Origin of the sequence: Methanovulcanius yangii (assembly GCF_018687785.1) — an archaeon.
GTDB classification, from domain to species: Archaea; Halobacteriota; Methanomicrobia; order Methanomicrobiales; family Methanomicrobiaceae; genus Methanovulcanius; species Methanovulcanius yangii.
This window is the reverse complement of sequence record NZ_LTBL01000001.1, coordinates 1,549,744-1,604,876: the sequence shown is the minus strand read 5'-3', so window position 1 is coordinate 1,604,876 and position 55,133 is coordinate 1,549,744. Positions and strand designations below refer to the sequence as shown.

Here is a 55,133-nt window from a genome sequence, read left to right as displayed (position 1 = left end):
GGGGAAAAACCCGTCCCCGGGGGCGATGCGGATGCCCTGCCCGCCCACCATCCGGAAGAGGTCCCTCTCCTCCCCCGGCGTCATGATGGTATACCCGGCCGCACGGATTCCTGCCATGACGTCGAGAAAGAGCGAGGGGCTCAGGTGCGGCAGGAGGAACTCTGCCTCCCGGCATCCGCCTTCCCTCCCGAAGAGGGTGGCGAGGTAGGGGCCGGTCATTACATACCCGCAGGAATCCCTGATTGTAGCGGCGAGGCCGGTGACGAATCCGTCGGAGGCGGCCGGAACGCCGTCGTGGAGGGTGATAACCCTCCCGGCGACGGTCACCCTGATTGGCCACTCCCCCGGAGACAGAGATGTGGGCGTCCGCGATTCACACGGGGCGCACCGGCGGTGGTCGGGGCCCTGCCGGGGATGCCGGGATGTATTATGACTCTTCTCCTCCGGATGCCGCATAGCGGCGGTTTTTTAGGTTTGTCCAGTGGCGGTGGATCCCCTTCAGGTGCTTCATTGCAGGGCGGAGCACCGTGAAGGCAGGGCCCTCGAACGTGCGGGAGACATCCTGCAGGAGGTCCGGGATGGGGAGGTGCTGCGGGCATGCCCGGACGCACTTTCCGCACCCGCGGCAGAGGCCTGCATACCCCTCCTTATCCATGATCCCGGTCATCTGTGCAAAATAATACCGGACGGCCGGTTCCTTTCCGAAGAGGCCGTAATTGTTGTAGTGGGCAAAACAGCCGGGGATGTCGACCCCATAGGGGCAGGGCATGCAGTAGCCGCATCCCGTGCAGTCCACCATCATCCGGTCCCGGTAGATGTCGCGGACGCGTGCCATCATTGCAAGGTCGCCCTGCGAAAGCGAACCGGGAAGGGCGTCTTCAGCCGTCCGGATGTTCTCCCGCAGCTGCGCCTCATCGCTCATGCCGGAGAGGACGACGGTGACTTCGGGACGGTTCCATATCCACCTGAGAGCCCACTCGGCGGGCGTCCGGGACACCCCGGTCTCCGCCTCGATGGCCCGCACCTCGTCCGGGACGGCCCTCGCGAGATGGCCGCCGCGGAGGGGCTCCATGATGATCACGCCGAGGCCGCGGGCGGCGGCGTATTCAAGGCCTGCGGTCCCGGCCTGGTGGCATTCGTCGAGTATATTGTACTGGATCTGGCAGAAGTCCCATGCATAGGCGTCGACCACCTCGCGGAATGCCTCGGGATTGTCATGGAAGGAGAACCCGATGTGGCGGATCCTGCCCTTCTCCTTTGCCGTCTCCAGGAATTCAATCACCCCGAGGTCCCGCATCCGCTCCCAGCTCCGGCGGGTGAGGCTGTGGAGGAGGTAGTAATCGATGTGGTCCGTGCGCAGCTTGGCAAGCTGGGTTACGAGGAGACGGTCCATGTCCTCCCGTGCCTCCACCGACCAGGGTGGAAGCTTCGTTGCGAGATAGACCTTCTCCCGGTAGCCGTCCGCGAGCGCCCGGCCGAGAAAGCTCTCGCTCTCGCCGTTGTGGTAGGGCATCGCCGTGTCGATGTAATTGACCCCCGCCTCGATAGCCTCCCGGACGAGGCGGGTCGCCCGTTCCTCGTCTATCCTCTTTGCCGCGAGGGGAAGCCGCATCGCCCCAAATCCGAGGGCGGAGAGGCGGTCGTCCCCCGAGGGCATGGTCCTATACTGCATGGTTTCACCGCTCGTCCTGATGATGATGAGTCGTTATACCGGTGGCGCCATAACCGTGACGGTACGGGAAAAATGGAGATTTCAGCGCCCGGCCTTTCTTCGCAGGGCAGGGAGCGAGCGTTCGAGGAGGTCGCGGCCGAAGGGAGAACCATGGCCCGGATGGAAGGTGGTGACGTCCTCCGCGAGGAGTGCCTCCCAGGTGAGAGCGAGTGCTGCCGGGTCGTCTGCGAAGGGCGGAATGACGGTCCATGGGAAGACATGAAAGCAGGTGTCGCCGACAAATGCGTCCCCGGCGGAAGTGAGCACCGAGAGGGAATCCGCCGTGTGGCCGGGGGTGGGAAGGACGGTCACGGGAAGGCCGTACTCCTCGAGGACGGTGCGGCGGCTGATGGTGATGTCCGGAGAAAAGGCAGTGAAATCGCCTTTAGCGGAGAAAAATCCGGTTCCTGCCGAAGATATCGCCCGGGAAACGATCCCCGTCCCGTGGGGAAAGGGGGTATGGCCCTGCTTCAGAAAGGGTGCGGCTGCATCATGGGCGAGGATCCGGCAGTTCGCATGCTCGCGTATCTCTGCTGCAAGGGCGACGTGATCATAGTGGGCGTGCGTGAGAATCAGGAGGCTGATGTCCTGAAGGCGTATGCCCGCCGCTGCAAGCTGATCGCCGAAGCGGTCGATATCGGTGCCGCTGCCCGTGTCGATGAGGATGGCGCCTCTGCCGCCGGTCAGGAGGTAGGCATGGGAGGTCCCGCTCCTGATGGCATGCACCCGGCAGGTATCGGAGGTGTCGTTCATAGGCCTGACTGAGTATCGGGCTTGTGCAGGTATAGCATATAAGGTTGGCTTAACCTGCTGAACGGCCGGAGCGATGAATGCCGGCGATTCGGAGGTTGTCCGTGGAGCGTTTCCGTGGAGGCGGACCATGTCGCCATCCCATGTGTCCCTCCACGGTTCTCTGCCACGGCAACCTCTATTGCCCCGCAGGATGATGAATTACGCATGACAGAGACCATCCGCATCGGAGAGGATTTCCGACCGGAACCGGCCTACCGGACCTATCTCTCCGCAAGTTCACTCCTCCTCGTCGTCTTCATTCTCTTCTTCCTCATCTTCCCGCTGGGGATGGCGGGGTTCCCCTGGCTGGTGGCGGGTATCGTGCTCCTCCTCGTGGTGGTGGGGTTCACTCTCATCTGGGCGCGCCTCTACTTCGACACCGTCGTCTACAACCTGAACGAGACCGAGATCGCCTGGCGGCGAGGCGTCTGGTTCCGGCAGACGGGCATCGTCCCCTACAACCGGATCACGAATGTCGATATCCTGCAGGGGCCGGTGATGCGGGTCTTCGGCATCTCCGATCTCCGCATCCAGACCGCCGGCTACTCGGCAAAGGCGACCGCGGAGATCCGGCTCAACGGCATCGCCGACCCGGCTCCCCTGCGGGACATGATCATGGGGTATGTCCGGGAACGACCCCCTGTTGCCGCAGTGACCGGCGGCGCGGAATCCGTGCAGGGACGCCCGTTCCCCACTTCCGCCGCGCCGGAGGCGGGAGACGTCCTCGCAGAACTCCGTGAGATAAAGGCGATTCTCCGGACGATAGCCGAAAAATAGGGAAAATATCTTTTTTTATTGGTACCCCCTTCACAGAGCGACGCCTGCCATGAGGGCTGCGAGGAGGACGAGGTCGTAGACGGTGTGGGTGATGGCGCTCACCGTGGTGGAGGTCCTCCGGCGTATGAGGGCGAAGGCGATGCCAAGGAGGAAGACGGAGATCAGCCCGTCCCAGCCGTACTGGAAGCTGTGCAGGGAGGCGAAGAGGAGCGACGGGATGATAATCCCGAACCGCGGCTGGAGGACGCCGCGAAAGGCGATCTCCTCCCCGACTCCCGCCGAGACGGCGAGGAGGAGGATGCCTGTCGGGGTGAGCGTGTGGGCGATGAGAACCGTGAATGCCGCCGTGTCGGTGACGGGCCAGCCGAACGCCCCCCACAGGGCGCCGATGCCCATGTTGAAGAGCGTGAAGAAGCCGGCAAGTCCCGCCCCTCCCCCGACTGCAAGGGCGCATTCCCGGACGGTGGGACGGACGAGCCCGAGGCGTGCGAGGACCGCCGTCCCGTTGCGGGTGATCCAGAACCCGACGGCCACGACCGAGAGGACCGTCATCCAGAAGAGGCTGTAGAGACCGACGCCCGCCGCCGGGGTGATCCCGCCGGTCTGCGCTCCTGCGAGGAAGAACGGCGAGAGATAGGGGGGGCTGCCCGTCACGAGGAGGGGGACGAGGGGGATCAGGGTCGCCGCCAGGACGACGCAGAGCGCGAGCATATGAACGGGCGAGTCAGCGTCGAGGGGGAGGCGGCGGGCAAACCGGGTGAAGAACGCCCGTTCGAAGGGCATGAGGCTGAAGAGCCCCGCGACAAAGCATCCCGCCGCAATCAGCCATGTACTCCGGGAGGTGGCCCCGTTCTCCAGCAGGGCGCCGGTGCCGCCGGGAAGCCCCCCGGGCGGGATGAGACTGAGGATGCCGAAGACGAGCGTCGCCGCGTAGATGATGAAGACCGTAAAGAGCAGCCAGAGATATGCCGCCCATCTCAGTTCCGGGCGCCGGGTGCTCCCCCAGGCGAGGATGGCAAGAAAGGCGAGGGGGAAGACCTCGAGGCCGGACCATGCGAATTCCTGCAGTTCGACCCCGCCACACCCGCAGGCGACGAGGGCAAGGCAGGCAAAGAGGCCGGCAAGGATGAGGGCGATGCCCGGAAGATACGTCCCGTCCTCCTTCTCATTCCCATATTTGTTCATACCTGCTCCTGCCGCCCTGCCAGTGTCTGGTAAAAGTTATCGCGGTGGGAAAAAATATGAAGCTTTGGTTTTCCCGAATTACGCTGTATATGGTATATTTTTGAAATTTAATCCTTCAGCGGGGATTCCGGCGGCAGAAACCCGGTGACCAGGGACCGGACCTCCTCCCGTGCCCCCGCAAGGGTGTCCCGGTCATCCGGCCGGGCGAGGACGGTGGCGATGTGCCCGGCGAGTGCCTGCATCTCGCCTTCGCCCATGCCCCGGGTCGTCACCGCGGGCGTTCCGAGGCGGATGCCGCCTGCGGTGGCATATTCCTGCCCTGTTCCCGGCACCGGGCAGTGGTCTGCACAGATGCCCGCGGCAAAGAGGGCGGCCTCCGCCGCATGACCGGAGAGGCCGGTCCCCTCGCAGTCCACGATAAGGAGGTGGTTGTCGGTGCCGCCGGAGAAGACCGCAAGCCCCTCCGTTTCCAGGGCGGCAGCGAGGGTTTGGGCATTGGTCACGACCTGCCGGGCATAGTGGCGGAATTCCTCTGTCCGGGCCTCGGCGAAACAGATCGCCTTGCCTGCGATGGTATGCATGAGAGGGCCGCCCTGGATGCCCGGCGCGACGGCCGCATCGATGGCGCCCGCGTCCTCCTTCAGGCACATGATCGCCCCGCCGCGAGGCCCGCGGAGGGTCTTGTGCGTCGTGGTGGTGATCCACTCCTGGTGGCCCGCCGGGGAAGGATGGACGCCTGCTGCGATGAGCCCTGCGATGTGGGCGATATCGGCGAGTCCCGTGGCGCCGACCTCCTCTGCGATCTCACCGAAGATGGCAAAGTCGATGGTCCGCGGGTAGGCGCTTGCCCCGCAGATGAGGAGATGGGGCCGGACCCTGCGGGCGATGGCGGCGATCTCCGCGTAGTCGAGGAGGCCGGTTTCCGGGTCGACCCCGTAGCGTGCCGCGTCATAGAGGCGTCCCGATATGTGGTCGGGAGAGCCGTGGGTGTGATGCCCGCCGTCCCCGGTGGCGTGGGAGAGGATGCGGTCCCCCGGCCGGAGCGCCGACAGGTAGACGGCGAGGTTGGCGACCGAGCCCGAGTAGGGCTGGACGTTTGCGTACTCCGTCCCGAAGAGGGCGCAGAGGCGATCGCGGGCGAGGCGCTCGATCGTATCGCAGTGCTCGCAGCCCATGTACTCCCGTGCGCCGGGGACGCCGTCGACGTATTTGTTGGTAAGGATGCTTCCCGCCGACTCGAGCACCGCGGGGCTTGCATAGTTCTCCGATGCGATGAGGGTGACGGTCTCGTGCTGGCGTCTCATCTCCGCCAGGACGGCCTCTGAGGTGGCGGGGTCGCCTGATACCCGGTCCATGTACTATGGTTGGAGGGTGGTGGTGAAAAAGAGGAATGTATGAGGCGGGGGGGGCCGTTCAATGGAGCGGCGCCTCACCGGAACGGGCGAGGAGGTTCAGGTAGATCTCCCGCCTGCGGGCATAGATGCCGCCGTCGTTGCCGAAGGGGATGTACTGGGCAATCCGCCACCCGTCGGCCGCCATATGCGCCGCCGTCCGCTCGCCGATGCCCTTCAGAAACCCGAACTCGATGCGGTCGCGGGCGTCGGGGAAGTTCTCCTGCGCCCAGTGGATGACCGAGCGGTCGAGGGTCCCGATACAAAACGCGTGCTGCTGGCGGGCGAGGAGGAGGAGGTGATTCCGGTAGGCACGGCGGATCTCCTCCCGGTCGCGGAGATCGCCGAGGTAGGCCCCCTTGACGAGGCGGACCGTAAGGCCCGCGCCGGTGGCACGGGCGATGTCCTCGGCCGTGCGGGTGAGGTAGGACTGGAGGGCGATGGTGAACGTGTGGCCTTCGTTCGCGGCCGCAAGGGCCATGCGGATGGTCGGGGAGACGGTAGGGCTTCCTTCCATGTCGCACTCCACCGCAACACCGTCTCCGGCACAGGCATCGAGGACGGTGCGAAAGATCTCCGCCGCACGGTCAGGGTCGAAGGATATGCCGAGTGCCGTCGGCTTCACCGCGACGGAGGCGCCTGTGCCTGCATCGGCAATGGCGGCGGCGCAGGCGATATATGCCTCCGCGGCCTCCTCTGCCTCGGATTGCGACCGGGCAAATTCCCCGAGGGGGTGGAGAATCCCCCGGATGTCCTCGTCCGTGCGGTCATTGCACCAGGCAAGGGCGGAGGGGAGGTCGGGAAGGGCCCAGCGATGGGGATCGTGCTGTCCTGTCATCCGCCCCTCCTATAGCCGTGTCCTCGCCTGTTCATGCATGTAGCTCAGGAGGTAGTACGGCCCCCCCACCCCTTTTCCCGTCGCACCACTCGCCTTCCAGCCGCCGAAGGACTGGGCGCCGGGCCATCCGCCGGTGGTTGCGCCGCCCCTGCGGTTGGCGTAGCAGACCCCGAAGCGGATCTGCTCGAAGAATTCGTCCGCTTCGGCGGGGTTTTCAGTGAATATTCCCGCGGTCAGTCCGTATTCGGTATTATTTGCACGTTCGAGCGCCTCGGCAAGGGTGGCATACGGGGCGAGGATGAGGAAGGGGACGAAGAGTTCCTCCTTCATCAGGCGGTGGCTGTCGGGGATACCCGTCACCACGGTCGCCTGGGGGTAGTATCCCTCGTCGAGGATGCCGCCCCGGACAAAATCGCCGCCGCAGAGGATGGTGCCGCCCGCCCGCCGCACCTCGTCCACCGATGCCCGGAAGCGTCCGGCCGCCTGTTCGTCGATGAGAGGCCCCATGAAGGTCTCCCTCAGGCGCGGGTCCCCGACCGGCAGATCCTGCACATGCCGCGTGAGCGCTCCCGCAAAGGCATCAAAGACGGATTCGTGGACATAGACCCGGGAGGTGGCGCTGCATTTCTGGCCAGTGGCCCCGAATGCCCCCCGGGCAACCCCTTCCGCGGCCTTTTCGATGTCCGCGTGGGCCGTGACGATACAGGGGTTTTTGCTCCCCATCTCAAGGACGACCGGTTTGGGATAGGGCTGGGATGCGGTAAATTCGCGTTTGAGCCGCATGCCCACGGCCCGTGAGCCGGTGAAGGCAATGCCCGCAACCTTCGGCGAACCGACGATGACATCCCCGAACGGCTCGCCCGGGCCGGTGATGAGATTGATGACGCCGTCGGGAACCCCCGCCGCAAGGGCGTGGTAGAGGTGGATGGCAGTAAGCGGTGTGGCACTCGTCGGTTTGAGAACGACGGTGTTGCCCGTCATCAGCGCCGAGGACGCTGCCCCGGCGGCGAGCATGAGGGGGAAGTTGAAGGGAGAGATGACCGCCCAGGTGCCGTACGGACGCATCACGCTCGTATGGGGCTGTTCCGGCGTGTTTGCGGGCATGGGGGTGACAAATCCGTTTCGTTCCCACATGATCCGGGCGTTGTACCGGAAGAGTTCGATGGCTTCACCGACTTCGGCAATGGCCTCCCCCCGGGGTTTGCCGGACTCAAGGGTGATGAGGGCGGCGAGGAGGTAGAGTGAATGTTCCAGCCGGTCGGCAGCCTCTTCGATGATCACCGTGCGTTCCTCCCACGGGCGACTGCTCCATTTTCCAAACGCCGCATCGGCCGCATCGATGGCCGCGCCCGCAAGACCGGCACCCGCACGCTGGAAGGTTCCGATCGTCAGGTGGCGGTCGATGGGAGAGGTGACCGAAAACACTTCACCGGCATATGCCTCTCTCCCGCCGATATACAGCGGGTGGGTCTTTCCCAGCAGGCGGTTCGCCTGTGCAAGCCCCTCTTCGAACTGTTCGTGTATGGTTTCGTCTCCTTCGAGTGAGACATAGGTGATTTTCCCCATCGTCTTCGCCTCCCTGTTGTGGATGGGGGAAGAGAGCACCTGACCCGTGATAATGGTTTGGATCAAAAAGAATAATCCTCAATATGGGGTAATATGCTGAAAAAACGTGTGATATGCGGCCCTATGTCAGTGATCCGGGCCCTTCCCTTCTCCTCCTCCGTTCTCACAGGCCGTCGCGCCGGACCGGGCAGGCCATGCAGTGGCTCCCTCCGCGGCCGCGCCCGAGTTCGGCCCCGCAGATGGGAATCACGTCGATGCCCGCCTCTTCCAGGTTGCGGTTCGTGCAGGTGTTGCGGGCGTAGGCGACGACGACGCCGGGCCGGATGGCAAGGACGTTGTTGCCGTCGTCCCACTGTTCCCGGGCCGCCTCGTAGCGGTCGCCGCCGGTGGGGATGAGGGTGATGCCGTCCTCGCCGAGCGCGTCCGCCACGGCGGCGGGGAAGCTTGCCTCCTCCTCGACTGCGAAGGCCGCGTCCCCCTCGCCGGGAAAGAGGGACCATGCAGCGGTCTGGTCGAGGACCCGGGGGTAGGCGGTAGCGGTCGCGCCATCGAGCATGGTGAAGACCGTATCAAGGTGCATCTGGGCACGTTCGGGCGGTATGGAGCACACGATCACCCGGTCGGCGGCACCGGTGGCAAAGAGGCGGTCTGCGAGCTGTTCCACGCTCACGGCGTTCGTCCGGGCGGAGAGGCCGACGAGTACCGTCCGGTTGCCGATGGGCATCACGTCCCCCCCCTCGAGAGATGTGAGGCCGAAGTGTTCCCCACCCGGTGTGGCGCCGGCATCCGGGGGATACCAGACGGGGAAGGTCTCCCCCGCAAAGAGCGGGTGGTGACGGTAGACGGCCGCGACGTGCGCCACCTCCCGTCGCCGGATGGGATGAGCCATTGAACTGAGCCCGACTCCCTCGTAGACCCAGAACGAGGAATCCCGCATGAAGAGGGTATTCGGGAGCGGCGGAAGGAGAAAGTCGTCTGCACGGGCGACGGCGGCAGCAAGGGATCGTTCGATTCCGGAGGGGAGACCGATGCATCCCGCCTCGGCATAGGTCATCCCCCCGATCAGGTGGCGGGTGAGAAGAGCCGGGTCCATGTCAAGAAAGAGGGTCGTGAGGTGGTCCCGGAGGGAGATGCCGACGGTGCAATCGTTGACGAAGAGGGCGGCCGCTTCCCCGCGGGCCGCCTCGCCCCCCCGGAGCGTCTCCTCGAGGAGGTGATGGAGGTAGAGCACCTGCACCCCTTCGTTGTAGAGGAGGGTGGCGAACTCGTCGTGCTCCTCCATCGCCCGGTCCACCCACGGGATGTCGTCGAAGAGGAGGGCGTCGTGGTTCTCCGGAGTGAGCCGTCTGAGCGAGAGGCCGGGCCGGTGGACGAGGGCTGCCCGGAGGTGTCCGACCTCGGAATGGACCCCGAACTCAGGCATGCCCGAGTCCCCCGCCGCCGACCTGGGTGCCGGCGGTGCCCGCCACCAGCTCCTCCAGTTCGGTGAGGCTCCCGATGGCTGCCCGGCCGCCGCTCCTGCTCACGAACCGGCAGGCGGCATCGACCTTCGGGCCCATGGAACCCTCTGCAAATGTATGGGCGGCGAGCTCTTCGGGGGTGACGCCGCCGATCTTTTCCGGGTGGTCGGTCTCCCAGTCGAGGTAGACGCCGTCGACGTCGGTTGCCATGACGAGGAGGTGCGCCTCCACCTCTTCGGCGAGGAGGGCGCTTGCGAGATCCTTGTCAACCACCGCCTCGACTCCATGGAGTGTCTGCCGCCGCTCGGTGGTGAAGGCCGTGGGGATGCCCCCGCCGCCGGTGCAGATCACAATGGCCCCCTTCTCGAGGAGCCAGCTGACCGGCCGGACTTCGAAGATGCGTTTCGGGTCGGGGGAGGGGACGACCCGGCGCCACCGGCCGCCGTCGCGGGCGAAGGTCCAGTTCCGGTCTTCTTTGACGGCCTCCATCTGCTCCTTCGTGTAGACCGGCCCTACGAACTTCGTGGGATGGGCGAAGGCGGGGTCGTCCGGGTCCACCTCCACCATGGTAAGGAGGGTGGCGATCGGCGTATGGGGTGGGAGGAGGCCGGAGAGTTCCTGTTCGATCATATAGCCGATCATTCCCTCGCTCTCCGCACCGAGGACGTCGAGCGGGTAGGCCTCGGTCCCTGCGTAGGCTGCCTGGAGGGCGAGAAGGCCGACCTGCGGGCCGTTGCCGTGCGTAAGGACGATCTCGTGCTCCCGGACGAGCGGGGCGATGGCGGCGACGGCCCGGTGGATGTTCTGGCGCTGGACGAAGGCGGTCATCGGTTCGCCGCGACGCAGGAGGGCGTTGCCGCCGAGGGCGATGACGATTCTCATCGGGTGGTCACCTCCCCGCAGAGGGTCGCGACCATGACCGCCTTTATCGTATGCATGCGATTCTCCGCCTGGTCGAAGACGATGGACCGGTCGGACTCGAAGACCTCGTCGGTCACCTCGAGGGCGTCGAGGCCGTACCGTTCGTAGATCTCCTCGCCTACCGTCGTCTCCCGGTTGTGGAAGGAGGGGAGGCAGTGCATGAACTTCACGTCGGGGTTTCCGGCGGCATCGAGCATCTTTGCGGTGACCCGGTAGGGGCTGAGAAGACGTATCCGTTTGTCCCAGACCTCCTGCGGTTCGCCCATCGAGACCCAGACGTCGGTGTAGATGAAATCCACGCCCCTCACCGCCTCTTCGATCACCTCCGTGAGCATGATCTTCGCTCCTGTTGTGTGGGCGATCTCAAGGCAGGTTTCGGCGAGGGCCTCGTCCGGCATGAGGGACTGGGGGGCGCAGATGCGGATGTCCATACCGAGCTTTGCGGCTCCCACAAGGAGCGAGTGGGCGACGTTGTTTCTCCCGTCGCCCACGAAACAGAAGCTGATGTCCTGCGGGGGCCGTCCGGAATGTTCGACCATCGTGAGAATGTCGGCGAGGATCTGCGTCGGGTGAAACTCGTCCGTCAGACCGTTGTAGACCGGAACGCCCGCATAATCCGCGAGTATCTCGGCGTTCTCCTGTGAAAATCCCCGGTACTCGATGGCGTCGTAGAGGCGGCCGAGCACGCGGGCGGTGTCCTTCATCGATTCCTTATGGCCGATCTGCGTCCCCTCGGGTCCGAGATAGGTGACATGGGCGCCCTGGTCATGGGCCGCGACCTCAAATGCACACCGGGTGCGTGTGGAGCTCTTTTCGAAGATGAGGGCAATCTGCATGCCCCTGAGGTACTGCTTTTCCCGTCCCTGGATCCGCGCCGTCTTCAGGTCGGCGGCGAGCCCCATGAGGGCGGCCAGCTCTTCCGGTTCAAAATCGAGGAGTTTTATGAAACTGCGGTGGGCAACGACTTTCCTGAGGATGCCCGTGCAGGGGGGTATGCTGTCTGACATGTTCCTTCTCCCTCCCCGCCCCGGCGTCCCTGCCGGGACAGGTCTGATACACGCACAGGATACGTACAGGATGATATGGGTTTCGGCGCAGGGAGAGGAGATCGGCTCTTCTCCACGTTTCGCACGGGCGGGCGGCATTCCATTCCGGACCATGTTCCGGGCAGGCCGTTCATCCCGGTCCGGTATCGCCGGCAGGGACGACCGTCTGGCAATTCCATGCCATCTATATGCCACGGGCGCCAATGCCAGTATATGGACAGAGACGAAGCCCTCGCCCTCCTGGGCGAGCACGTCCACAAGGAGAGCCTGAAAAACCACTGCCTCGCAACGGCCGCGATCATGCGGGCGGTCGCCCCGGCGATGGGGGGCGACCCCGACCGCTGGGAGCTCATCGGCATCCTCCATGACATCGATTTCGAGGAGATCGACGAGGACATGGATCGCCATGGCGAGGCGGGATACGCCATCCTGAAGGAGGCGGGCGTTCCCGATGAGATTGCAGAACCCATCCGGCGTCACAACTACATGAAGTTCGGCGACTTCGACGAACCGGAGGACATCGCGCTCACAGCGGCAGACAACATCTCGGGACTCGTCATCGCCTGCGCCATGGTGAAGGGCGGGACGGTGACGGATGTGACGGCGAAGTCGGTGAAAAAGAAGTTCAAGGAGAAGGCCTTCGCCGCCGGATGCAACCGCGACCGGATTCGGCGCATCGAGGCATACATGGAACTGCCCGAGTTCTATGGGCTTGCCGTCGATGCCCTTCAGGGCATCAGGGACGACCTCGGCCTCGTATAGCCCGTCCCGTGCGCAGCAGACACGCCCTTCAGCCGCCCCTCTTCCGGATTTCCCGTCCGATGGATTAACCACGCTACAGGTACATCATTACCACAGAGGACATGACACTCAAAGAATGCCTTGCAGGAACGCTCCCGGATGGGGTGCTCTCCTGCATCCCCGACCACTTCGACGTGATCGGCGATGTCGCCATCGTCTCCCTCCCCCCGGAGGCGGCGGCCTATGCCGGTGACATAGCTGCAGCCGTGCAGGCGGTCAGGCACAATATCGCGACCGTCCTCAACAAGACCTCACGGCTGGAGGGGGATCACCGGGTCTGCGACTATGAGGTGATCACGGGAGACCGCACGGAGACCCTCCATCGCGAGTACGGCTGCACATACCGCCTTGATGTGCGCGAGGTCTTCTTCAACCCGCGGCTCGCCTCCGAACGGCGGCGGGTGACCGGGCAGGTGAGGGAGAGCGAGGAGGTGCTCATCCCGTTCGCCGGGATCGGCCCCTTCGTCATCCCTGCGGCCGCCGCGGGGGGCCGGGTGACCGCCATCGAGAAGAACCCCGCCGCCTGCCACTGGCTCTGCGAGAATGTGGCGGCAAACAATCTCGCAGGGCAGGTGACGATCATCGAGGACGATGCGTTTCAGGCCCTCCCGATGCTCACCGCCGCCTTCGATCGGGTCATTGTGCCGACGCCGTATGGCATGGACCTGATCCTCGACGAGGTGATCCCCCTCGTCCGCCGGGGCGGGATCATTCACTTCTATACCTTCCGGGCGACCAACGAGATCGATATCCTGGAGGCACGGTTCCGGAATATGGGCATGACCGTCCGGAAGGTGACGCGCTGCGGGAATGTTGCACCCGGTATTGCCCGATGGGCTTTTGACATGAGACGCCGATAACTCACATACGACCGCCCGGGCGGGGGCGGGGTGGGTGCATGACCGGCGGGGGAGAAGACGGGCAGACAGTGTCATTGCGGCAGGCAGCCCTGATGCAGGGAAGTGAGCTGCGGTTCTTTATCTTTCTCGCTCTCTTCCTGATCCTCACGGTGGCACTGTCCCTCTACAACTATCTTCTCTTCCACACCATCACCGAACTCTTCATCATTCTCATTGCTGGTGTCATGTTCATCATTGCCTGGAACACCCGCAGATACCTGAACAACAACTATCTGCTCTTCCTTGGCATCGGCTACTTCTTCATCGCCGTCATCGAACTCCTGCATACGCTTGCCTACACGGGAATGAACATCTTCACAGGCTACGGGACGAACCTTGCCACACAGCTCTGGGTCGCTGCCCGGCTGCTGGAGGCGGTCGTCCTCCTCATTGCCCCCTTCATGCTCTCTCGGCGGCTGCACCCGTACCGGGAATTCCTCATCTTCGGGGTGGTGACCACAGGAATCATCGTCGCGGTCTTTGTCACCGGGACGTTTCCTATATGCTATATCGAGGGGGAGGGTCTCACCCTCTTCAAGGTCGTCTGCGAGTACCTGATCATCGTTCTCCTTCTGGGAGCCCTCGTTCTCCTGTGGAAGAAGCAGGCGTCCTTCGAGCCGATCATCTTCCGTCTCCTTGCAGCCTCGATTTTCTTCACCATTGCGGCCGAGGTCTTCTTCACCCTCTATCTCAATGTCTACGGCTTTGCCAACCTGCTGGGTCATCTCCTGACGCTCGTCTCGTTCGCCCTCGTATACCGGGCGATCGTGGTCTCCGCCCTTCAGCGCCCCTTCGACCTGATATTCAGGGACCTGGCAAGAAGCGAGCAGGACGTCCGCCGGGAGCGTGACCGGGTCGCCCAGTATCTCAACATCGCCGAGGTGATCCTTCTGGCCTTCGACACAAGGGGGGTGACAACCCTGATCAACCGGAAGGGGTCCGAACTCCTCGGCCTCACCCCCGCGGAGATCATCGGGAAGGACTGGTTTGCAACGTATGTCCCGGAAGACCAGCGCGAAGAGGCACGAAAGCGGCTGTCGGCAGCAATGAGCGGGTCGGCGGAGATCCCTGCCCATTCGGAAAACGATATCATCGCGGCGGACGGAAGGAGGCGGACGATCTCGTGGCGCAATGCAGTGATCCATGACAGGAACGGCACCGTCGTCGGGATCCTCAGTTCGGGGGAGGACATCACGGACCTGCGGGAGGCGCAGCGTGGCCTTATGATCAAGGATGCGGCGATCTCCTCCTCGCCCGACGGGGTCGTCATCATCGGGCCGGACGAACGGATCATGTATGCCAACCCCGCATACCTGCAGCTCCTCGGATTCCGGACCGCAGACGAGATACTGGGGAGGCGGATTACGGATGTCGCGGCCGACCCGAATCGTATCCGCGAGATGTTGGGTGCGATTGGTGATGGCGGACACTGGACGGGGGAGTACCGCGCAAGGGTCAGGGACGGCCGGGTGGTGGATCTCCTCGTCTCCGCGACGGTGGCGACCGATGCCGACGGCACACCCATCTGCACGATGGCCTCGGTTGTCGATGTCACCGAGATGCAGCTCTACCGCAAGGCCCTCGAGGAGGCGAACAAGAAGTTGGGACTCCTCTCCTCGATCACCCGCCACGACGTCCTCAACCAGATCCACGTGATCCTCTCGTATGTGGAGCTTCTGAAAGACGAGCTTCCCCCGCTGGAACCGGCAACCACCTACCTGAAGGGAGTGGAGACCGCGGCCCACACCATCCACGGACAGATCAACTTCACCCGGGACTACCACCGGATGGGGGTGGAGGCGCCGGTGTGGCAGCGGGTGGCGGAGGTCTTCCAGGAGAACCGGTATGCATGGGGTCCCGATACGCTGACGGTCAGGACGGATGTGGACGATGTCGAGGTCTATGCCGACCCGATGCTCGAGAAGGTCTTCTACAACCTCCTCGACAACGCGGTCCGCCACGGGAACGGGGTCACCACCGTAACGGTCAGCTTTCGGGAGGAGAACGGGGCGGGTATCATCGTGGTGGAGGACGACGGAAGCGGGGTTCCCGAGGGTGAAAAGGAACGGATATTCGAGCGTGGAGTGGGGAAAAACACGGGATTCGGCCTCTTTTTAACCCGCGAGGTGCTGGGGCTGACCAGCATTACCATTCATGAGACCGGTCGGGTGGGCGAGGGTGCCCGTTTCGAACTCAGGGTTCCGCCCGGCGTCTGGCGCCGCGGTGCCGATGCGGTGTCCTGACCGGTCTGCAGGCCCGGTGGGACGGGGGGGCGTTCCTCTGTCTCTCTCCCCCCATCCCCGCAACGGCCGGTGCAGGGGATACCTTTTATGCCGTCGCACCGAGGTTAGGGTGTGAAGCTTCCCCTCCCCTCTCCCCTCCGGAGCCGTATCGTCTCCACCTCCCGCGGCGAGGTGACGGTTCGAATCCTGCACCAGGACGTCTCCTCTCTCTACCCCGGCATGGAGCGCTACTTCGTCGAGGCGGTGCTGGGTGAGGAGGTCATCGCGTCATTCCGAACGAACAGCTACGAGTATTCGCCGGGTGTCGCCCTTACTGCGGAACAGGCGGCATTTTCCCATGCCGATGACTGGGAGGCGCACCTTGCCGGAGATGTGGCGGGGTTCGTCGAGTACCACACCCCCCGGCACCATTACCCGGCACCGGATGCGCCCGTCACCGATGTCGTCGTCATACAGGGAAGTCCCCGGCCGGACGGGAACTGTGCCGCCATCGCCGGATGGGTGGCGGAGGTGGTGAAGGAGAGGGGTCTTTCCGTACAGGTGCTCTATCTCGACGACCTGATCCTTCATCCCTGCATCGGGTGCTACCGCTGTTTCAACGACGGCGTCTGCACCTTCGAGGATGACATGGACCCGGTCTACGAGGCGCTGGAGCACGCCCTGCTCCTCGCAGTCGTCTCCCCGGTGTACACGAATACGGTGCCTGCGGGCCTCAAGGCGGTGATGGACCGGTGCCAGGCCCTGCATGCCCGGCGCACGATCACCGGGACAAGGCCTCCGGATAAAGGGCGCAGCGGTCTCTTCTTCAGCGTTGCCGGCAGGGTGGGAACCGAGAACTTTGCCGCCATCCTCCCGGTCGCCACGGCCTTCTTCTCGCTGGTGGCCTACCCGCTTGCGGCCACCCCCTGCTTTGACGGCATGGACCATGTCCCCGGTATCGGTGCCGTCGACGGGGCCCGGGAACGGGTCGAAGGAGCCGTTGCCGCCTCCCTTGATGCCATACTGGCCCGTGACGAGGTGGACGGAATCCCGGAAGAAGAAGCGTAACCTGCCCTGTCACTTTTTTTATGGTGGTGAGGCCGTTTCTCACGGGAACGGCCGATGATACTGGTGCGAAAAAAAGGTGGCGGGCGCCGTCAGAAGACGTGCACCGCATCCGCCATGATGGTGAGGTGTACGGTATCGCCGACGGCGGCCCCTACCGCCGCCCATCCCTGCCGGCTGACATAGGCGATGAAGGGGAGGCCGGCATCGACGTGCACCGCGACCACCATGCCGTTGTCCACGATATCGGTCACGGTTCCCTCGAATGAATTGCGGGCAGAGGTGGTACAGGTGTCCCGCCCGATCATGATGTCCTCGGGCCGGATGGTGACGGTCGCCGTCTCCCCGGGGTGGGGGGTGAGCGAACAGAAGAGCGCGTCGGTGCTGTCGGGCCGGGGCACACTGATCCTGCTCAGGGCGTCTTCCGTGGTGCAGGTGCCGGAGAAGATGTTCTGGACCCCGACAAATTGCGCGACAAACGATGACTCGGGATGACGGAAGACGTCTTCCGGGGTGCCGGTCTGGACAACCCTGCCCTTGTTCATCACCGCAACCCGGGATGCGAGGGAAAAGACCTCGTCGAAGTTGTGGGTGATGTGGATGATCGTCGTTCTGTATCGCGCATGGAGTTTTCTCAGTTCATGGCGGAGACGCTCGCGGGTCTGCCCATCGAGGGCGCTGAGCGGTTCGTCGAGCAGGAGCACGGCCGGTTCGAGGACGATGGCCCTTGATATGGCGGCCCGCTGCTGTTCCCCGCCCGAGAGGGTCTCGGGGTACCGGTGGAGCAGGTGGCCGATGCCGAAGATCTCCGCGACCTCCTGCACCTTTGCCGTTCGCTCCTCCGGGGGCACCTTGCGGTACTCGAGACCGAACCCGATGTTCTGCTCCACCGTGAGGTGGGGGAAGAGCATGTAGTCCTGGTAGACCATCGTCACATTGCGTTCCCGTGGCGGGGCGAAGGTGACATCCCGCCCGCCGATGGCAACGCTCCCCGCGTCCGGGGGGTAGATGCCGGCAATGGTCTCGAGGAGGATCGTCTTGCCCGCTCCGGTGGGGCCGATGATCACGAAGTACTCGCCCTCGCCGATCGTGAGGGAGATGTCATCGAGGAGGAACTCTCCAAGATCCTTTGAGATGTTCTGTATGGATAGCACGTTTTTTCCTCCTTTAGAATTTCGCCGAGCCTCCGTAGAGCTCGAAGATATAGAGCGATACGACAGAGATGACGATCAGGATGATCGCCGCCGAGAGAGCGAGTTCGAGTTCACCGCATGACATATTCAGGAAGAGCGAGATCGGCAGGGTCTCGGTCTTCATGCGGGTGGCTCCCGCGATCATCAGGGCCGCCCCGAACTCGCCGATTCCCTTTGCCCAGGTGATCACCGCACCCGCGAGAAAGCCGCTTCCCGCCATGGGAAGGGTCACCCGGCGGATCGCCTGCAGGTTCGTGCACCCGAGGGTACAGGCGACATACTCGTACCGTGGGGATATGTCCGTGAAGGTGGAGCGCATGATGCGCAGCATGAAGGGCAGGTTCACGAAGAACTGGGCAATGATGATACCGAGCGGGGTGAAGACGAAGACCAGGCCGATGGAGGCGAGCGCATCGCCGAATGCGGTCGTCCCGAAGAAGAGGAGAAGCGCCACACCGGCGACGAGCGGAGGGAGGGCGAGGGGCAGGTCGAGGATCATGCTCACAAAGCTCTTGCCGAAGAAGTTGTAGCGTGCGAGTGCATACGCCGCCGGCACGGCGACGGCAATACAGAGCAGCGTAGAGATGATCGAGGTGACCAGACTCAGGTAGATGGCGAACTGGATCTCCGGCGAGAGGAGGGATTCGATGACCGCCTCCGGGTGGGGGCGGGTGATGACGAGAAGGAGGAGCGAGATGATGAACGCGGTGATGACGAGGGCGATGGCGATGGTGGCCATCTTCACGCCGTTTCGCCGCAGATCACCACTCACAGGTGTGCCCTCCGGCGGTCCCTCAGCTGCTTCGGGGTTGCGTTCCATTCCCGGATATCGTCGACGTGGGTGCCGTCCACCCACCCGCTCGTCACTTCCTGACGGTTGTCGAACTGGTAGACGTAGGGCTTGATGTCCAGGAGGGGGGTCCCGTCGAGGATGTCGCACCCGCTGATCTCGAGGGTGGTGCCTTTGACCGCCTTCAGGTCGACGATGGAGATGCCGATGGGATTCGGGCGGTTGAAGTGGCGGATCGAGAAGATGCCGCGGGCCTTCTCCCCGTCCAGGAACGGGGCCTGCACGAGGGCGTTGCCGGTCGCCCGGTGGAAGTGGTAGATGAGGATGAGATGGGAGAAGGACTCGATGTCCTGCAGCCCCTCTGCATACTCCTCGAAGACTTCGACGGTCCCCGGTGCCGGGTTGAAGATTCCCTGGATGGGGGTGTCCTCGTGCCGGGTGTGCCCGGAGTGGACGATTCCAATCGGTTTATAGGTGATTTTCATCTCCCTGATGTCAGATTCTTTCATCCTTCAAACGCCTCATTCGGGTACGTGGTAAACCCATGGCTCCTGAAGATCTCCTTGCCTCCGTCCTCTGCGGCGACGAAGGTCACGAATGCGGACGCTGCGTCCTTGTTCCCGGAGAAGGTCAGAAGGCCGATCGGTACCACTTTGATGATATTCTGGTCATTCGGGATATCAATGCGTTCCATCGTGTCCTGCTTGTAGAGATCTTCCCAGATGATCGAGGCGTCTACCTGGCCGAGGGCCGTGTGGACGACGAGTTCGTTCACCGTAGCCCCGCGGCTGACGACATTTGCGTCGACCTCGTCGAAGATCCCGTTCTTCTCGAGGATCTGGTTGGCGAGTTTGCCGATGGCGCAGGCGCTCGGGTCACCCAGTTCGACGGCGACGCCGTCGTTTGCAAGATCGTCAAGGCAGGTGATGTTTGCCGGGTTGCCCTTGGGGACCCCGATGATGGGGACGTGGTAGGCGACGAGGTAGTTCTCCTCGACAAAGCCCTTGTCCTGGGCGGCCTCGAAGTAGTAGGTGGCCCCCGGCATGTAGACGTCGCCGATTTCCGTCAGTTCCATCTGCGAGAGGAGGGTGTTGGACCCGGCAAAGGTATAGCAGACGGTCACGCCCGTCTCGTCCTCGAACGCCCTGCCGATCTCCTCCATCGGTTCGCGCATGCCTGCGCCGCAGTAGACAATGATGCTCTCATCCGTTTCCGCGCCCGCTTCGACGGAAGGGGCCGCCTCTGCACTCCCGGTATCCGTGCATCCGCAGAAGAATGCCGCACAGACGAGAAGAATGCAGGCTGTACAAAGTAGTGGTGCGTGTTTCATGTGTATCATTCCGATAATGTCAGTCGAAAAAAGAGTGGGTGACGGATATCAGGCATCCCCGTACTTTGCGCAGGGGTAGGTCTCGAATCCGTGTTTTTCGAAGATGGCAAGTCCTTCGTCAGATGCAACGAAGTCCGCGAATGCTTCTGCCTCGTCCGGGTTTTCGGAGAAGGTCAGTGTGCCGATGGGGACGACCTTGATGAACCCCTCGTCGATGGGGATATCGACCTGTTCGAGGTCGGAGTTGTCGAGAAGGTCTTCCCAGATGATGGCGGCGTCTGCCTGGTCCATCGTCGTGTAGACGAGCAGTTCATTCACCGTGCCGGACCGGACCACGATGTTGTCCTGAATATCCTCCCAGTAGCCCGCCTTGTCAAGCATCTTCTTTGCCGCACTGCCTACCGCAGGGCCGGTCGGTTCGCCGATGGCGACGCGGACGCCGTCCTCCGTCAGGTCTTCAAGGCTGGTGATGTTCAGCGGGTTGCCGGGCTGGACGGCAATTGCGAGCACGTGGTAGATGCAGGGAGTGCTGCCGGCGATGAAGCCCTTCTCAGCGGCCGAGTCGATGTACGACTTTGCACCGGGCATGTAGGCATCGCCCTCCTGCAGGAGTTCAATCTGCGAGAGCAGCTGAGCCGAACCGCCGTAGGTGTACCGTATCTCCGTTCCCGTCCGGTCCTGGTAGACCTGGGCGATCTCGTCCATCGGTTCGCGAAGTCCCGCACCACAGAAGACGACGAGGGACTCTTCGGATGCGGCCGGTGTTCCGGCCGCGGGCGTGTCCGTCGCCGCCTCTCCCGTGCATCCGCAGATCATGCAGGCAGCGAGGAGTGCGACACAGAGCGCCGCGATACCCATCAGTTTTTTACTCATATGTGTAATTTAGACAGGAAGGAAATTAAACGATTTTGATTAGACGCTGTGTTAAGTAAATGCAGTTTATTTTATGCGTGCTGAACAATGAAGCGATCATTATGGATATTTCTCTGCTAACCAGTTGTTTGCACGTTTTTGCATGGTGCCCGTGGGTGAGGGGCGAACGGGCCCTGCTCCCGGAGACGGCGTATGCACCGGGGAAGAGGGGCCGAACTATAGCGCCAAAAAAAAGATGGTTACCTGAAGAGCCAGCCCAGAAGGCCGGTATCCGCCACTTCGCCCTGTGCAAGGTCACGGAGGCGCTGCTGCTCCTGTTCGAGGAGGGCAACCTGTTCCATGAGGACCTCGCGGGTCTCGGGGTCGCAGTCACATTCGTCGATGAGCTGGTTCATCTCGGTGATGCGTTCCTGATTGGCGGTGATCTCCTGCTGGAGGATTGCGGCCGCCCCGGCGTCACCACCGAAGAGTGCCCGCATGATGGCACTCCTGGTCTGGATCCGCTCCTCGGCCTGAAGGGTCACCTGTGCCGAGGTGTTCACCTGCCCGGCAAGTCCGAGCATCCGGCCGCTTTCGTTTCCAAGGAGAGGAGCTGCGATGGTGAACGTGTGGACGGCGAGCCGGACGGTGTTCGACTCTCTGATCTGCTGGTCGGCGGCGGCATTGATCAGCTGTTCCTGTTCGGCGACCATCCGGCGCAGCTCGGATCCGTTGCAGGCGGTCCCGGGTTCGCAGGCTTTGAGCTGGTCCTGTGTCTGCGTCTGCAGAAGGGTGCCTGCCTGCGACTGGTTCGCTAAGCCGGGGGCCTGCGTCGGCTGCTGCCCCGCTCCGTCTCCCGGTGCCTGGGTGCTCTTTCCTGCCTGTATCGTCATGCCCATCACCCCGCCTGCCGCCGCGGCCGCCGGCATGGTGAGGAGCATGAGGATCATGAGAATTGCGATGATGCTCATATTTCTGGATGTCATATGGATACCTCTCTGTTCGACCGGACGGGTTTGCATGCCGGCCACTTATGATGGTAATAGCATTCAAGCCAGATAATCCCTTCATATCCCGGGCAAAAGGAAACAAATGAGATCAGACGGCGGTCGGGTATGCAGCGGTGACCGTTTGCCGGGTTTCCTCCGGGATACCTACAGATTGATATGACGGTGACGCCATCTTTTCCCCATGATGATTGTCGATGTTGCCGGGGTCCCGTCCGGCCCGAACCCGCACGGCGTGGACGCCCGGAAGATCTATGATACGGAGCATGCCGTCGGCGTGCACATCACCCTGCAGCCGGGGGAGTCCCTGAAGCTGCACAAGACACCGGTCGATGTATTCTTCTATGTGCTGGAAGGGTGCGGCATCGTCCGTATCGGCGATGAGGAGGAAGAGGTGGGGCCCGACCATCTGGTCGACAGCCCTGCTCAGATTCCGCATCTCTGGAGAAACGAAGGGGACGGCATCTTCCGGGTGCTCGTCGTGAAGGTGCCGCGGCCGGTGGCGGAGACGAAACTGCTCTGATAATAATACAGGAATTCACCGCTGTTCCCCGTTATCTGCCACCATACGTACACTTTGATATAGGGGGTGCGCCAACACACATTCATGAAGCCGGTCTTTATCAGAATTCCCCTTCCCGGGAATCACGAAGCCCTGTTCAATCTCAACCAGATCACCTCCTTTATGGTCATCATGGAGGAAGGCGCCGGTGCCACCGTCTACGGCACCCTCTATAACGGGGGGAATTACGAGAATATCATCCTGAAGGACGGATTCTCCTCAAAGGACGACGGGCGTGAGTGGCTGGACGCAAAACTGGTCGAATGGGGTGTCGCGATCTTCGATCCGACGGGTGAAGAGGCAGCCGCGGCGGAAGGGACGGGCGAGCTTATCTGAAGGCCCGGCAGGGGCTGGCAGGTCATCGGTATGAGGAACTGATACATGACGGAAGAGAAACGCAATGAGATCAAAGGGGCCGTTCTGCGCCTCAAAGATCTGGTGGCATACCAGGAGGGAACGGTGGCGAGCAGGATGATCATCAACAAACCGGTCGGGACGGTCACTCTCTTCTCGTTCGACGAGGACGAGGGCCTGAGCGAGCATACCGCGCCCTATGACGCCCTCGTCACCATCCTCGAGGGCGAGTGCGAGGTCTGGCTCTCGGGGGAGACGCACCGGATGACGGAAGGGGATACGATCATCTTCCCGGCAAATGCCCCGCATGCCCTCTCGGCGGTGACGAAGTTCAAGATGATGCTTACGATGATCCGGGCCTGAGGGGGACGCGGGGCATGGCAGACGACAAGGACGGAGACTACTGCACCATCTGCGGCGGGATGGTCCCGAAGGGAAGCGATGTCGTCATCATCACGGTGGACGGCAAGGAGGTCGGCATCAACCGGCTGGCGTTCATCATCAGGGAGGTGGCGGACCACCGGCCGGAGGGGGTGGCGGCGATCAAAGACGCCCTCCTCGCCCGCGTGAAGGCTCTCAATTATGTTCCGACGAAAAAGGAGGCGGCGTACGCGGACGCCGTCTATGCGGAGTATCTCAAATACCTGAAAAAAGTGGAATGACAGGGTTAATTCCCCTGGCCCGGTCACCGTGTCGTTTTTAGTCGACGGTGATGACCTCGACGGGACACGAGTCGGCAGCGTCCCGGGCACATTCGACGAGGTCATCGGGGATGTCGCCCTCCGCACCGTCATCATCGGTGCGGTATTTTTTCACGATACGGCTCAGGTTGTCATCGGGCCCTTCTTCAAAAACCTCCGGACAGTCTTCCCAGCACTGGGAACACCCGGTGCATTCTTCACGGTCAATGCTCACTTTTGTCATCATCGTCTCCTCGTTTGATTGACGTCTATACTCAGGCCCCCCTACATAAAGGTATCACCGGAGGAGCGTGGCGGGCGCGGGCCGGTGCCCCCGACAGGCCGTCCCGGCCCGCCGGGGCCCATAGCAGTATATATGCGTTGATGCCCATTGGAGCAGTATGAAACCGGTATTCATCGGCCTCTTTCCCGACGGCCGGGATGAGGTGTTCTTCAACCTGCACCAGTTCTCAACATTCATGACCGAGGAGGTGAATGGCATCTGGGGAGTGTACGGGTTTTATCTCCTGGCCGAAGGCGGGTATGAGAAGATACTCCTCAGGGATGGGTTTCCCGACGGCGGGGAGGCCCAGCGCTGGTTGAGGGCGCACCTGAAAAAATGGGGGGCGGACGTCTTCTCGAAGGATATCTGAGGGGCGAATGCCTGCGCTGTTGGCGACACGGGTGTTCCGTCGCATGGGAGGGTCCGTGCCCAAAGCGTGTTCTTAAGGGTGGATGACGACAGATCTCTATTTCTCCATGAATCCAGATACCAGTACCACAATCGATGCATTCCTCGAGAATAAGGAAGAGATCTGCGACGGCGTCTTCGAACAGTTTGAAGAGACACTTGGGCGAATCCCGTTCATCCTGCCCATCCTCAGGGAACGCCCCGACGCTTTTGCCTTCAACGGCCTCGGTGATCTGTATACCTTCAATCCGGAGAGCATGGGCCGTATGACAGCCGAACTGATCGCTGTTGCCGCCGCGGCGGCCACCGGGGCGGATGGCTGCCTGAAGGTGCACATCGGTGCCGCCCTGAAGGAGGGCGCAACACGGGAGCAGGTCCGGGATGCCATCGCGATCGCCGCCACCATCGGCAAGACCGGCATTCTCGGCGGAGCCTACCGCGTCATGCGGGATGCCATCCCCGACGAGGAATAGACGCCTGTCGGGTGTCCGGTGCGCCGGTCTGCGGCGGTTCTTCCCCGGGGACGTGGAACGGCGATCCCCCACGGGACGGGATCTTCCCCACAGAGTGTTTCGGATTCCCTCTAAAATCCGAAAATTCATTTCTTTTTTCAAAAAAGCCGAAATTATTTAGGAATGGGTTCATACCGACCGAACGGCAGACATGATGAGTGACAATCCCATGTTCCTGAATACCATATCACCGGGGAGCCGTGTCTGTGTCACGGCAGTGGAAGGCGGCCATGGCACCCGGCAGAATCTTGCCCTGCGGGGCATTGCCGAAGGGTCCGTTGTGACGGTGGTCTCCTCCTCGCACGGACCCGTGGTCGTCGGCGTGCAGGGGACGACGGTCGCCCTCGGACGGGGAATGGCCGCAAAGGTCCGGGTCCGGAGGATGGAGATATGAAGAAACGCCTTGCAGATCTTGCATCGGGAGAGACCGGCATCATCGATACCATCCACGGCCCTGTCCATGACCTGATGTGCCTGGGGCTCCGGACCGGAAAGGCCGTCAAAATGGTCACACGGCAGCCGGCGAAGGGTCCGGTGGTCGTCCTCTCCGGCGAGGTCGAGATCGCGATGGGCATCGGTACCGCAGAGCGGGTGGATGTGCTCGTCACCCCCCCGCCGGAGGTATAGAATGGTGGCGGAGGCAGGTGAGGTCACGACCGTCCTCATGGTCGGCAACCCGAACGTGGGGAAGAGTGCTCTCTTCAACCGGATGACGGGCGGAAATGCGGTGGTCTCGAACTATCCGGGGACGACGGTTGATTTTACGAAGGGAACCCTCATCGAGGGCAACCGGACCTACGTGATCATCGATGTGCCCGGCACGTACTCCCTCGAACCGCGGGATGCGGCGGAGGAGGTCGCGGTCCGGATGCTCCGGCACCATCCGGATGCCGTCGTGATGATCGTCCTCGATGCGACCCGGATTGAACGGGGGCTCTACCTTGCCCTCGAGGTGATGGAGCGGGGCATGCCCTGCATCCTCGCGGTCAATATGATCGATGCCGCCCATGAGAAGCAGATCACCGTCGATACCGCCGAACTTCAGCGCCTCCTTGGCATCCCCGTCATCCCGACGACCGCGATCAGCGGCGAGGGGGTCCGCTCCCTTGCGGAGATGCTGCGCAAGGCGCGGGTGGCGGATGTGATGGCCGTCTCACGGCGGCTGCGAGGCGAAGGCGGGGAGACGGAACCGGGCCGCGGGTGTTTCGGCTGCGGCGGCTGCGGGGGGTGCTGAGCGCGATGGTCCTGTCACCCGATGCACGGTGGGAGATGGTCGATATCCTCGCGACACGCACCGTCACCCCCGGCAGCTACGAACCGTCCCTTGCGGACGTGGCGGGTGAGCTGACCGTCCGGCCGCTCACGGGAATCCCGGTCGCCCTTGCCGCCCTCTATGCCTTCTGGAGCATCTTCACCTCGTTTGCCGGCACGCTTATGACCGACGGGTTCATGGTGAAGCTCTTCGACGGCTACTGGCTCCCGTACCTCCAGTCCGTCTGGCCCGACCCCGGAAGCTGGCATTACTTCATCTTCGTGGGAAACCCCCTCGCAGAGAGCAGCCTCGAGGCGTTCGGGGTGCTCACGTCGGGATTCTTCGTCTCCATCGGTGTCGTGCTGCCGGCGGTCCTCGTCTTCTACCTGACGATGACCCTCATGGAGGACTCGGGCTACCTGCCGCGGCTGGCCGTCCTGATGGACACCGTCCTTCACCGGATCGGCCTGCACGGGTACGCCATCGTGCCCACGATTCTCGGGCTCGGGTGCAATGTCCCCGCCGTGACCGCCACCCGCATCCTCGAGACGAAGAAGCAGCGGTTCATCATGATGACGCTCCTTGCCCTCTTCATCCCCTGCGGTGCCCAGCTGGGCATCATGATGGCGGTGATCCCGGAGAGCGTCGGGGTGGTCTTCCTCTGCCTTCTCATCGGCTTCGGGCTCTTCGGGTTCATCCTTAGCCGGCTGATTCCGGGGGAGAACCCGGAGATCCTCGTGGATGTGCCGGCCTACCACTGGCCGGTGCCGGAGTACGTGGCAAAGAAGCTCTGGAACCGGACGAAGGCGTTTTTGAAGGAGGCGGTCCCCTTCGTCCTCGTCGGCATCCTCCTCGTCAACCTCCTCTACCTTGGCGGGGTGATCCAGGCGCTCGCCGACCTCCTCGAACCGGTCTTCGTCGTCTGGTTCGGCGTGCCGAAGGAGACCGCGGGTCCGCTCATCGCGGCGTTTCTGCGAAAGGACCTCGCCATCGCCCAGCTCTCCACCATCGCAATGACCCCGTACCAGCTCATCGCCTCCGTGGTGCTCGTCACCATCTACTTCCCCTGTGTCGCCACCTTCGTGGTGATGCTCAGGGAGGGGTGGCGCCAGCTTCTGGCATCGGTTGCGGTGCTCCTTGCCGTGGTCTTTGTCTACGGGGGGATGATCCATGCGATCGGCATCCTTCTGGGGGTGGCATAAGTGAAGCACACCGGCACCAACCGCACTATCCGGCCTTCCTCTCCCCTCCGGGGGCCCGGGATGGTCTACAGCATCTATGTGGCCCTCCTTGGTCTGGTCACGCTCGGCTTCGGCTGTGCGGACATCCTTGTCTGGGCGGGTGCCAGCGACGGGTTTACCTGGGGCATACTCACCATCACGGGGGACGATTTCTTCCGCTGGGCGTGGGGCGGAGTGGTGATGGCCTGCGGCGGCGTCCTACTCATCAGCGGTGCCGCCCATGCGGCCACCTCCCTGCACCAGGCGGCAAAGGTGGCGGTCGGCGCCATCCTTGTCTGGCTGATTGCCGGGACGGATCTCCTTGCAATGCTCTGTGCGGCGATTCCGGCGGACGCCTCGTCCCCGGCGTTCCTCAACACCCCGGCCGGATTTTTTGCCGGGTTTGCACCCCCCTATACCCCCGCCGTCCTCCTCCTCCCCTTCACGGTGGGCCTCCTCCTGGTCTTCCGGGGGAGAGTCCGACGGCATGAAACCTGAGCATCCCCGGGCCGGTGGTATCCGCGACCGGAAGTCCCCCTCCCGCCGGCGGGGAAGCAAATCCTTTTTGGAAATTATGGTGCATATGAACCTGTGTACTCCCTCAGCAGGAAGGCGGAAGACTATCTTGAGGCCATATTAAACGTCATTCTCGAGAAGGGCTACGCCCGGACGAAGGATGTGGCGGGCGACCTCGGCGTCAGCCCCTCGAGTGTCGTGGAGATGTTTCGCAAGCTCGATGCCATGCACCTGGTCGAGTACCGGAAATATGAGGGGGTGACCCTGACCGAAAAGGGCCGGGCGGTTGCCGAGGTGATCAAGTTCCGGCACGACACGCTGAAACGGCTGTTTCTCCTCCTTGGCGTCTCCGAACGGGCGGCGGATGAGGATGCGTGCCTGATGGAGCATGAACTCTCCGAGGAGTCAATCCGGCGCATCCGCCTCTTCGTGGACTTCCTGGACTCCCCCGATGCGCCTGCCGACGTACAGGGAGCATTCGAGGCATTTTGCAGGGGGAAGGCCGGCGAATCCGGTGGAAAATGAACCGGTTCCCCCTGCCTCTCCCGTGTGGTCTGCGTCCTGCGTTCTTGTTCAATACTACACCTTAATGCAGATGCGCCCGCTATGACTATCCGACATGGGATTTTCGTATCTCTTCGGACCGGTTCCTTCCCGGCGACTCGGCGTCTCGCTGGGAATTGATCTCGTCCCCCTGAAGACCTGCAGCTACAACTGCGTCTACTGCGAATGCGGGAAGACGACGGAGCTCACGACCGGACGAAAGGAGTATTTTCCGACGGAGGACATCATCCGTGAACTGGATGAATACCTCGTGACCGGTCCGGACCTCGATTTCATCACCTTTGCCGGGTCGGGTGAGCCGACGCTCCATACGGGTATCGGGGAGATTGCCCGTCATATCCGGGAGCACTATCCTGCATACAGGATGGCGCTTCTGACGAACGGGAGCCTCTTCTTTGACCCGCAGGTGCGCCGGGAGGTCGCCGACATTCATGTGGTCATCCCCTCGCTGGACGCGGTCTCGGAACAGGTATTCAGACGTATCGACCGGCCCTGCAGGGAGCTTTCGGTGGATGCGATCATCGACGGCCTGGTGGCCCTCAAACAGGAGCATCCGGGAGAGGTGTGGCTCGAGATCTTCGTCGTCCCGGGCGTCAATGACACGGACGGGGAGCTCGCCCTCTTTGCGGACGTGATCCGCAGGATCGGTCCCGACCTGGTCCAGCTCAACGGCCTCGACCGCCCCGGCATCGCCGCGTGGGTCCATGCACCGACCGAGGCCGAGATGACGCGGTTTCGTGACCGGATCGGGTATCCGGCAACGGAGATCGTACGAAGCCCGACCACCCGGACGGATATCCCCTCCTTCTCGCAGGACACGCTGGAGTCCATCCTGTTGATCATCCGGCGACGCCCCTCGACCGTCGAGGACCTCTCAAAGACCTGCGGTCTGCACCCGAATGAAATTCGCAAGTACACGGATGCCCTTGCGGCAAAGGGGCTCATTGCGGAGCGGTTCGAGGAACGCGGCGTCTTCTTTGTCGCCGTGTAGGGGAGGGAGTCCCGGCATTTGCCCGGAGAGCCACGGGAATGGCCTGATCCCTCATAACTCCGATTTTTTTCGAAGTCAAAGGTAGATTAATCTTGGTGCGGGGGGTATGCTACTGGTGTGATCTGAGATGAGTGGACTTCGCATACCCATCCTTGCCCTCCTCCTCGCCACCTTCGCCGCGGTCTGCGTCTGCGGCTGCCTGGGGGAGCCGGAGCCACCCACCGTGAGCGGCGCCGGGACAGTACAGTTCATCGACCTCGAAGGCGGGTTCTATGGTATCGTCGCCGATGACGGGACCCAGTACCTGCCACTCAACCTCCCTGAGGAGTTCAGTGAGGACGGGCTTGCTGTTGAATTCACCGGGTATCCCCGGGAGGAGGTCATGACCATCCAGCAGTGGGGCACCCCCCTCGAACTGACGGAGATCTCGTCGAACGGACAGGCGATGAAGATGATCTCTGTGGAAAACTGAATTCCCTTTTTTTCCCGGCAATTCCACGGGTGACGGTACAGCCGTCCAAATATTAGAAATCAGGCTAACGGACGAGCTCCGGCGGGCGGCAGCAGATGCTCGGCCATGGTTGATCGCCCCCCTCCTCTCCGAGGACGAGCACCTCATCATGGCGGCTCCCGGTGCGGTAGATGGTCACGCCCTTGAGGCGCAACTCCCATGCGAGGATGACGGCGGCGGCGACGTCGTCGCGGGTTGCCGTTCGGGGCATGTTGATGGTCTTGGAGATGGAGGCGTGAACATGCTTCTGGAAGGCCGCCTGCATCCCGATATGGTCCTCCCAGCCGATGTCGAGCGCCCCCTTATAGAGGCGGCGAAAGGAGGGGGGCAGCCAGTCGATGTCCTGCACGGTGCCCGTTGCCCGGACATGGCGGATCACCTCCGCGATGCGGCGGTCCGCCTCAGGGGGGGAAGGGCAGAGGCCGCGGACGGTGGCATCGAGCGCACGGGCGAAGTGGGGATGAATCATCTCAAACTCTGCGTTGATGGTCTTTTTTCTCGTATATGCAAAGGAGTAGAGGGGTTCTATCCCGCCGGAGCATTCCGCCAGAAGGGAGATGCTCCCGGTGGGGGCGATGGAGGTGAGGGCGGCGTTTCGCATCGTCTGCGGTTCCCAGATGCTCCCCTTCCAGGCAGGGAACGGACCGTCCTCCCGTGCGAGCGCGTGGGATGCCGCCACCGCGGCTTCCTTCATCGTCTCCATGATGCCCCCGCAGAGGGTCCGCGCCTCCTCCGTATCGTAGGGGACGGCGAGCATCAGGAGGGCGTCGTGCACCCCCATCACCCCGAGGCCGATCTTCCGGGTCCGTTTCGTCGCCTCCTCGATGGCCGGGACGGGGTACCGGTTCACGTCGATCACCCGGTCGAGGAAGCGGACCGCGACGGCGACGGTCCGCCGGAGCGCCTCGTGGTCGACCCCGCCGTCCGTCACGAACCGGGCAAGGTTGACCGACCCGAGGACGCAACTCTCGAAGGGGAGGAGCGGCTGTTCCCCGCAGGGGTTGGTGGCCTCGATCGTCCCCAGGCGCGGGGTGGGGTTGTGGCGGTTGATCTCGTCATGGAAGAGGATGCCGGGTTCGCCGTTCATCCAGATACCGTCCACGACGGCGTCCCAGACGGCGCCCACCGTCACCTCCTCCCCGGTGCAGGGGTGGGTGAGCCAGACCTCGTCCGTATGCCCCCCGGTGACCCGCCGCATGAAGGCGTCGGAGGCCATCACTGAGATGTTGAAGTTCGCGAGGTCGCCCTCGGTCTGTTTCGAGCGGATGAATTCGAGGATGTCCGGGTGGCCGACATCGAGGATACCGATATTCGCCCCCCGGCGCCGCCCGCCCTGCCGGATCACCTCGGTCGCCTCGTTGAATATGCGCATGAACGAGACCGGCCCCGAGGCGACCCCCTCGGTCAGCCGGACGGGTGAGGCCTTCGGGCGGATGGAGGAGAAGTTGTACCCGGTCCCGCCGCCGCTCTGGTGGATTAAGGCCCCCCACTTCAGGGCGTCGAAGATCTCCGGGATGGAGTCGCCGACATGGAGGGCGAAGCAGGCGGCGAGCTGGCCGAGGTCGGTCCCGGCGTTCATCAGGGTCGGGGAGTTCGGCAGAAAGCGCAGGCTCTGCATCTCGTCGAAGAACGCCGCCGTCTCGGTATCGTTCTGCCCAAGAGCGTCCGCCACCCGGCGGCAGACGTCGGAAAAGGAGGTCTCCCCGCCCCGGAGGTAGCGGGCGGCGAGGACGCTTCCTGCAATGCTCCCCGTCATGGCCCCCGTGTGCTCAGGAGGTCCGTCCGGTGCGCAGGGCCGCGACCCCCTCGGCAAGGGCGGCGGCACAGTCGGCGACCGGGGCCCGGTTGGGGAAGATGTAGGACTTTCCGGTCGGGATGCCCGCCCGTCCGAGCGCCTCCTTTACGGGCGTGGTGGCCTTGCCTGCATACCGGAAGCAGGTAGCAAAGACGATGGCCCCGCACCCCTCACGTGCCCCCTCAAGGACGGTCACCGCCCGGTTGATCACGGGCGTCGGGTGCTGCGACCAGACCGGCGTTCCCACGATGATGATATCGAAGGGGGAGATGTCGATCTCGGCGGGGATGATCGCCTCCTTCAGTCCGAGGGCCGCCATCTCTCCTCCGCGGAGAAATTTACCCATCCTGCAGTAGGGGTATTTCGGCTTTACTTCGATGAGCGTCGCCCCGATCAGCGAAGCGGCGCGACGGGCGATGGCCCGGGTATGGCCCGTCTCGGAGTGGAATATGATGGCAACCCCTCCCTCCCCCGCACCGGGGGGGCCGGGAGGTGCCGTGTCGGTATCCGGTGTCATGATATATCCTCACCCCCTCTTCAGCACGCGGGGATATATAAAGGATTGCCGGAACGGCGGGTTGGCGGGTGAAGAGGAAGTGGGGCGGCGTGTCCGTTGTTCAGGGTTCACCCCGTGACCTCTTCAAAAGTGAGGGATGTCATCGTACCTTGTTGAACAGTTCTGCGGCGGCACCGGCCAGTTCAGACCCGCGGTAGGTGATCCGGTACTCGCCGCGGTCGCCCTTCTGGTGGATGATGCCGCTCTTGATGAGTTTTTCGAGATGGAAGAGGAGATTTCCGCCCCTCAGCCCCGTCAGCCTGGAGAGGTCGGTGAAGGTCTTTCCGTCGTCGTAACAGGCCTTGATCACCTGGATGCGGACAGGGCTTGCGAGGGCGTCACTGAAGAGTGCGGCCGCTTCCTCCTCGGGGAGGGAACGGACGATGGCGCCGGTGTCCGGGTTTTTTCGGCCGACTCCAATCGTTTCAAGCAGCCTGATCTGCCCGGAAAGCTGGTTCTCCGCCTCGGCAAAGCAGGATTCGCACCGCTCAATGGGTGCCCGTGCCCGCAGGCTGGCAATCCCGTCGTAGATCTCCTTCGTCGCCTCTGGGGTGAGCTCTCCCGACCGTATGGTGGACAGTACATTGTCAAAGAGCGCCGCGAATGCCGGGCGGCATTTCTCCCACCTGGCACAGTCCCCTGCCCGGTTTCCCACTGCCTCGCACCCCGTCTCCCGGTAACTGCTTGCAATTGCTTCCGCACAGGTACTCCGGAAGTCTGCAATGAGGGATGCGGCCCGCAGGCGGGATGTGTCGGTGCTAAACCGGTTCATGTCACTCCTGAGGGCGGCAATCTCCGCCTTCAGTTCTCGAAGTTCATTGATGGGTATGGTATCTGTCGGCATACACGGCTCCTTGTGGTGCAGCGCCCGTGAGTCAGAAATCTGCACCTCCTCCCTGTTTTGTATATTTTTGTAACGGATTTGTATATATTTGTATGCGCCAACAGAGTATATGGTGAACAAAATGGCCGCACTCACAGAAGAGATGAAAGCCGCGTTTGCAACGATCAAGACATTCCCGGTCGCCACCGCCGCAACGGACGGGTGGCCGAACGTGGTCCCCATCGGGTTCGTGGAACTCGTCGACGACGAGACGATCTGGATGGCGGACAACTTCATGAAGAAGACCCTTGCAAACATCAAGGAAAATCCAAAGGTTTCCCTCTATGTCTGGGGCCCTGAAACGAAGGGCTGCTTCCAGATCAAGGGAGACGTTGAGCTGAAGACCGAAGGGCCGGAGTTTGCGAAGATGCAGGAGACCGTCCGGTCGAAGATGGCGCAGGCACCGGCCAAGGGACTTCTGATCATGAAGATCCGTGACGTCTACACCTGCACTCCCGGCCCCCGGGCAGGAGACCGGCTCCTCTGATCATTTTTTTGTGAGCGAGTAGGGCCGGTTCCCTCGAACCGGGACAACCGCCCTCCCCCTCCGTACAAAATTACATCTACATTGACCTCCGAGAGTCTCTCCATGGACGGCAGCACCGTGCGGGCATACGTCGATCTTCTCCGGATGCACTTCGGCTTCGCCTGGCCGCTTCTCTTCTGTTCGGGAACAGTCCTGGCCTTTGCCGCCTATGGCGGGTTTTCATGGCCGTATCTCCTCACCGCCGCACTGATCGGGTTCTTCGGCTTCGAAGCGGGCATGGTTCTCAACGATTATGTGGACCGGGTCTACGATACGCGGGACGTCGACGGGCGGATGACCCGGTACTGGCGGCTGTTCGGGACCCGGCCCATTGCAGAAGGGCTCATCCCGGCCCGCAGCGCCCTCATTCTTTGTGTCGTTCTCGCGGCGGCTGCTCTCGTCCTGATATTCACGCTCCCCTTCCCTCACGCCATCTTCGTCGCCCTCATCATGGGATACAGCTACATGGCCGAGGTCTTCTACCAGGTGAGGAAGCGGTCGCAGTCGGTCCCCGTGGCCCAGCTGGTGGGCCGGACCGACTTCGCCCTCTTCCCCGTCGCCGGGTATCTCGCCGCCGGGATGCCGGATGTGACGGGGCTTCTCTACTTCCTCTTCTTCTACCCCTATGCCCTCGCCCATCTCGCGGCAAACGACCTCGCCGATCTGAGAAACGACCGTGCACGGGGAATGCAGACGGTCCCGGTGCTCTACGGGGTGGGGGGCACCGTCACCTGGATTGCGGTCTGCACCGTCCTGCATGGCATCATGGCGGTCTTCTTTGCGGGAGTTCTCGTACCGGTGGCACAGGCGGGGCTCCTCATCGGATTCCTGCTGCTCGTTGCTGCAACCGGGATCATTCTCCGGGGGAATGGGGCGCCGGAGGCGGGGATGCGGGCGTTGCCGCTCTTCCATGTCGCGATGGTGGTGTATGCGGGGGGCATCGTCCTCGGATTCTTTGTGTGACGGTCTCTCCCCGCGGACGATGCAATGCTGTCGGCGTTTCCGGCACCGGAGAAAGGTGCCCGTCTCCCGCCGACATGATCCGATGGCCGGTCAACGGTTCCGGCCCGCCAGAAACTCCTCCAGCGGGACCGCCCCGTCCCGGAAGAAACGGAACAGTCGCATGGCCCAGCGGTGAGCGTCCGCCGCCTCGGAGACGAGGCTCCGGGAGGTGTCGAAGATGTCCGTGCCTGTGTGGGAGAGCTTGAGGGTCATCGTCGTATCGGTGAGGGAGATACCAAGCGACGGGGGGATGTCGGCAACGAAGAACCGGATGGTATCGTAATTTTCCAAATGGCCGAGGTACTGCAGGTCCGGTTCACGTACCATGCGGGCTGCCGCCCGGGGGCTGATGACGACCTCGATGGGAATGCCCGGCCGGACATGATGAGGGATCGCCTGTGCAATCCGCGGGAGCACGTAGTCGCAGACGGCACAGATATATTCTGCATCGGCGACAGCCTGAAAGAAGTGGGTATGGATGGTATAGGGGTCGTCATGCCGGCCGGAGATGATCCTGCTCTCCCACAGGTCTCCCAAATTCTCCATTGCGAATGCGGGGATGCCGTCAAGTGTATGATGCCTCCAGAATTCGTGGTGGTCGACGGCCACCCTGGTGAACCGGATGAGTGTACGCAGCCGGGAGGCAACCTCATTTCCTGCGGTGGTCAGATGATATTCACCCTTCCACTCATTAACGAGGTGATGCTGCCGGAGCCATTGCATCCTGGGGGTCAGGGAAGCGGTTCTGCTGCCGGTCAGATCCCGGAGATCGGTGCGGGACATCCCGTGATCGCTCATCGCAAGGAGGGCCGAGATGAGGATGGGCGATCGAAGGATATGGCCGATGACCTCCCAGGTCATGATGTGCCGGTGCACCAGGCTCTTCCCGGTTTTGTCCTCCGCCCCCGGATTCGCCCGTTCGACGGTCTCCATCAGGGATATGTAGAGGGTGGTGAATTGCTCTCCCGTACGGGAAAGGCCGTATGTCCCATGGCTGCGGTCCACGAGCCCGAGGCAGGTGAGGTCGTGGCTGGTACGGGTGATCGATGAAGGGCTGCTCTCTGTCGACGCGGAAAGCGCCTGGAGGGATGACGGGTGGGGAAGGAGTGCAAGAAAGATTCTGATCGCAAGGTCTGAGCGGAAGATAGTCAGGGTGGTGGAAAGGCATGAGGTGAGGCGGGCGTCGTCGTTCATGGAAACATGTCCGTAATGCTGGGAATGAAAGCCTGTCTTAACGATTGGAGATCTATTTATTAATCATAATAAATATTTATATTCAGGTTTTGTGAATAATATCTAAATTTCCTTTTTGGATTAAATTGATCCAAAATATTGGCTTTTTCGCAGGGAGTTTCGGGTGAAAAGCGTCAGTTCTAATATTTATTTGTTTTTCTGGTTAAAATATACGTCCCGAATAAATATCATGCTTATGAATGATTTTTCATCGGGATATGGGTGGTGTGGCACTTCCAGGCGTCATTTTCGTAATGATCTGGTTGAATTGCAACACATGAGAAGATGGTGGACCGTCCTTCGAATGGCCGGGGGAATGGGTCGTTCGGTGGGATGTGCCACCATTGCGGTGAACGATGGGTCTCACCGCGGGTGCGAAAAGGAATTTTGGGGAATTCCGGCATGACTGGGCCGGTGCCAAGAGGCAGGCGGCCATTCTCTGAAAGTCCACGCCCGGGCCGTGACAGGCCCCCTTATCCACATTGTCCCCGCTATTCTCTCCATTTTACCACAGGATTGTTACTGCATCCGAGTGGAATCGGGTTTCAAGCTGTTGGAATTGAGTAAATGGGGGTGATATCTCAGATAATCTTCAAATGGTGTGCTCCGCGCCTTAAAGTATCCGAACAGCGCCATCCCCCATTCCACCGCTTCTTGGGTTTCAGAGGCTTTCAGACGTGCATTGGTGTGAGCCTGCCCGTCTTTAGAATAAAATTTTATGGCAAAATTGGAATCAGCGATGGTCATACCGCACCAGAAGCGGTCACTTATCACATGTAATCGAAAATCAGGGTAGAGAGTGTACTTCTGAAGTATTTCGAGAGATGGTTCTTCAAGCATGGAATGCAGAATCTTCTCAGTGACGATCAAATCGAGGTCTTTTCGCGCAAGAACTCTTTTTGTATATTCTTCTGCAAGTTGCGGTGCAGTCCATTCCGAGATGCCGAATAGCCGGTGTGCTGTGGCAACCATTTCGAAATATTTGATGATCTTTGTCGGAATGGATTCGGGAGTGTCAAAATCAACATTCACATCGGTCAGATGATAGAGTGTTTCAACTGCGGATGCAGGAAGTTTTTCAATATTGTGGTCATTCCAGAAATCCTTCTGCCGGGAGAGAAGGGCAACCGTCCGCAGGAACCGCAACACCTGGTCTGCCACCTCCATTCCACGAGTTGTCAGGGAGAATCCGTCGTCATCCTCCCGGAGATGGCCGCTCCCCGTGAGGAGCCGGATGCGGGTCCGCAGCGTCGTCGAGCGGGCCCCGGTCAGGTCTCTCAGTGCATCGCGGGTACAGGGCCCCTCCCTGAGGGCGCAGAGGATGGTCAGTGCATGGCCGGAGAGGAGGATGGCGTTCATCCCGGATTCGTACTCGTGATAGCGGCGGGAGAGATCCATGGATGACTCGGGTGGCTGTGCGGGATCACGGAAGGTCCGGATGAGAGGGCCCAGCCGCCGTACGAGAATCGTGCCGGCGTTGGTGAGCCGGTAGCGGCCGTCCTCCTCTTCCACCAGTTTCTCCTCCACGAGGCGTTTGAGATTCCGGTGTATCGACCCCGATGTGCTCCCCCGAATCCTGCGGGTGAGCGCCGGGAGGGCAGCGGGGCCGTCATGGAGGGCAAGCACTATGCGAATGCAGAGGCCCGACCTGAACAGCGACTGTGCTTCCGGTCCGAACCGGTGGATAAATCCGGCAATCTCTCTCAAAATCGATCAAAAAAACGTCTGGTTTGTCCTATATATTTCTTCGGCCGGTGAAAATGTACCTCTCATGATTGGGCGGGGTGGCGGGTGATATCACCTTTCTTGCTTTTTCCATACAATTCCGGCCATTATTACCGATACATACACCTGCATTCTGCATGACCACGTGCCCGCTCCTACTCCCCGGCAACCATCTTCAGGCCGAAGATGCCCGTGATGATCAGCATCAGAAAGAGGATGCGGGCGATGTCCCGTGACTCTCCGAAGAGGAGGATGCCGAGGATCACCGTGCCCACCGCCCCGATGCCGGTCCAGACGGCATAGGCGGTCCCGATGGGAAGCTCCCTGAGCGACTGCGAGAGGAAGTAGAAGCTGCCCGCCATCAGTGCAACCGTGACCGCCGAGGGGAGGAGGCGGGTGAATCCTTCCGTATATTTGAGGCCGATGGCCCAGCCGGTCTCCATGAGGCCGGCGATGACGAGTGAGGCCCATGCTGTGAGTGCCATGTCTGCTCCGTAAGTTACCGGGGAGAATCGTCGTGGAGGCTTATCAAGGTGCGGGGGAGGGGCGGCCACAGGGCCGTGCCCGTCCTGTCCGGGGGGGTCCCGGAGGTGGTTGGTTTAAGGATGGAAACCTGCGATTCGACTCTTGATCGATCTCTTTCCTTCGGCCCGTCCTCCTGCCGGAAAGCCCGTCACCAGAGCACCGCGAGGATCGCGACGAAGACTACCATGATGGCGACCCGCAGGCCGGTCGAGAGGATCTGGATCTCCGCCCCCGTCCGCGGACCGAATATGGCGGCATAGGAGGAGCCGTACCACCGGATCCCGCGGGTGACGCTCGTGAGGATGTTGCCCACGAGGAGGGTGATGACGATCTCCTGCGGGGTGAGCGTTCCTGCCGCAAGGAGGGTCGATGCGACGCTTGCGCCCGCGATGAAGGAGCCGAACTGGGCGGCGATGATGGCAAAGCCTGCGGGGGGCACCGGGAACCAGGCGCCGAAGCCCTGCATGACGTCCGCCACCACATCGAAGAACCCAAGGGTGATGAGGACCGCGACGACGATGATGGTGGGAATGCTGATGAGGAGGATGTGGGAAAGCGAGTCCCGGGACGCGGCGAGGGCTGCCCGTATCCCCTCCCGCCACGGCGGCCGCGGCTTCGGTCCATTCTCCTCTGCGGCCCGTTCGTCCCCGGGCGGGGGGAGAGTCCACCGGCCTGCGACCATGATGATGCCGGTCTTGATGAATCCTACCACGACGAGGATGGCAAAGTAGACGAGACCCGTAATCCCGAGGAGGGGGACGTAGACCGGCAGCAGGTAGCGCCAGTGCATCACGACGTTCGGAAAGGAGTTCATCAGGGCGGCGATCACCATCTCCCGGCGGGTGATCGTCCCATCACGCTCGTACTTCGCGAGCATCGCACCTGCGGCCTTCGGGGAGACGAAGGCCATCATGAAGGAGATGCCGCATGACGGGTGGAGGTTGGAGAAGGTCGTGAGCGGCCGGGAGACGCGGGAGATGCGGTCGGTCGCATTGAATGCGAGGATCAGCTCCGCTGCGATGACGCCCGCGACCATCATCGGGATGGTGCGGATGAGGAGATCGAGGGCGAGGAGAGCGGTCTGATACAGGAATTCATTCATCGGGTCTTCACCGGGTCAGGGTACTGGCGGTATCCCGCCGCATCTCGTTGCAGCCTTTAGCGCCCGGTCCGGAACGGTTCGGTCGCGTCCGGAACGGCGTCGAGGGAGGGGACGTAGGGTTTGATGTCGAGGACGGGGGTGCCGTCGAGGGCATCGAGACCGGAGACCCGGATGATGCGCCCGTCGACTCCGAGGACTTTGCCGATGTCGAGACCGATGGGGTTCGGCCGGTGCGGGGAGCGGGTGGCAAAGACGGGTCTGCTCTGCGTCGCTCCCGGGGGATGGCCGGTGAGGGTCGTCCGGGAAGCCCGGTCGAACCAGAGGAGAACGAAGATGTGGCTGATGCCGGCAAGGTCCCCCAGACCTGCCGCATACTCTTCGTGGATCTCGATTGCCATCTCGACGTCGGGGTCGAGGCGGCCCTGGCGGGGAGCGTCGCCGTGCTTCCGGTAGGGGGAGGTGACGATGCCGATTGGATATACTTCAGCGCTCTGCATGGAGGGTCTCCGGGGCGGGGACATATGAGACAGTACCCACAACCGTTTTTAATAACAACGATTCTTTTCTTACTTAATCTTACGATTCAGAATTATTGAATTACTGTTGCCGCACAGAGCATCATCGTCTGGCAGGGAGGGCAAAGCAGCCGTTGTCCTCCTCCGCCTCTCCCCGGCGGACGAGGTCGGCGCAGATGCCGGAGAGCATCCCCCCATCGAGGATGATCGAAAACCGCTTCCGGAGGGCGTCTGCGACCCCGCCCCGGGTGGCCGGTCCGTCTGCGAGCACCCGGAGGACGAAGCCCGAGGCGTCCTCCCATACCGCCCACGGGTAGATGATCCACCGCCATTCGGTCACCAGCTCGGCGTAGTAGTCGGGCACGAACGATGAGCACTCCTTGTGCTGGAGGACGGAGGTGCGCACCTCCGCCGGGTCGAATCCCTTCAGGTACCGGAAGGCCGCCGCGAGCGTGTCGCCGGTATCGGTCACATCGTCGACGATGAGGACCCGTTTCGCCGTGATGTCGACCGCGAGCGGGAAACGGACGATGGTCTCCTCCTTCTCCGCGGCCGCCACTCCCCAGTGTTCGATCTTGATGCTGGTGAGCAGATTCAGCAGAAGAACGTCGCAGACGACGCGGGCCGGGACATATCCTCCCCTGCCGATGGCGACCACGATGTCCGGTGCATAGCCGGAGGCCCGGACTGCGTTTCCGAGGGTGGTTGCAAGATCGGCCGAGCGGTTCCATGTGACAAGTTCGCAGGGGAAGGAGTCGGGCATCATTGAAGAGGATATGGCGGTGTTCTTTCAAATGTATTTGGTGGGTCCGGGGGTAATCTCGCCATCATGGCCCCTCTCTTCACCCTGGCCTGCCTGGGGGATCCATGGCCGGAGGGCATAGTGTCATCTCCCGTTCCCTCGCATCGACGCGGATGTGCCCTCTCCCATTCATCCTGTTTGGGGTGCCCGGGAGGAGAAGAGGACCATGCTTCCGATGGCAAGGAGGGTTATCGCCGCTCCTGCAAGGGTTGCATACGTCCCGGGAAACTCGCTTCCCAAAAGGAGCCCCAGTCCCACTCCTCCGGCGATGGCGGTGGCATATCCGCGGTATCTCTTCTCAGGCATGGCCGACGCACTCCATACCGGAGGATGGACGGTCGGGATGATAATATCGCCCCCGGAAGAAGGGATGCGGGCTTAGCCGGGGCATGCATGTGATCGACTTACCGCCCCCGAGGGGGTGTATCACCGCTACGACTATGCATTCTGGTACCGGAATCTGGAGCAGAATGTCGGGGACCGGATTCGTGTGTTTTTGGACCAATAACACTTTTTTTTCTTCGACGGGTCGGTGCCGGCCGTTTAAAGCCGGACGGGTCCCTTCGGTTGTCAGGCCCCCTCCCGAGGCCGCAGGAACATTTATGGGGGCCCTCTCCCCAAAGGAGATATGATGTCCGCATGACCGCGACACCATCGCGCCCGGGGAAGGGAGGGCGCAAGGGCATCCCGCGGAGGGTTGCCAGCTTTCTGGTGGATTATATCAAAACCCTGCCCACGACGATTCTCTATTTCATGCAGCCGATCGTCTTCAACCAGACGCTCTACGCAGAGCTGACGCGACCGGAGAAAGGGAAGAAGGAACGGAAATAGGGGGGGAGGGTGCGTGAGAGGGAAGGATCATCTGATGCTTTCCATGGCAACGGGCTTTCTGCTGGTCTCGCCGCTGTTGGGGAGTGATCTGACTACGGGAACAACGTATTTCATTGTCACGTTGCTTTCTGGAATTTTCATTGGATGTCTTCTCCCTGATGTGGATGCTTCTGATGCAAAAATCAACCACCTCGAGGGAATTGCCTGGTTATTTGGATTTGTGATGCGACCGTTGATCCTTCCTATTGTACGGTTCATTCACATAAAAGCGGGATTTGACTTTGATTATCGCCATCGACAATCGGTTCATACGATATTTTCCATTGGCATCTATTCGATCATACTACTGATATTGAGTTTTTTCATCCTGATGGTCACCGGGTTCTGGAGCAATTTTGTTCTTGTCTTTTATCTCGGACTATTCCTTGGAGGCGTCCTGCACTTGGTTGAGGATTGCTGTACGGTAAGTGGACTCAGACCATTTGCGCCGATTTCTTATCGGCACTTCAGTGGTGGTATCAGCACGACCAATGCAAGGGAAGACAGGCCCGAACTTTTTTCAAAGATCCAGTTATTCATGGCGGCGGGCATCATCGGTTTGGGTGTTGTTTTTGATATATCCGTATCTCTTCTGGGAATGATTGCTGTCGCTCTGGTCGGTCTGTCGTGGATGGGAATCTATGGCTTCTCCGGGACATCTCCAAAGAAGCAAAAGACATCACAGGACAGTGTCGATCATACGTGGGGAAGTCAAAATGAGTGGTATTTAGTCCGTGGCCGGAAAAAATCCTCCCATTCCACCCATTCCCGAAGGGATGTGATATATCACAGAAAGAAGAAGTGACGTGATCCTTCTCTTGAGTTTGCGGTTTTTATCTGATATTCGCACCTTGATCAAAGAGAGCATACTCTCTCGAAGAAATCTGAAGAAGAAACGCCGAGAGGGAGATTTGAACTCCCGTGGTGCCAAGCACCAGAGGCTTTCGAGGCCCCCGCCTTCCCGGACTAGACTATCTCGGCACATGCATGCTCCCTACGGGGCACTAATGTGAATATATCTATTTCTGCTGGTCAGGTATAACTGTTGTGAATAGGGTGACCTGGACGTGGTGTTCGTGGCGGTGACGGGCTTCCAATGGCGCTGTACGGGGGGCCCGGACCTTCGCCTTGCGGGATGCTGCCCGATGTACGGCGCAAACCGCCCGTCCCAAAAGGTACAAACCCTCGTCCGTCCAACCTCCTGATAACGGAAGGCGTCGTTTATGCCGAAACTCACACTGCATTTCATTCGCGAAGGCGAAATTCTCGAGACCGACTACGAGGAAGGGGACGCCTACCAGGACGTGCTGCTCCGTCTCTGCATCATCCCCGATACGGTCATCATCCTGCGGGACGGGAAGAGCATTCCCGAGGATGCCCCGGTGGAGGGGGATGCCGCCACCGTGATGACCGCCGCCTCACGGGGATGAGGAGGAAGAAGGGCGGGGGCAGGGCCCCGTCTCATCCCGGGAGGGGAGTACAGCCCCTCCGGTTCGGTTGTTATCCGGTTCCCTCGTTCTCCCCCGCCTCCGGAATTGCATTCCTGAAGGCGACATCGACGTGCGGATAGGGAATCTCGATGCCTGCGGCGATGAGGTCGGCGTGCAGCGAGCGGAGAATATCCGCCTTTGTCCCGTAGTAGTCCGGGGTATTCACCCAGCAGCGCAGCGTGAAGTTCACCGAGGAGTCCGCCATCTCCGCGAAGATGACGGCGGGCTCGGGGGTATCCAGCACCTTCGGGTGATCGCGGGCGATGCCGAGCGCGATGCGCACCACCTCGCCCATATCGGACTCATAGCTCACCCCGAAGGACTGGTCGATACGCCGCTGCGGGTTTCTCGTGTAGTTGATGATCGAGTCGTTCCATGCCTTGCCGTTGGGGATCGTGATGATGGTGCTCCCCGCGGCGGTGATCTGGGTCGCCATGATGCCGATCTCCTGCACGATACCCCAGTGCCCGGCGATGGTGACCTCCTCGCCCTTCTCGAAGAGGTTCATCGAGGCGATCCAGATGCCTGCGGCAAAGTTGTTGATCGTATCCTTGAGCCCGAAGGCGACGACGAGCCCCACGATCGCCGAGAGGCCGAGGACGACGCCGTTTACATCCACCCCAAGAAAACTCACGGCGATGAGGATCACGATGATGTAGAGGAGCACCGAGATGATCCGTCCGAGAAGTCCGGACGCCACCTCGGACAGGTGGCCCTGCTTCTGGAGCAGGCGTTCAATCCACCGCACGAGCAGCTTTGCCACGAGGTAGCCGATCACCAGCGCAAGGACGGCAAGGAGAAGCGACTCCGGGGTAATATTCAGTGAAAGGTTCAGTCCTGACGCACCGGCGGCATCGCCGGAGCTTCCTGTAAAAATCTGCATATGGTTCACCCTTGAAAATCCGCCCCCCGGCGGGGGACATTCGGACCGGACCATCCGGCCATACGCGAGATAATGAGAGCGGGATATAAAGCGTTTCTCCTGAGGGGGGTGACTGCCATAATGGCGTCTGACATCGGGGTTATTTGGGGATCATTATTGATAGGCAAATTTGCGTTTTCACTCTTCCGAAAGTATTGGACACATTTTAGGGCTATTTTCTAATATTTGGGTAATAATTCGAGATATATTGGAATTCAATGGCGGATCTGCTTGAATACTGAAAAATGCAATATAAATATTGCGGAAATAAATGGGGGAGGTTGGCGCCCGGACCGATCATCATACGATATATATTTAACTGGCCGTGCCAATATCTAACTGGATGAACGAGAAACGAAACGGGCATCTCGGCGGCATCGACGGTATTACCCTTGCCCTGGGGATCTGCTTCATCATCTCCTGTATCATCTATGTAACCGGGTGTTTTGCCTACTAAGGCGAAGGGGGAACCCAAACTCCACTTATTCGCGGCGATCCCGCGCTCTTTTCATGATATTTCTGCACGAAACGGAGCTATTGTTCATGAGCCCATGCCCTGTCGGTATGCCATCTGTCCTGTGCAGGCTCCCAATGGCTCCATTTCCGTCCGTCGGTCCCGATATGCTGCTGAGATCGCTTCGTTTTCGTCTCGCCCGGCCCATACCCGGCAGATGGCATCACCGCCCGGTTCCCTGCAGGCATGCATCTCACCGATGGCCATGTACGGGGTGGATGGCGGGAGGAATTGTCTGATTGGCAACGGCGCAGGGAGAAAAACAGTCGAGGGGGAAAAAAGGATGCGGGGGGATAGTATTCAGGGGAACATTATTCTTCCTTTGGCTTCTTCTCGGGCTTGGGGGGGGCGGGCGGCCCCTGGTAAAAGTCCACGAAGGGGGGCTGTGCGACCGATTTCTCGTATTCGGGAACGATGTCGAGGCACGACTTCGGGCAGGCGTCGACGCACTGGGCACAGATGATGCAGCGGAGACGGTCGACCTGCCAGGTCCGATCCTGCTTCGAGACCTCGATCGCATCGGCGGGGCAGTGGCGGGAACAGAGCCCGCAGTAGATGCAGTCCTCGATGGTGATGACAAGCATCCCGCGGGAGCGTTCGAACTGTTTTGCGGGCTTTACAGGGTACATCAGGGTCGCCGGCTTTGTGATGACGTTTGCAAGCGCCCTTTTGGTCATAGCGAAGAGTCCCATTTTCTCATCACCTCTCCATGCACCCGATACACGGGTCGATAGTCAGAACGACGACCGGGACGTCGGCGAGGTCGGCACCTGCGAGCATCTTCACCAGGGGCGGGATGTTCGCGAACGTCGGGGTCCGCACCCGGTGGCGGACGAGGTACTTCGACCCGTTGCCCTTGACGTAGTGGAGCACTTCGCCGCGGGGCTGTTCGGTGAAGACGAATGCGTCGCCGTCCGGGCCGCCCTTGATCTTCCCTACGTCGACCGGGCCGTCGGGCATCTTCTTCACCGCCGCATGGACGAGGTCGGCCGCGGCCATCAGTTCCCGTGCCCTAACGATACACCGGGCCAGGCAGTCGCCCTCCGTCTCCACAACGGGCTTGAACCCGAGCTCGTCGTAGGCGGAGTAGCCGGTGGTGCGGGCGTCGAGGGCGAGGCCGGAGCCGCGGGCGGTCGGGCCGACGCCGCCGAGCTCCCACATCTCATCCTTCGTAAGGACACCCAGGCCACGCATCCGGTGACGGACCGATGTGTCGTGGGAGAAGATCCTGCAGAGCTCCTCCATCTGGGGGGTTAACGCCTTCAGGTTATCGCTCATCTGCCCGAGCATCTCGTCGGGGACGTCCTTTCTCAGGCCGCCCACGATGGTGAGGCCCTGGATGACCCGTCCGCCGGTTGCCATCTCCATGTCGTCGAGGATCGCCTCACGGATGCGCCATGAGTTCATGAAGAGGTTTTCGAATCCCATCGCATCGGCGGTGAGCCCCAGCCAGAGCATATGGGAGTGCAGCCTCGAGTACTCCATCAGGATGGTGCGGATGTAGTGGGCGCGGGGCGGGACCTCGAGCCCCATCACCTTCTCCACGGCCTCTGCATAGGTGACCGAGTGGGTGAAGGAACAAATGCCGCAGATGCGCTCGGCAATCCTGATGTAATCGGTGTATTCGCGCTTCTCGACGAGCTTCTCCAGCCCGCGGTGGATGTAGCCGATGGAGGGGACCGCCTCGACGACGACCTCATCCTCGAGGACGAGGTCGAGGTGGATGGGTTCGGGGAGCACGGGGTGCTGCGGCCCGAAGGGGACGACGATCTGTCTGCCCATCAGGCATCACCTCCCTCGGGTTTGGGTGCGGGTCGTTCCTTCTCCACTTTTGTGACCTCCGGGGGGTTTTTGAAGGGGTTCTCGACGGCCGTGTGGTAGAGGTGGCCGCCGAAGTCGATGCTCATCCCCTCGATCGCAAGGCCGTAGAGTTCGTGGATCTCGTTTTCATAGATGAATGAGGCCCAGAAGTGTTCTGCAATCGACGGGATGACATCGCCGTCGTGGACGGTGATGCGCACGGTCTCGAAGACGTCGCCCTTTTCAAAGGTGTAGTTGATCTCGTATGCGTCCCCGGTGCCGGTGCAGCCGATCTGCACGAGGCGGCATCCCTTTGCCTTGAAGCCGCCGGTCTCTGTGACGAGGTCGGCGACCGCAATCTCTCTGAGCGTGGTGTTCTGCTCTTTCATTTCTTTGCGCCTCCCTGTTCTTCTGCAAGCTTTGCCCGTTTCTCCTCGAGGATGCCCAGTGCCTGCACCACGCCGTCGATGATCGCCTCGGGGCGCACGGCGCAGCCCGGCACGTAGACGTCGACCGGGATGACCTCGTCGACGCCGCCCATGATGTTGTAGCACTCGCGGAAGACGCCGCCGGAGGTCGCACAGATGCCGACCGCCACGACGACCTTGGGCTCGACCATCTGTTCGTAGGTGTTCTTCACGATATCGACATTCTGGTGGTTGATGCCGCCCGTGATGAGAAAGATGTCGGCATGCTTCGGGTTGCCCGTGTTGATGATGCCGAACCGTTCGATATCGTAGAGGGGGGTGAGGCATGCAAGCACTTCGATATCACATCCGTTGCAGGACGAGCCGTCGTAGTGGATGATCCACGGGGATTTTGTAATATTTGCCATTCTCTTTCACCTCCTCCTAGAGGACCCCCAGGGTCCCCGGCTGAATGATCCCGAGCACGAGCAGGGCGAGGTTGACGGCCCCGAGGATGAGCGCCACCAGCCACGCACTGCGCAGGGCGAACTGCCACTTGGCACGGGTGTTCGTATTGTCGATTACAATCTCGAGGAAGTAGACGACCGCCACCACGACGATGCCGAGGATGGGTGCGCCCGCAAAGAAGAGCCAGACGAACCCGAGAAGGAAGACCGTCTCGTAGAGGTGGGCGATCTCGTACATCCCGAGGGTCGGGCCTGCAAACTCGGTCGTCAGTCCCTTGACGAGCTCCTGGTGCGCATGGTGCGAGGTGGAGATGTCGAAGGGGGACTTTCTCAGCTTGATCGTCAGGATGTATACAACGCCGAGGAAGAGGAGCGGGATCGAGGAGACCAGGAGGTCGCCGCCCATGCTCTGGAACGCGATGATGTCCGCAACGAAGAACGACCCGGTCGCCATGTACATCCCGGCCGCGGCGAGGATGAGCATCGGTTCGACCGCCATCATCATCAGGAGTTCGCGCTCGGCACCCACGTGGGAATAGGGCGAGCTCGAGGCGAACGCCGCAATCACGATGAAGACGTGGGCGAGGGTGAGGGCGAAGATCACGAGCAGGATGTCCTCTCCTGCAAAGAAGATCGCCCCCGTGATCACGAGGAAGACCAGGTAGCAGAAGATATAGAAGTTGATCTCCGGCCTGACGACGACGCTCTCCTTCTCGAAGAGCTTGAAGATGTCGTAGAAGGGCTGGAGGATCGGGGGGCCGACCCTGCCCTGCATGTGAGCGGTGACCTTCCGGTCGATACCCGCGACGAGACCGCCGACGACGGGGGCGAGGATGACGAAGAGGAGAGCTCCGATGATCTGTTCTATCATGCGATCACCCCCGTGGCCAGCACGATCCCTATGCAGGCGATGAAGAGCGTGCAGAGGATGTTGCCCACCCTGCCGAGTTTCGCTTCGCCGAAGATGCCCTCAAAGTAGTAGTTGGACATCTCCACCTTGCGCTGGATGCCCATGGAGCCTGCAAAGTGCATGTCGCCGGTTTCCATTCGTCCTCCCACGTAGTGGGGAATCATCTTGGGGTTCCTGCGGAAGAAGATGAGCGAGATGGGCAGGATGAAGACGACGACCATCATCATCAGCATGATGGCGATGTTCTGGTCCCCGAGCGAGGCTCCGATGCCGTAGATGCCCTCAAGGAAGGGCTCGACGACGACCGATGAGAGGAGCGGGAAGCCGAGACAGATGATGACGACGCCTCCTGCAAGCGCGAGGAGGGAGTAGAACTCCGGCTTTGACACCTCGCCTTCCCGTTTGGGTTCCGGCTTCCATGCGACCTGAAGGAGCTTGCCCATCCACTTCGTCCAGAAGAAGAGGGTGACCGCACTGCCGAAGGCGATGAGGATGACCGCGACGATGCCGTAGGGGGTCTCCAGGAATGCCCTGAGTGCCGCCCACTTCGAGATGAGCATCCCGAACGGGGCGAGGAACATGCCGGCGATGCCGATGATCATCATGATGGTGACCTTCGGCAGGATGGAAACGAGGCCTCCCATGTCCTCGATGTCCCTGCTGCCGATGCGGTGCTCGACCGTGCCGGTACAGAGGAAGAGGAGCGACTTTGCAATCGCATGGAAGACGATGAGGAGGATTGCCGCCCAGACGGCCGCGGCGTTGCCGATGCCCGCACAGGTGACGATGAGGCCGAGGTTTGCAATGGTCGACCATGCAAGGACCTTCTTGGCGTTGCTCTGCGAGATGGCGATGCCCGATGCAAGGAGGAAGGTGAAGCCGCCGACCAGTGCGACAAGGAATCCAACGAAGCTTGCGTCATAGATGGGGGCGAACCGGACGATGACATACACGCCTGCCTTGACCATGGTGGAGGAGTGCAGGAGTGCCGAGACGGGTGTCGGGGCGATCATCGCACCGAGGAGCCACGAGGAGAAGGGCATCTGCGCCGCCTTTGCGAGGCCCGCAAAGCCTATCAGGGCCGCGGGGATCATCGCAACCGCGGGTCCTGCGGCAATGAGCGAGTCGAGCATGACGAGGTCTCCTGCAGGGTCGGTGAACGCGAGGTAGAGGAACGTCGCTCCGAATCCGAGTCCGCCGAGGAGGTTTAGGAGCAGTGCCCAGAAGGCGTTTTTCTGCGCCTGTTCGTCCCATGCGTACCCGATGAGGAGGAACGAACAGAGCGTGGTTATCTCCCAGAAGAAGAAGAGCCAGAAGATATTGTTCGAGAAGACCACCCCGAACATCGCCGAGAGGAAGACGAAGAGGAGGAAGAAGAATCCCTGCCGCTTGTCCTTGATCTCCTTGTGATGGTCGTGGTAGTCCCGCATATATCCGGTGGCAAAGATACAGATGAGACTCCCGATGACACCGATGATCACTGCCATGATCAGGGTGAACTCGTCCACGAACAGGTTATTCAGGTGTTCGGGACCGGTGAAGAGCGTCTCGGCGTAGAGGGCGACGCCGGTGCCGATGACGGCCAGGGCGGCGACGATCCACTGTTTGTATTTTGCCGCAAGATACAGGATACCGAGGGCGAGCACCACTTCGATTGCCATCATCGCAGTGGAGACGAGTCCCGGTTCTATTTCGTATAGCACGGTCCCGGCGCCGTAGTTTTGAAGGAAGAATATGACTGTAGCTGCAATGAGCACCAGCGCCGCGAGTGCGACCATTGCATCCCGTGCCTTGGTGTTGGGGAATATGAGAAAAACAAATCCCATCAAGGCAGGGAACAGTATTAGGAACAGCAATAGCTCCACGAAAACACCTCATGTGGAGTTAGGAACTATCATTATTTATCATTATCATTCGGCACAAATCGCCTAAAAACGGGAAATTAGAGTTAATTTCCCTTAATTTGAGATTTTCAGCCGTCCGGGGGCGCCCGGAGGATGGCCGGTGCGACCGCAAACGAATTAACCAATGACCATAAAACCGGGCGTTTCCGCGCGGAAACTATAGAATCTATATACGGTCGGGAGGGGGGCGTACCCTTCCCTGCCGCTTCGCCGTCGCCCCCCTGTCGGGCGGTGAGCGGCCCGTTTTGGTCCCGTCCTGTGGGTGGCCGGTGTCATCCTCCGATGCGGCCCGACCCGGCGCCGGGGGGCGTCGCTCGGGGTGGTGCGTGAAAAAATGGGTGGAGGGCCAATATTTCGCCCCAGTATGGTTGAGTGTAGGTGTACGGTCCTTACATGCCGCGAGACATCTGCTGGGCATTCTTGGAGAGCATCATGTCATCGACACGGATGATGAGGGATGCGGTCTCCGCAGAGGACATGATGGCCTGCTTCTTGACCCGCATCGGCTCGATGACACCTGCCTCGTACATGTCGATGATCTCGCCGGTGTAGACGTCGAGGCCGGCGTGGTTGTTGCCGGCGGCGTGGGCTGCCTTGAGGGCGACGACCTTGTCGATGGGGTCGTAGCCGGAGTTCTCGGCGAGGGTGTTCGGGATGGCCTCGAAGATCCGTGCGAATGCCTCGATGGCGAGCTGGGTCCTGCCTTCCTGCGTTGCGGCGAATGCCTGGAGCTGGAGCATGAGTTCGGTGTCGATGGCGGCACCGCCGACGACGAACTTGCCGTCCTCGAGGGCGTCCATCACGACACGGATGCCGTCGTAGACGCCGCGTTCGAGTTCATCGACGAAGACCTGGCTGGTTCCCTTGAGGAGGATGGAGACGGTGTTCTTGTTTTTGCACCCGGTGATCTGGGTGATGACGATGTCCTTCATCTCGGCGATCTTCTCTGCTTCGCCGATGGTCTCCTCGGTGATGTCCTCGGGCTTGTTGACGATCGTTGCGCCGACGGCACGGGCCATGCGCTTGAGGTCTTTTTCCGGGACGTCCTGGATGGCGAAGATGCCGTGTTTCAGGAGGTGGTACTGGACCGCATCGGCGATGCCCTTCTGGCAGAAGACGGCGTTGACGCCCTTTGCCTTGAGGGTGTCGGCGAACTCGCGGAGGGTCTCCTGCTCCTTCTCGTTGAAGGCCTCCATCTGCTCGGAGCTGGTGATCTTGATCTTGGCCTTCGTCTGGGTCTTGGCCGCCTCGAGTGCCTGGGAGAGGCAGGCGATGCGGGCGCCCTCGACGACCTTGGGCATGCCGTACTGGACACGGGTCTTGTCGATGAGGAACCCGTCGAGGAACTCGGCGTCGCTCATCTGGTCGCCGATCATCGTCTTGATGACGACGTCGTCCTCGTCGATCTCGTACTTGCCGTCCTCGTTCTTGCGGGCGACGGCGGTGACGGCATCGACGACGATGTCGACGATCTTGTCCTTGACATCCTCGATGGTCTTGCCGGTGACGCTCGTAAGGGCGACCTTCCTGAGCATCTCACGGTCATCGGTCGCGGTGATGGACTGCTGCTCGAGGATCTCGAGTGCCTTGTTCATGCCGAGGGTGTAGCCGTTTGCGATGATCGTCGAGTGGATCTTCTTCTCGAGCATCGCCTCGGCCTCTGCCATGAGGGCGCCCATGAAGATGGTCGCGGTGGTGGTTCCGTCGCCGACTTCCTCGTCCTGGGTCTCGGCAACCTCGATGATCAGCTTGCCGGTCGGGTGTTCGACCTTCATCTCGTGGAGGATGGTCACGCCGTCGTTCGTGATGACGACATCGCCGCCCGGAGCGACGAGCATCTTGTCCATTCCCCGTGGTCCGAGGGTGGTGCGCACGGCCTCCGCGATCGCCTTGGCCGCCATGATATTCGATTTCTGCGCCTCGCTGCCGCCAACGCGCTCAACGTTGTCGCGAAGAATTACTATTGGTTGTCCCGCTAACATTTGCAGATACTCCTACGTGTGTCATTAAATTGGATTTGAGGTTCTATATAAAGGTAATCTTTTTTAAAATTTTACGTGATTATTTTAACAGTGGGTATTTTGTAAACCGAATATTAATTAAGTTGAAATTTATATCATTAATTAATGCCCGAATCTGGAGATATTTTAATAATCAGAATTCGGCATTTCTCCAATTTTCAAAATCCTTTTATCATAGCTTGTGTGGAGGAGTATACGCTATACAATAAATCTGATGACGCAGTCGATAGTTTATCATTCAATATAGGTTCTTTCAAGTCCAATTTGCACGTGATTGATGCAAATGGGGAATATCTACCATTTCATACAGATCTAAAAAACTATTATCGAGATGACGATATTTCATCAGAGGAAAAGAATCAGATTAATAATGGAATTATTAAAATCGAATTGTCAAAGAAAAATAAAATTTGTAGTGGCGATTATCGAATTATTAGATTAGAATATACCTATGAAATTGAGAGTTATACCGAAGAAGAAGGCAGATTTGTATTGAGTTTCCCTTTAGATGATGCTCCTAGAAATTATGTTGAAATTCGCCCTTCCAGAAAATTCTCATTAAAAGCTCATTCTCTGTTTTATAAAAGTGACGGGAAATACTATAGTCTGGATTCATTAAAAGAAAACGATGCTATACAACTATTTGAGTCAGATACCCGTATAACTATAATCTCTAAGAAATCCATTCCAAATTGTGATTTTCGAATTTATATTAAGCATAGATTAAGTGGTACACAAAAAAAATGGTTCGAATTAGGTTATGCTTTTGTACTAATTGTCACACTCATGAATATTCTTCTGTGTTTTACACAATCAAATGAGTGTCTTCCAATATTAATTACCGTAAATTCAATTGTAATATCATATTTATTGCTTTCAAAGGGGTGGCTTTATGACTTTGAAATTGACAAAATTGTATCTATAGATCTCCCTTTTGGGCGTTTTGGATACGATAAAGCGATAATTTGGAGTGTTTATTTTTTATTCGTCCAAGTAATTCTAATAATTCTTTTTTTCTCAATTCTAAAATTTAGCAACTTTTAAGTTAATTTAGGTGAAGAAGACAGTGAGCATCATGCCAATCTCTAAAAAAAGGACAATCAATACCAGATCTACATCGCTTAATTTTGTTCGTCAGGAAGATTGGGAAAAAATTCAACGGAATATAGTGAATGATCGGGACAGTATTATTGCTTCTATAAACAAGTCAATTTCTAAAACAAAAAAGAGTCAGAGATTGCATTAAAAATTTGATATTTATTTTTCACTTCTTTAGTTTAATATTTGAAAAATTGAAGTTTTATCTTAATTTTATTGAATACAAAAAAGTAAAACTCGAAGAGTTACAATCCTCAATTAGATCTAACCGCTGCTCTCTAATTTACTTCTCTTTATTCATACCTTTTCAATCAATCCTCAAAATCCGCACCAGTGCATGCACCGGCACCCCATCGACTTCCCTGATACCCCGCCTGCGTCATTGGCTGTACATTCCGAATAGCAACCTGTCGCCAGGCTCATACGGCGTGCATTCTCTCTTCATCCAATCATGCCGGTCTCCGTACCGCCTCCAGGCCACGCCAATCTTTATTGCCACCATTCACCATCTGAGATTTATTTAGCGGACGGCTGCTCACCATGCCGGAACGGCCGCCGACTAACACCATGAGATGATTCTATGAAACGAATGAGAATTTTAGCGATAACGCTCTGCATCCTGCTTCTTGCGGCCGCAGGCGCAGGTGTCGTCGCCGCTGCAAAGCAGGACGAGAACCCTCGTCAGGCGGGTGCGTCGTCGGTCTACTTCTATGACGTCGCGGCGACCGACACACACGGTTCGGGCAAGCTCATGATCAATCCGGGCCAGAAGAAGTTCGTCTTCAACGGAAAGGACTTCGAGCCCGGTACTGAGTATGTCCTGCACTCCAGCACATCAGGGAGCCCGGACCTGCGCATATTCGCCATGGGGAAGGTCACTCCCTCCGGGAACCTGCATGTCGAGGGTAGGTGGGATGGGGACTTTGCCGACCCGGACGAAGCGGGCTTTGGCGTGGGGGCGTCATCGGTGATGATGGGCACGATACAACGTGCCGCAGGAGAATACTGTTATAACCTCACCTATTCGGACGCCTATGGGGACTACACCGTCTATCTCCCCTTCGACGCCATCACCTATTCCGAAGGGGGTCATGCGTTGCCGACCGTGATCGCCGAGCCGACTCCCGTCGACTATGTCAAGATATACAGCTCCACCGTGCTGTACTTTGGGTACCAGGGCGTCTATTATACGGCCGACTTTTACTCGTCGCCCCCGTACATCCCTCCTGTTCCCGACGTTTGTGGGAGCTATTCGCCGCCATATAGTGTGTGGCTTGACGACATTAAGCTGAATGACTGGTATTGGAGCCTGTATGCTGCAACATCATGGGATTACGCCCATCTCCCGCCCGGAGTGGTAGTGTACAAGAGTACTATTGACCTCTACGCTACATCATACGAGTGGAACAACGAAACTGTCTGGACGGGAGGTGCATACCAGGTAGGTTCCCCGGGATATCCTGAATGGAACATCCCCCCCAAAGCGGTCTACCCGCCGTTCCATACCGGTGATAGCCAGTGGGTAGGGTGTTACACCTGTGCAGTGTGTGATGATGAGGTCTGTCCACCCGATGAATGGTTATTTGGTCCCCCATTTTATGCCAGCGCCATCATAGAAACCAGTGACGGCAACACGTATACCACTACCATTACGTTGCCTCCCGCGGAATGAAGGAGCGTTCCCGCACTCTCCTTTCCTTCCTTTTTCCTCAACCGGAACACCATCTCCAGACAAATCTGCTGCACGCCTTCATCGGTGAATGTCCATTGCGCGAATAGCGACCTGACGCAAGGTTCATGGGGCGTGCTTTCTCCTATAAAAATCTCGATCCGATCACGGACCTGCTGAAGCGATCAAAAAAGTATGGGGTTGGAATACCGGTATTCTCAATCAATCCTCGAAATCCGCACCAGTGCATGCACCGGCACTCCCTCGGCACGCCAATCTTTATTGCCACCATTCACCATCTGAGATTTATTTAGCGGACGGCTTACACACCATGCCGGAACGGCCGCCGACTAAAACCATGAGATGATTCCTATGAAACGAACGAGAATGATAGCGATAACGCTCTGCATCCTGCTGCTTGCGGCCGCAGGCGCAGGTATCGCTGCTGCAAAGCAGGACGAGAACCCCCGTCAGGCGGGTGCGTCGTCGGTCTACTTCTATGATGTGGCGGCGACCGACACGCACGGTTCGGGCAAGCTGATGATCAATCCGGGCCAGAAGAAGTTCGTCCTCAACGGGAAGGACTTCAAGCCCGGCACCAAGTACATCCTGCACTACAGTACATCAGGGAGCCCGGATCTCCGCGTCTTCGCCACGGGGCAGGTAACCCCCTCCGGGAACCTGCATGTTGAAGGGAG

Annotated in this window: 63 protein-coding genes and 1 tRNA gene (2 of these 64 only partly in view); 27 read left to right on the top strand and 37 right to left on the bottom strand. The window is 60.5% G+C overall.

From position 1 onward, the window contains the following. The 3 genes from AZH53_RS08150 to AZH53_RS08140 all read right to left on the bottom strand — a co-directional run. A protein-coding gene (locus tag AZH53_RS08150) for a hypothetical protein (protein WP_319643017.1) crosses the window boundary here: on the bottom strand, positions 1-327 show its 5' portion. 279 nt of this gene lie to the left of the window's left edge; only the first 327 of its 606 coding nucleotides appear in the window; the start codon lies at positions 325-327; its stop codon lies off the left edge, out of view. Between the two features lie 100 nt (positions 328-427). Then, on the bottom strand, positions 428-1,672 hold the full coding sequence (locus AZH53_RS08145) for an aldo/keto reductase (protein ID WP_319643016.1): 1,245 nt from the start codon (positions 1,670-1,672) through the stop codon (positions 428-430). An 81-nt stretch (positions 1,673-1,753) separates the two neighbouring features. Then, positions 1,754-2,464: an MBL fold metallo-hydrolase gene (locus AZH53_RS08140; protein ID WP_319643015.1), complete on the bottom strand. Its 711-nt coding sequence runs from the start codon at positions 2,462-2,464 to the stop codon at positions 1,754-1,756. Positions 2,465-2,668: 204 nt separating this feature from the next. On the opposite strand from AZH53_RS08140, the gene AZH53_RS08135 reads away from it, so the two are divergent. Continuing rightward, entirely contained in the window at positions 2,669-3,280 is a 612-nt protein-coding gene (locus tag AZH53_RS08135; RefSeq protein WP_319643014.1) for a PH domain-containing protein, read from the top strand. A 30-nt stretch (positions 3,281-3,310) separates the two neighbouring features. Here the strand turns inward: AZH53_RS08135 and AZH53_RS08130 are convergent, their stop codons facing one another. The 7 genes from AZH53_RS08130 to argF all read right to left on the bottom strand — a co-directional run bounded on the left by AZH53_RS08130 (position 3,311) and on the right by argF (position 11,648). Beyond that, positions 3,311-4,465: a CPBP family intramembrane glutamic endopeptidase gene (locus tag AZH53_RS08130; protein WP_319643013.1), complete on the bottom strand. Its 1,155-nt coding sequence runs from the start codon at positions 4,463-4,465 to the stop codon at positions 3,311-3,313. Between the two features lie 107 nt (positions 4,466-4,572). Further along, a complete protein-coding gene (locus tag AZH53_RS08125; protein ID WP_319643012.1) occupies positions 4,573-5,820 on the bottom strand; it encodes a serine hydroxymethyltransferase in 1,248 nt (415 codons plus the stop codon). A gap of 58 nt (positions 5,821-5,878) precedes the next feature. Further along, a complete protein-coding gene (locus AZH53_RS08120) occupies positions 5,879-6,694 on the bottom strand; it encodes a proline dehydrogenase family protein (RefSeq protein WP_319643011.1) in 816 nt (271 codons plus the stop codon). A 9-nt stretch (positions 6,695-6,703) separates the two neighbouring features. Beyond that, positions 6,704-8,326, bottom strand: a complete 1,623-nt coding sequence (locus tag AZH53_RS08115) for an aldehyde dehydrogenase family protein (protein ID WP_319643010.1) — start codon at positions 8,324-8,326, stop codon at positions 6,704-6,706. Between the two features lie 97 nt (positions 8,327-8,423). After that, positions 8,424-9,683 (bottom strand): arginine deiminase, encoded by a 1,260-nt coding sequence (locus AZH53_RS08110; RefSeq protein ID WP_319643009.1) that lies wholly within the window; start codon positions 9,681-9,683, stop codon positions 8,424-8,426. Next, positions 9,676-10,602, bottom strand: a complete 927-nt coding sequence (gene arcC / locus AZH53_RS08105; protein WP_319643008.1) for a carbamate kinase — start codon at positions 10,600-10,602, stop codon at positions 9,676-9,678. Before arcC ends, AZH53_RS08110 begins: the two co-directional genes overlap by 8 nt. Then, positions 10,599-11,648 carry an ornithine carbamoyltransferase gene (gene argF, locus AZH53_RS08100; RefSeq protein WP_319643007.1) on the bottom strand — a complete coding sequence of 350 codons (1,050 nt, stop codon included), beginning with the start codon at positions 11,646-11,648 and terminating at the stop codon, positions 10,599-10,601. Before argF ends, arcC begins: the two co-directional genes overlap by 4 nt. A gap of 252 nt (positions 11,649-11,900) precedes the next feature. Between argF and AZH53_RS08095 the strand changes: the two genes are divergently transcribed. From AZH53_RS08095 to AZH53_RS08080, 4 genes are all read left to right on the top strand, one after another. Beyond that, entirely contained in the window at positions 11,901-12,449 is a 549-nt protein-coding gene (locus AZH53_RS08095) for an HD domain-containing protein (RefSeq protein WP_319643006.1), read from the top strand. A gap of 101 nt (positions 12,450-12,550) precedes the next feature. Then, complete coding sequence (locus AZH53_RS08090) at positions 12,551-13,348, top strand: class I SAM-dependent methyltransferase (protein ID WP_319643005.1); 798 nt, start codon at positions 12,551-12,553, stop codon at positions 13,346-13,348. A 38-nt stretch (positions 13,349-13,386) separates the two neighbouring features. Beyond that, entirely contained in the window at positions 13,387-15,630 is a 2,244-nt protein-coding gene (locus AZH53_RS08085) for an MASE3 domain-containing protein (RefSeq protein ID WP_319643004.1), read from the top strand. Positions 15,631-15,741: 111 nt separating this feature from the next. Then, entirely contained in the window at positions 15,742-16,677 is a 936-nt protein-coding gene (locus tag AZH53_RS08080) for a flavodoxin family protein (RefSeq protein ID WP_319643003.1), read from the top strand. An 89-nt stretch (positions 16,678-16,766) separates the two neighbouring features. Here AZH53_RS08080 and AZH53_RS08075 read toward each other — a convergent pair whose 3' ends face one another. The 6 genes from AZH53_RS08075 to AZH53_RS08050 form a co-directional block, all read right to left on the bottom strand. Continuing rightward, positions 16,767-17,828 (bottom strand): ABC transporter ATP-binding protein, encoded by a 1,062-nt coding sequence (locus tag AZH53_RS08075; RefSeq protein ID WP_319643002.1) that lies wholly within the window; start codon positions 17,826-17,828, stop codon positions 16,767-16,769. 13 nt (positions 17,829-17,841) lie between these two features. Next, positions 17,842-18,606, bottom strand: coding sequence for an ABC transporter permease (locus AZH53_RS08070; RefSeq protein ID WP_319643664.1), 765 nt, complete (start codon positions 18,604-18,606; stop codon positions 17,842-17,844). 29 nt (positions 18,607-18,635) lie between these two features. Beyond that, the gene (gene tsaA, locus AZH53_RS08065) at positions 18,636-19,166 is read right to left on the bottom strand and encodes a tRNA (N6-threonylcarbamoyladenosine(37)-N6)-methyltransferase TrmO (RefSeq protein WP_319643001.1); all 531 of its coding nucleotides are present in this window, start codon (positions 19,164-19,166) and stop codon (positions 18,636-18,638) included. Then, entirely contained in the window at positions 19,163-19,987 is an 825-nt protein-coding gene (gene modA, locus AZH53_RS08060) for a molybdate ABC transporter substrate-binding protein (RefSeq protein ID WP_319643000.1), read from the bottom strand. Before modA (AZH53_RS08060) ends, tsaA (AZH53_RS08065) begins: the two co-directional genes overlap by 4 nt. Positions 19,988-20,035: 48 nt before the next feature. Further along, positions 20,036-20,860 (bottom strand): molybdate ABC transporter substrate-binding protein, encoded by an 825-nt coding sequence (gene modA, locus AZH53_RS08055; RefSeq protein WP_319642999.1) that lies wholly within the window; start codon positions 20,858-20,860, stop codon positions 20,036-20,038. A 239-nt stretch (positions 20,861-21,099) separates the two neighbouring features. Further along, positions 21,100-21,825, bottom strand: a complete 726-nt coding sequence (locus AZH53_RS08050) for a hypothetical protein (protein WP_319642998.1) — start codon at positions 21,823-21,825, stop codon at positions 21,100-21,102. A 205-nt stretch (positions 21,826-22,030) separates the two neighbouring features. Here AZH53_RS08050 and AZH53_RS08045 point away from each other — a divergent pair, with 205 nt between their 5' ends. From AZH53_RS08045 to AZH53_RS08030, 4 genes are all read left to right on the top strand, one after another. Continuing rightward, positions 22,031-22,369 carry a cupin domain-containing protein gene (locus tag AZH53_RS08045; RefSeq protein WP_319642997.1) on the top strand — a complete coding sequence of 113 codons (339 nt, stop codon included), beginning with the start codon at positions 22,031-22,033 and terminating at the stop codon, positions 22,367-22,369. Positions 22,370-22,453: 84 nt separating this feature from the next. Continuing rightward, on the top strand, positions 22,454-22,744 hold the full coding sequence (locus AZH53_RS08040; RefSeq protein ID WP_319642996.1) for a hypothetical protein: 291 nt from the start codon (positions 22,454-22,456) through the stop codon (positions 22,742-22,744). Between the two features lie 45 nt (positions 22,745-22,789). Further along, positions 22,790-23,125, top strand: a complete 336-nt coding sequence (locus tag AZH53_RS08035; RefSeq protein WP_319642995.1) for a cupin domain-containing protein — start codon at positions 22,790-22,792, stop codon at positions 23,123-23,125. A 14-nt stretch (positions 23,126-23,139) separates the two neighbouring features. After that, entirely contained in the window at positions 23,140-23,424 is a 285-nt protein-coding gene (locus tag AZH53_RS08030; RefSeq protein ID WP_319642994.1) for an NAC family transcription factor, read from the top strand. Positions 23,425-23,461: 37 nt separating this feature from the next. On the opposite strand, the gene AZH53_RS08025 is transcribed toward AZH53_RS08030, so the two are convergent. Then, complete coding sequence (locus tag AZH53_RS08025) at positions 23,462-23,689, bottom strand: ferredoxin (RefSeq protein ID WP_319642993.1); 228 nt, start codon at positions 23,687-23,689, stop codon at positions 23,462-23,464. A gap of 154 nt (positions 23,690-23,843) precedes the next feature. Here AZH53_RS08025 and AZH53_RS08020 point away from each other — a divergent pair, with 154 nt between their 5' ends. The 10 genes from AZH53_RS08020 to AZH53_RS07975 all read left to right on the top strand — a co-directional run bounded on the left by AZH53_RS08020 (position 23,844) and on the right by AZH53_RS07975 (position 29,660). Then, positions 23,844-24,095, top strand: coding sequence for a hypothetical protein (locus tag AZH53_RS08020; protein WP_319642992.1), 252 nt, complete (start codon positions 23,844-23,846; stop codon positions 24,093-24,095). 82 nt (positions 24,096-24,177) lie between these two features. After that, on the top strand, positions 24,178-24,606 hold the full coding sequence (locus tag AZH53_RS08015; RefSeq protein WP_319642991.1) for a carboxymuconolactone decarboxylase family protein: 429 nt from the start codon (positions 24,178-24,180) through the stop codon (positions 24,604-24,606). A gap of 190 nt (positions 24,607-24,796) precedes the next feature. Then, on the top strand, positions 24,797-25,039 hold the full coding sequence (locus AZH53_RS08010; protein WP_319642990.1) for a FeoA domain-containing protein: 243 nt from the start codon (positions 24,797-24,799) through the stop codon (positions 25,037-25,039). After that, positions 25,036-25,272, top strand: a complete 237-nt coding sequence (locus tag AZH53_RS08005) for a FeoA family protein (protein ID WP_319642989.1) — start codon at positions 25,036-25,038, stop codon at positions 25,270-25,272. Before AZH53_RS08010 ends, AZH53_RS08005 begins: the two co-directional genes overlap by 4 nt. 1 nt (position 25,273) lies before the next feature. Further along, the gene (locus tag AZH53_RS08000; RefSeq protein ID WP_319642988.1) at positions 25,274-25,879 is read left to right on the top strand and encodes a FeoB small GTPase domain-containing protein; all 606 of its coding nucleotides are present in this window, start codon (positions 25,274-25,276) and stop codon (positions 25,877-25,879) included. A 5-nt stretch (positions 25,880-25,884) separates the two neighbouring features. After that, positions 25,885-27,099, top strand: a complete 1,215-nt coding sequence (locus AZH53_RS07995; protein ID WP_319642987.1) for a nucleoside recognition domain-containing protein — start codon at positions 25,885-25,887, stop codon at positions 27,097-27,099. Continuing rightward, positions 27,100-27,615, top strand: a complete 516-nt coding sequence (locus AZH53_RS07990) for a hypothetical protein (RefSeq protein ID WP_319642986.1) — start codon at positions 27,100-27,102, stop codon at positions 27,613-27,615. A gap of 93 nt (positions 27,616-27,708) precedes the next feature. Beyond that, the gene (locus AZH53_RS07985) at positions 27,709-28,158 is read left to right on the top strand and encodes a metal-dependent transcriptional regulator (protein ID WP_319642985.1); all 450 of its coding nucleotides are present in this window, start codon (positions 27,709-27,711) and stop codon (positions 28,156-28,158) included. A 94-nt stretch (positions 28,159-28,252) separates the two neighbouring features. Next, entirely contained in the window at positions 28,253-29,188 is a 936-nt protein-coding gene (locus AZH53_RS07980; protein ID WP_319642984.1) for a radical SAM protein, read from the top strand. 127 nt (positions 29,189-29,315) lie between these two features. Then, the gene (locus AZH53_RS07975; RefSeq protein WP_319642983.1) at positions 29,316-29,660 is read left to right on the top strand and encodes a hypothetical protein; all 345 of its coding nucleotides are present in this window, start codon (positions 29,316-29,318) and stop codon (positions 29,658-29,660) included. 64 nt (positions 29,661-29,724) lie between these two features. On the opposite strand, the gene AZH53_RS07970 is transcribed toward AZH53_RS07975, so the two are convergent. The 3 genes from AZH53_RS07970 to AZH53_RS07960 form a co-directional block, all read right to left on the bottom strand. Further along, positions 29,725-31,455, bottom strand: a complete 1,731-nt coding sequence (locus tag AZH53_RS07970; RefSeq protein ID WP_319642982.1) for an adenosylcobalamin-dependent ribonucleoside-diphosphate reductase — start codon at positions 31,453-31,455, stop codon at positions 29,725-29,727. 13 nt (positions 31,456-31,468) lie between these two features. Continuing rightward, positions 31,469-32,011 (bottom strand): flavodoxin family protein, encoded by a 543-nt coding sequence (locus AZH53_RS07965; RefSeq protein WP_319642981.1) that lies wholly within the window; start codon positions 32,009-32,011, stop codon positions 31,469-31,471. A gap of 139 nt (positions 32,012-32,150) precedes the next feature. After that, positions 32,151-32,939 carry a winged helix-turn-helix domain-containing protein gene (locus AZH53_RS07960; RefSeq protein ID WP_319642980.1) on the bottom strand — a complete coding sequence of 263 codons (789 nt, stop codon included), beginning with the start codon at positions 32,937-32,939 and terminating at the stop codon, positions 32,151-32,153. Between the two features lie 76 nt (positions 32,940-33,015). Here AZH53_RS07960 and AZH53_RS07955 point away from each other — a divergent pair, with 76 nt between their 5' ends. Together AZH53_RS07955 and AZH53_RS07950 are read left to right on the top strand one after the other, a co-directional pair. Next, positions 33,016-33,420 (top strand): pyridoxamine 5'-phosphate oxidase family protein, encoded by a 405-nt coding sequence (locus tag AZH53_RS07955; protein WP_319642979.1) that lies wholly within the window; start codon positions 33,016-33,018, stop codon positions 33,418-33,420. A 102-nt stretch (positions 33,421-33,522) separates the two neighbouring features. Then, positions 33,523-34,422 carry a UbiA family prenyltransferase gene (locus AZH53_RS07950; protein WP_319642978.1) on the top strand — a complete coding sequence of 300 codons (900 nt, stop codon included), beginning with the start codon at positions 33,523-33,525 and terminating at the stop codon, positions 34,420-34,422. Positions 34,423-34,512: 90 nt separating this feature from the next. On the opposite strand, the gene AZH53_RS07945 is transcribed toward AZH53_RS07950, so the two are convergent. From AZH53_RS07945 to AZH53_RS07915, 7 genes are all read right to left on the bottom strand, one after another. Next, complete coding sequence (locus AZH53_RS07945) at positions 34,513-35,655, bottom strand: helix-turn-helix transcriptional regulator (RefSeq protein ID WP_319642977.1); 1,143 nt, start codon at positions 35,653-35,655, stop codon at positions 34,513-34,515. A 558-nt stretch (positions 35,656-36,213) separates the two neighbouring features. Beyond that, a complete protein-coding gene (locus tag AZH53_RS07940) occupies positions 36,214-37,401 on the bottom strand; it encodes a helix-turn-helix transcriptional regulator (RefSeq protein WP_319642976.1) in 1,188 nt (395 codons plus the stop codon). Positions 37,402-37,574: 173 nt separating this feature from the next. Continuing rightward, positions 37,575-37,904: a quaternary ammonium compound efflux SMR transporter SugE gene (sugE, locus tag AZH53_RS07935; protein ID WP_319642975.1), complete on the bottom strand. Its 330-nt coding sequence runs from the start codon at positions 37,902-37,904 to the stop codon at positions 37,575-37,577. A gap of 188 nt (positions 37,905-38,092) precedes the next feature. Further along, on the bottom strand, positions 38,093-39,046 hold the full coding sequence (locus AZH53_RS07930) for a nucleoside recognition domain-containing protein (protein ID WP_319642974.1): 954 nt from the start codon (positions 39,044-39,046) through the stop codon (positions 38,093-38,095). A gap of 56 nt (positions 39,047-39,102) precedes the next feature. Next, on the bottom strand, positions 39,103-39,543 hold the full coding sequence (gene tsaA / locus AZH53_RS07925) for a tRNA (N6-threonylcarbamoyladenosine(37)-N6)-methyltransferase TrmO (RefSeq protein ID WP_319642973.1): 441 nt from the start codon (positions 39,541-39,543) through the stop codon (positions 39,103-39,105). 121 nt (positions 39,544-39,664) lie between these two features. Further along, the gene (locus tag AZH53_RS07920; protein ID WP_319642972.1) at positions 39,665-40,327 is read right to left on the bottom strand and encodes a phosphoribosyltransferase; all 663 of its coding nucleotides are present in this window, start codon (positions 40,325-40,327) and stop codon (positions 39,665-39,667) included. Positions 40,328-40,492: 165 nt separating this feature from the next. Continuing rightward, positions 40,493-40,669, bottom strand: coding sequence for a hypothetical protein (locus AZH53_RS07915; RefSeq protein WP_319642971.1), 177 nt, complete (start codon positions 40,667-40,669; stop codon positions 40,493-40,495). Positions 40,670-41,002: 333 nt separating this feature from the next. Here AZH53_RS07915 and AZH53_RS07910 point away from each other — a divergent pair, with 333 nt between their 5' ends. Then, a complete protein-coding gene (locus tag AZH53_RS07910) occupies positions 41,003-41,194 on the top strand; it encodes a hypothetical protein (RefSeq protein WP_319642970.1) in 192 nt (63 codons plus the stop codon). Between the two features lie 13 nt (positions 41,195-41,207). Beyond that, positions 41,208-42,038 (top strand): metal-dependent hydrolase, encoded by an 831-nt coding sequence (locus AZH53_RS07905; RefSeq protein WP_319642969.1) that lies wholly within the window; start codon positions 41,208-41,210, stop codon positions 42,036-42,038. A 91-nt stretch (positions 42,039-42,129) separates the two neighbouring features. Here the strand turns inward: AZH53_RS07905 and AZH53_RS07900 are convergent. Further along, positions 42,130-42,214: transfer RNA gene (locus tag AZH53_RS07900), tRNA-Ser, on the bottom strand. Between the two features lie 242 nt (positions 42,215-42,456). On the opposite strand from AZH53_RS07900, the gene AZH53_RS07895 reads away from it, so the two are divergent. After that, positions 42,457-42,663, top strand: coding sequence for a ubiquitin family protein (locus AZH53_RS07895; protein WP_319642968.1), 207 nt, complete (start codon positions 42,457-42,459; stop codon positions 42,661-42,663). A 70-nt stretch (positions 42,664-42,733) separates the two neighbouring features. Here the strand turns inward: AZH53_RS07895 and AZH53_RS07890 are convergent, their stop codons facing one another. From AZH53_RS07890 to thsA, 9 genes are all read right to left on the bottom strand, one after another. Then, entirely contained in the window at positions 42,734-43,606 is an 873-nt protein-coding gene (locus tag AZH53_RS07890) for a mechanosensitive ion channel family protein (protein WP_319642967.1), read from the bottom strand. A 580-nt stretch (positions 43,607-44,186) separates the two neighbouring features. Beyond that, positions 44,187-44,405 carry a hypothetical protein gene (locus AZH53_RS07885; protein ID WP_319642966.1) on the bottom strand — a complete coding sequence of 73 codons (219 nt, stop codon included), beginning with the start codon at positions 44,403-44,405 and terminating at the stop codon, positions 44,187-44,189. Between the two features lie 65 nt (positions 44,406-44,470). Then, on the bottom strand, positions 44,471-44,851 hold the full coding sequence (locus AZH53_RS07880; protein WP_319642965.1) for a 4Fe-4S binding protein: 381 nt from the start codon (positions 44,849-44,851) through the stop codon (positions 44,471-44,473). Between the two features lie 7 nt (positions 44,852-44,858). Then, positions 44,859-45,941 carry a hydrogenase large subunit gene (locus tag AZH53_RS07875; protein ID WP_319642964.1) on the bottom strand — a complete coding sequence of 361 codons (1,083 nt, stop codon included), beginning with the start codon at positions 45,939-45,941 and terminating at the stop codon, positions 44,859-44,861. Continuing rightward, positions 45,941-46,348 (bottom strand): NADH-quinone oxidoreductase subunit C, encoded by a 408-nt coding sequence (locus AZH53_RS07870; RefSeq protein WP_319642963.1) that lies wholly within the window; start codon positions 46,346-46,348, stop codon positions 45,941-45,943. The genes AZH53_RS07875 and AZH53_RS07870 overlap by 1 nt, the downstream gene beginning before the upstream one ends. Further along, on the bottom strand, positions 46,345-46,794 hold the full coding sequence (locus AZH53_RS07865) for an NADH-quinone oxidoreductase subunit B family protein (protein ID WP_319642962.1): 450 nt from the start codon (positions 46,792-46,794) through the stop codon (positions 46,345-46,347). The genes AZH53_RS07870 and AZH53_RS07865 overlap by 4 nt, the downstream gene beginning before the upstream one ends. 16 nt (positions 46,795-46,810) lie before the next feature. Next, entirely contained in the window at positions 46,811-47,704 is an 894-nt protein-coding gene (locus AZH53_RS07860; protein ID WP_319642961.1) for a respiratory chain complex I subunit 1 family protein, read from the bottom strand. Further along, entirely contained in the window at positions 47,701-49,608 is a 1,908-nt protein-coding gene (locus AZH53_RS07855) for an NADH-quinone oxidoreductase subunit 5 family protein (RefSeq protein WP_319642960.1), read from the bottom strand. Before AZH53_RS07855 ends, AZH53_RS07860 begins: the two co-directional genes overlap by 4 nt. A 428-nt stretch (positions 49,609-50,036) precedes the next feature. After that, positions 50,037-51,629, bottom strand: a complete 1,593-nt coding sequence (gene thsA / locus AZH53_RS07850) for a thermosome subunit alpha (RefSeq protein ID WP_319642959.1) — start codon at positions 51,627-51,629, stop codon at positions 50,037-50,039. A gap of 144 nt (positions 51,630-51,773) precedes the next feature. Here thsA and AZH53_RS07845 point away from each other — a divergent pair, with 144 nt between their 5' ends. The 3 genes from AZH53_RS07845 to AZH53_RS07835 all read left to right on the top strand — a co-directional run. Then, a complete protein-coding gene (locus AZH53_RS07845) occupies positions 51,774-52,712 on the top strand; it encodes a cupredoxin domain-containing protein (protein WP_319642958.1) in 939 nt (312 codons plus the stop codon). 634 nt (positions 52,713-53,346) lie between these two features. Further along, positions 53,347-54,438, top strand: a complete 1,092-nt coding sequence (locus AZH53_RS07840) for a hypothetical protein (RefSeq protein WP_319642957.1) — start codon at positions 53,347-53,349, stop codon at positions 54,436-54,438. A 369-nt stretch (positions 54,439-54,807) separates the two neighbouring features. Then, on the top strand, positions 54,808-55,133 hold the beginning of the coding sequence (locus AZH53_RS07835) for a hypothetical protein (protein ID WP_319642956.1). It continues 781 nt past the right edge of the window; the window shows 326 of its 1,107 coding nt (coding positions 1-326); its start codon is at positions 54,808-54,810; its stop codon lies off the right edge, out of view.

Excerpts from the sequence above, each read along its gene's own strand:
- AZH53_RS08125 (WP_319643012.1), bottom strand. The coding sequence starts at position 5,820 with ATGGACCGGGTATCAGGCGACCCCGCCACCTCAGAGGCCGTCCTGGCG.
- AZH53_RS08110 (WP_319643009.1), bottom strand. The coding sequence starts at position 9,683 with ATGCCTGAGTTCGGGGTCCATTCCGAGGTCGGACACCTCCGGGCAGCC.
- AZH53_RS07845 (WP_319642958.1), top strand. The coding sequence starts at position 51,774 with ATGCCCGAATCTGGAGATATTTTAATAATCAGAATTCGGCATTTCTCC.
- AZH53_RS08090 (WP_319643005.1), top strand. The coding sequence starts at position 12,551 with ATGACACTCAAAGAATGCCTTGCAGGAACGCTCCCGGATGGGGTGCTC.
- AZH53_RS07865 (WP_319642962.1), bottom strand. The coding sequence starts at position 46,794 with ATGGCAAATATTACAAAATCCCCGTGGATCATCCACTACGACGGCTCG.
- argF (WP_319643007.1), bottom strand. The coding sequence starts at position 11,648 with ATGTCAGACAGCATACCCCCCTGCACGGGCATCCTCAGGAAAGTCGTT.
- arcC (WP_319643008.1), bottom strand. The coding sequence starts at position 10,602 with ATGAGAATCGTCATCGCCCTCGGCGGCAACGCCCTCCTGCGTCGCGGC.
- modA (WP_319642999.1), bottom strand. The coding sequence starts at position 20,860 with ATGAGTAAAAAACTGATGGGTATCGCGGCGCTCTGTGTCGCACTCCTC.
- AZH53_RS07930 (WP_319642974.1), bottom strand. The coding sequence starts at position 39,046 with ATGAATGAATTCCTGTATCAGACCGCTCTCCTCGCCCTCGATCTCCTC.
- AZH53_RS07875 (WP_319642964.1), bottom strand. The coding sequence starts at position 45,941 with ATGGGCAGACAGATCGTCGTCCCCTTCGGGCCGCAGCACCCCGTGCTC.
- AZH53_RS08040 (WP_319642996.1), top strand. The coding sequence starts at position 22,454 with ATGAAGCCGGTCTTTATCAGAATTCCCCTTCCCGGGAATCACGAAGCC.
- sugE (WP_319642975.1), bottom strand. The coding sequence starts at position 37,904 with ATGGCACTCACAGCATGGGCCTCACTCGTCATCGCCGGCCTCATGGAG.
- AZH53_RS08020 (WP_319642992.1), top strand. The coding sequence starts at position 23,844 with ATGAAACCGGTATTCATCGGCCTCTTTCCCGACGGCCGGGATGAGGTG.
- AZH53_RS07965 (WP_319642981.1), bottom strand. The coding sequence starts at position 32,011 with ATGACACCGGATACCGACACGGCACCTCCCGGCCCCCCCGGTGCGGGG.
- AZH53_RS08095 (WP_319643006.1), top strand. The coding sequence starts at position 11,901 with ATGGACAGAGACGAAGCCCTCGCCCTCCTGGGCGAGCACGTCCACAAG.
- AZH53_RS08130 (WP_319643013.1), bottom strand. The coding sequence starts at position 4,465 with ATGAACAAATATGGGAATGAGAAGGAGGACGGGACGTATCTTCCGGGC.
- AZH53_RS07840 (WP_319642957.1), top strand. The coding sequence starts at position 53,347 with ATGAAACGAATGAGAATTTTAGCGATAACGCTCTGCATCCTGCTTCTT.
- AZH53_RS07895 (WP_319642968.1), top strand. The coding sequence starts at position 42,457 with ATGCCGAAACTCACACTGCATTTCATTCGCGAAGGCGAAATTCTCGAG.
- AZH53_RS08000 (WP_319642988.1), top strand. The coding sequence starts at position 25,274 with ATGGTGGCGGAGGCAGGTGAGGTCACGACCGTCCTCATGGTCGGCAAC.
- AZH53_RS07970 (WP_319642982.1), bottom strand. The coding sequence starts at position 31,455 with ATGACGGGGAGCATTGCAGGAAGCGTCCTCGCCGCCCGCTACCTCCGG.
- AZH53_RS08035 (WP_319642995.1), top strand. The coding sequence starts at position 22,790 with ATGACGGAAGAGAAACGCAATGAGATCAAAGGGGCCGTTCTGCGCCTC.
- AZH53_RS07975 (WP_319642983.1), top strand. The coding sequence starts at position 29,316 with ATGAGTGGACTTCGCATACCCATCCTTGCCCTCCTCCTCGCCACCTTC.
- AZH53_RS07955 (WP_319642979.1), top strand. The coding sequence starts at position 33,016 with ATGGCCGCACTCACAGAAGAGATGAAAGCCGCGTTTGCAACGATCAAG.
- AZH53_RS07920 (WP_319642972.1), bottom strand. The coding sequence starts at position 40,327 with ATGATGCCCGACTCCTTCCCCTGCGAACTTGTCACATGGAACCGCTCG.
- tsaA (WP_319643001.1), bottom strand. The coding sequence starts at position 19,166 with ATGAAAGAATCTGACATCAGGGAGATGAAAATCACCTATAAACCGATT.
- AZH53_RS07910 (WP_319642970.1), top strand. The coding sequence starts at position 41,003 with ATGACCGCGACACCATCGCGCCCGGGGAAGGGAGGGCGCAAGGGCATC.
- AZH53_RS08135 (WP_319643014.1), top strand. The coding sequence starts at position 2,669 with ATGACAGAGACCATCCGCATCGGAGAGGATTTCCGACCGGAACCGGCC.
- AZH53_RS08010 (WP_319642990.1), top strand. The coding sequence starts at position 24,797 with ATGATGAGTGACAATCCCATGTTCCTGAATACCATATCACCGGGGAGC.
- AZH53_RS07945 (WP_319642977.1), bottom strand. The coding sequence starts at position 35,655 with ATGAACGACGACGCCCGCCTCACCTCATGCCTTTCCACCACCCTGACT.
- AZH53_RS08050 (WP_319642998.1), bottom strand. The coding sequence starts at position 21,825 with ATGACATCCAGAAATATGAGCATCATCGCAATTCTCATGATCCTCATG.
- AZH53_RS07870 (WP_319642963.1), bottom strand. The coding sequence starts at position 46,348 with ATGAAAGAGCAGAACACCACGCTCAGAGAGATTGCGGTCGCCGACCTC.
- AZH53_RS08030 (WP_319642994.1), top strand. The coding sequence starts at position 23,140 with ATGGCAGACGACAAGGACGGAGACTACTGCACCATCTGCGGCGGGATG.
- AZH53_RS08140 (WP_319643015.1), bottom strand. The coding sequence starts at position 2,464 with ATGAACGACACCTCCGATACCTGCCGGGTGCATGCCATCAGGAGCGGG.
- AZH53_RS07995 (WP_319642987.1), top strand. The coding sequence starts at position 25,885 with ATGGTCCTGTCACCCGATGCACGGTGGGAGATGGTCGATATCCTCGCG.
- AZH53_RS07880 (WP_319642965.1), bottom strand. The coding sequence starts at position 44,851 with ATGGGACTCTTCGCTATGACCAAAAGGGCGCTTGCAAACGTCATCACA.
- AZH53_RS08045 (WP_319642997.1), top strand. The coding sequence starts at position 22,031 with ATGATGATTGTCGATGTTGCCGGGGTCCCGTCCGGCCCGAACCCGCAC.
- modA (WP_319643000.1), bottom strand. The coding sequence starts at position 19,987 with ATGAAACACGCACCACTACTTTGTACAGCCTGCATTCTTCTCGTCTGT.
- tsaA (WP_319642973.1), bottom strand. The coding sequence starts at position 39,543 with ATGCAGAGCGCTGAAGTATATCCAATCGGCATCGTCACCTCCCCCTAC.
- thsA (WP_319642959.1), bottom strand. The coding sequence starts at position 51,629 with ATGTTAGCGGGACAACCAATAGTAATTCTTCGCGACAACGTTGAGCGC.
- AZH53_RS08025 (WP_319642993.1), bottom strand. The coding sequence starts at position 23,689 with ATGATGACAAAAGTGAGCATTGACCGTGAAGAATGCACCGGGTGTTCC.
- AZH53_RS07915 (WP_319642971.1), bottom strand. The coding sequence starts at position 40,669 with ATGCCTGAGAAGAGATACCGCGGATATGCCACCGCCATCGCCGGAGGA.
- AZH53_RS07890 (WP_319642967.1), bottom strand. The coding sequence starts at position 43,606 with ATGCAGATTTTTACAGGAAGCTCCGGCGATGCCGCCGGTGCGTCAGGA.
- AZH53_RS08005 (WP_319642989.1), top strand. The coding sequence starts at position 25,036 with ATGAAGAAACGCCTTGCAGATCTTGCATCGGGAGAGACCGGCATCATC.
- AZH53_RS08120 (WP_319643011.1), bottom strand. The coding sequence starts at position 6,694 with ATGACAGGACAGCACGATCCCCATCGCTGGGCCCTTCCCGACCTCCCC.
- AZH53_RS08085 (WP_319643004.1), top strand. The coding sequence starts at position 13,387 with ATGACCGGCGGGGGAGAAGACGGGCAGACAGTGTCATTGCGGCAGGCA.
- AZH53_RS08145 (WP_319643016.1), bottom strand. The coding sequence starts at position 1,672 with ATGCAGTATAGGACCATGCCCTCGGGGGACGACCGCCTCTCCGCCCTC.
- AZH53_RS08015 (WP_319642991.1), top strand. The coding sequence starts at position 24,178 with ATGACGACAGATCTCTATTTCTCCATGAATCCAGATACCAGTACCACA.
- AZH53_RS08070 (WP_319643664.1), bottom strand. The coding sequence starts at position 18,606 with ATGGCCACCATCGCCATCGCCCTCGTCATCACCGCGTTCATCATCTCG.
- AZH53_RS07980 (WP_319642984.1), top strand. The coding sequence starts at position 28,253 with ATGGGATTTTCGTATCTCTTCGGACCGGTTCCTTCCCGGCGACTCGGC.
- AZH53_RS07860 (WP_319642961.1), bottom strand. The coding sequence starts at position 47,704 with ATGATAGAACAGATCATCGGAGCTCTCCTCTTCGTCATCCTCGCCCCC.
- AZH53_RS07950 (WP_319642978.1), top strand. The coding sequence starts at position 33,523 with ATGGACGGCAGCACCGTGCGGGCATACGTCGATCTTCTCCGGATGCAC.